This window comes from Shewanella rhizosphaerae (genome assembly GCF_019457655.1).
In the GTDB taxonomy this organism is placed as follows: domain Bacteria; phylum Pseudomonadota; class Gammaproteobacteria; order Enterobacterales; family Shewanellaceae; genus Shewanella; species Shewanella loihica.
On the sequence record NZ_CP080420.1, the window covers coordinates 4,202,168 to 4,259,838 of the forward strand.

The following is a 57,671-nucleotide window of genomic DNA, read 5'->3' on the forward strand; positions in this document are numbered from 1 at the left end:
GCCTAGCACTGCTCACCACAGTCATCGCCTACCTGGCCATTGGCCTGACGCCGTTTCCCGGCATGCAGCAGGTGGCCGTGTTCTGCGCCGCGGGACTCCTTGGCGCCTATCTGACACTGATCTTCGCCTATCCCAAGCTGGCCAATAGCGCAATGAGACCCGGCGATCGCGCGCTCGGCCTGGCGGCGCGTTATCTCAATGCCATGCAGACCATCGCGCGGCCCATTAATGGGGCCAAAGGAATAGCACTCGCCCTCGGTCTGCTACTCGTGGCTATATTTGGCCTGAATAGACTCGGGGTAAACGATGATATTCGCGCCCTGCAGCAGAGCCCTCTGAGCGTCACCCAGGGCGAGCAGCGGCTACGCCAGGTGATGAGCGGCGGCACAGATAACCAGTTTATCCTGGTTCGGGCAGAGACCGCCGAGGAACTGCTGACAAGGCTGGAGGCACTGTCGCCCACGCTCGGCTCACTGCAGCATCAGGGTGTGCTAGGTAACTCGGTTAATCTGGCCCGCTACCTGCCCAGTCAAGCAAGCCAGCAGGAAGCCTATCGCCTACAGGGGCAGATCTACCACAAGCTGCCTGAGGTGTTAGCGCGGCTGGGGCTGGACGGCGACTTGGCACCCTCCCTGATGGCGAACTTCGAGGCCAGCGCCAATGAGACCATCACCCCGGATAATTTCTTCGCCTCCCGGGCCGGTGAACTGTTCGCCCCCCTATGGCTGACGCCCGATGGGGCTCAAGCTCATGCCCAAACGCAAGCACAAACTCAAGCTCAAGCTAAAACACAGCCGAGCGATAAAACCTCTGGCAGTGACGGCGCCACATACGGCGCAATTGTCCTGCTGGGCGGCATCACAGATCTTCACGCCTTAACCCAGGCGATCAGCCCATTAAGTGGCGTATCCTTGGTGGATAAGGTGCAGGATATCTCGGATGTGATGGCCAAGTATCGCAGCCTAACCCTAAGCCTGCTAGGCCTGGCGCTTGTGGTCGCTGGGCTTATCTTCTCGCTGCGCTTCGGCCTCAAGATGGCCCTGTGTATCACGGCCGTGCCCGCCCTGGCAGCGCTGCTCACCTTGGCAGGCCTGGGATTAGCCGGCTCACCACTCACCCTGTTTCATGCACTGGCGCTGATCTTGGTCTTTGGCATAGGCGTCGACTACAGCCTGTTTTTCGCCGAGAGCCATAGAGGTGAAGGCGTGATGATGGCGGTATTCATGTCCGCCTGTTCGACCCTGATGGCCTTCGGTCTGCTGGCCTTCAGCCAGACACCGGCCATCCACTATTTCGGCCTGACATTACTCCTGGGGATAGGCCTTACCTTCGTGCTCTCCCCCTTTATTCACACATTAACAAGGATTGATAAGTGACCCCTTTCGCGCAAAAAGCCGCTCATACGGACCATTATGATGTGATAGTGATAGGTGCGGGCCCCTCAGGCAGCGTTGCCGCCAGCCTGCTGCATCAACAGGGTAAGCGTGTCTTAGTCTTGGAGAAGCAGCATTTTCCGCGCTTCTCCATCGGCGAGAGCCTACTGCCCTGCTGCATGCAGGTGATTGCCGAGGCTAATATGCTCGATGCAGTCAATCAGGCGGGGTATCAATTCAAGAACGGTGCGGCCTTTAACGCCAATGGCCGCTCGACCTACTTCGACTTTACCGACAAGTTCACCCCGGGGCCGGGCACCACCTTTCAGGTCGAGCGCGGCGACTTCGATAAGCTACTCGCCGACACGGCCGTCAGCCAAGGGGTCGAGATCCGCTATGGCCAGCGCGTCGATGCGGTCGATCTCAGCCATAAGCCCAGGCTCACCATCAGCAACGAGCAGGGAGCGAGCTATGAGCTGAGCGCCGATTACCTGCTGGATGCCAGTGGTTTCGGCCGTGTGCTGCCTCGATTGCTGGACCTGGAGCGTCCCTCTAACCTACCCAGCCGTACGGCGATATTTACCCATATCCAAGACAATATCGACAGCGTCGACATGGGCGACTACCACTTCGATCGCAACAAGATATTGATCAGCGTCCACCCGGATAATCGCGACATCTGGTATTGGCTGATCCCCTTCAGCAACGGCCGCTGCTCGCTGGGTGTGGTGGGCGAGCCTCACTTGCTGGGCGAAGAAGCCGATTTAGAGGACACAAATCTCGAGACCACAGATCTCGAGGCCACACTGATGCGCCTGGTGCGGGAAGAGCCGCGCCTCAAGCAGCTACTCAGCCGCGCCGAGATAATACGCAAGCCCGCCAAGCTGGCAGGCTACTCGGCCAACGTCAGCACCCTGGCTAGCGATAAATTTGCCCTGCTGGGCAACGCCGGTGAGTTTCTCGATCCCGTGTTCTCCTCTGGCGTCACTATCGCGATGCAATCAGCCTCTATTGCGTCTAAATGTGTCGTGAAACAGCTCAATGGTGAGCCAGTCGACTGGCAGACAGAGTATGCCCAGCCGCTGATGCGCGGCGTCGATACCTTCAGAACCTATGTGCAGGCCTGGTACGATGGCCGCTTCCAGGATGTGATCTTCTACCAGGATCCCAACCCTAAGATTAAGCAGATGATCTGCTCTATCCTGGCGGGTTACGCCTGGGACGAGAGTAACCCTTTCGTGGCGGAATCTGAGCGTCGTCTCAACATGGTGGTCGAGCTATGCCGTTAAGGGCGAGTCTCCTCATCTGCGCAGCCCTGCTACTAAGCGCCTGCGCCCACAAGCTGGACAGGCAAACCTGTATGGCCCTGGCTCAGGGGGTAGACTATTGCCTGGCGCCTCTGCCGGACTCGGCGCCCGTCAGTCAGAGCCAGCTGGTCAAACTCAAGGTGAAACAGGCCAGGCATCAGCTGCTGAGTCAGCTGGATCTGACCCCCGAGTCGCTCACCCTGGTAGGCCTGGCCCCTCTCGGACAGCCGCTGTTTACCCTCAGCTATGACGGCCAGCGGCTGATCAGCGAGCAGAGCGTCTTATTGGGAGATCAATTTAAGGCCGAGTATCTCCTTGGGCTGTTGCAATTGATATACTGGCAGCCAGAGGATGTAAATCACCATTTACAAGGCGCGACACTGGCCGACTACGCCTGTGATGCAGCCCATTGCAGAAGATTATATGCTAGCGATGGCGAGACAATCATGGATATCCGCTATAGCCGGACGAGCCCCTGGACAGCCGAAGTGACGCTAGATTTTCACCAGGCGCAGCTGACGCTGAACATCCAGCCGCTAGAGTAAACCAGAGCCTAATAGCCAAAAGAACGGACACGATGACACAGATAGCTATCACCCACCTAGGATTATGCACCCCATTGGGCGACGATCCCCAGACCGTCTTACGCCGCCTGCTCGATGGCGATACCCAGGGCATGAGGTGGCGTGACGACCTGATCCCCGAAAGCCGGGTACTGGTGGGAATGGTCACCACAGAGTTGCCGTGCATAGCACCCGAATTACAAAGATTCGACTGTCGTAACAATCAGTTACTCCAGCGCGCCGCCGAGCAGATCGCCCCGGCGGTCGAGGCGGCCAAGACCCAATACGGCGCGGATCGCATAGGTATAGTGCTAGGCACCAGCACCTCGGGTATCGCCAGGGGCGAGAAGGCCCTGGCCTACCGCGCAGAGCACGGGGTATTGCCCGCCGATTACCTCTACTCCAAGCAGGAGCTAGGTAACAGCTGTGATTTTCTGCAGCACTATTTCGACCTCGCAGGTCCCTGCTATACGGTATCGACCGCCTGCTCATCCAGCGCCAAGGTATTCGCCAGCGCCAAGCGCCTGCTCCAGGCCGGCGTCTGCGACATGGTGATCGTCGGCGGGGCCGACAGCCTGTGTAAGCTGACCCTGAACGGCTTCCACTCGCTGGAATCTGTCTCCAAGGCCCATTGCCAACCCTTTAGCCGCAACCGCGATGGCATCAACATCGGTGAGGGAGCGGCGCTATTTACCCTAACCTTAGGCGAGGCCGAGCTGATGCTCGCGGGTGTGGGGGAGTCCAGCGACGCCCACCATATCTCCTCGCCTCATCCAGAGGGCGATGGCGCCGTGGTCGCCATCGAGATGGCGCTCAAGGATGCAGCTATCGCCCCGTCACAGGTGGGCTACATCAACCTACACGGCACGGCGACCATAAAGAATGATGCCATGGAGAGTCGCGCCCTGCTCAAGGTGTTCGGCGAGCAGCTGCCACCAGTGAGTTCTACTAAGCCGCTCACCGGCCATGCTCTTGGCGCCGCCGGTGCCCTGGAGGCAGCCTTCTGCCTCCTACTCCTATCAGATCTAAATAAAGATCACGGGCTGCCGCCCCAAGTGGGAGACGGCCTGTGGGATGGCGACAACCCGGCACTGCCCTTCGTATCACAGGGGCACAGCACTCGGCCTGAGAATGCCAGGCTCGAATATGTCATGAGCAACTCCTTTGCCTTTGGCGGCAGCAATGCCAGCGTCATCTTCTGCCGGGGAGCCAAGCGATAATGTCAACGCAAGATTTACAGCCAGATTCACTTACTATGTCTGATCCACAAGCTATGTCTGAGCCACAAGCTATGCCACAGCCAAACACAGCGCTTACCGAGATCCCGCTTGAACAGGTGCTGCCACACCGCGCACCTATGATCTTGATCGACAAGCTGCTCGAGCAGGCGCCAGACACCCTGATTACCGAGGTGAGCATAAGCACAAACAGCGCCTATTTCGACGCTGCCAGCCAGTCTGTGCCTAACTATGTGGGCATAGAATATATGGCCCAGAGCATCGCCGCCCTCGCAGGCCTGGAGGCCAGCGCCCGAGGCGAACCCATTCGTGTCGGCTTCCTGCTCGGCACGCGCAAATTAACATTCGCAATCCCCGCCTACCGACTCGGTGAGCGTTACCAGACCCGGGTCAGCCGCCTCTATCAGGAAGATAACGGTCTGGCGGTGTTTGATTGTAAAATATTCCACAACAATCAACTTGTGGCAGAGGCTAATGTCAATGTATTCCAGCCTCAAGACACCCAGGCCTATATCTTGGAGAGCCAGGCGGGTACAGAAGAAGAGAAAGCAAGATGAATAAACGTGTATTGATCACAGGTGCCAGTCGCGGCATCGGCAAGGCCATCGCCCTTAAGCTGGCCGAGACAGGCTATGATATCGCCCTGCATTTCCACAGCAATCAGGCGGCGGCCGATGCAACCCAGACAGAGCTCGAGGCATTGGGGGCCAAGGTGAGCCGCCTCCAGTTTGACGTGGCGAACCGCGCCGGCGTCAAGGCTGCCATAGAGGCCGATATCGACCAGCACGGCGCCTACTATGGCGTGGTGCTCAACGCTGGGATCACCCGGGACACAGCCTTTCCTGCCATGAGCGACGAGGAGTGGGACGGGGTGATCCACACCAACCTGGACGGCTTCTACAACGTAATCCACCCCTGCACCATGCCGATGATCCAGTCACGCCAGGGCGGGCGCATCATCACCATGGCGTCTGTCTCAGGCATCGCGGGTAACCGTGGCCAGGTCAACTACAGCGCCTCCAAGGCGGGCATCATAGGCGCTACCAAGGCGCTGAGCCTGGAGCTGGCCAAACGTAAGATCACGGTCAACTGCATCGCCCCCGGGCTGATAGAGACAGACATGGTGGAGTCGTTCCCCCAGGAGATGGTCAAGGAGCTGGTACCTATGCGCCGCATGGGCAAGGCCTCGGAGATCGCCGGACTGGCCAACTTCCTCATGTCTGATGACGCGGCCTACATCACCCGCCAGGTGATCTCGGTAAATGGTGGCATGATCTGATGAAGAACAAGACTCGACGCGTAGTGATCACCGGCGCCGGCGGCGTCACCGCCCTGGGCCACGACTGGCCAAGCATCGCCCAGCGCCTGCAGGCCAAAAAAAATTGTGTGCAGCGCATAGACGAGTGGGACAGGTTCGACGGACTCAATACGCGTCTGGCCGCGCCGGTCACAGACTTTGAGCGCCCGAGCCACTATTCGCGCAAGAAGATCCGCTCCATGGGGCGCGTCTCTGTCATGGCGGCCTGGGCCAGCGAGAAGGCGCTGATGGATGCCAACCTACTGGACGATCCCATAGTGACCTCAGGTGCCATGGGCATTGCCTATGGCTCCTCCACCGGCAGTACGGATCCCATCATCGCCTTCGGCGACATGCTCAAAGAGGGCGACATGTCTGGGGTCACGGCCACCAGCTATATCCGCATGATGGCCCATACCACTGCGGTCAACGTCGGTGTCTTCTTCGGCCTCAAGGGCCGGGTACACACCACCAGCAGCGCCTGCACCTCGGGCAGTCAGGGCATAGGCTACGCCTATGAGGCGATCAAATATGGTCAGCAGGATCTTATGTTGGCCGGCGGCGCCGAGGAGCTCTGCCCCACCGAGGCCGTGGTGTTCGATACCCTGTTTGCCACCAGCACCAAGAATGACAGCCCAAGTGAGACGCCGAGCCCCTTCGATCGCGACAGAGACGGCCTGGTGATCGGCGAAGGCGCCTGTACCCTGGTACTGGAAGAGCTGGAACATGCCAAGGCCCGCGGCGCTAAGATCTACGCCGAGCTAGTGGGCTTCGGCACCAACTCTGATGGCCTGCATGTCACTCAGCCTAACGCTGATACCATGGAGGTGGCGATTCGCCTGGCCCTGAAGGATGCCGACTTAGACGCCGACAAGATAGGCTATGTCAATGCTCATGGCACAGCCACTGATCGCGGCGACATCGCCGAGACCCAGGCCACTCAGGCGGTGTTTGGCGAACGCATGCCCATCTCCTCTCTCAAGAGCTACACGGGCCATACCTTAGGCGCGTGCGGCGCTCTGGAGGCCTGGCTCAGTGTCGAGATGATGAATGCCGGCTGGTTTGCCCCCACCCTCAACCTCAAGCATATCGATCCCGCCTGTGGTCAACTGGACTACATCAAGGATGAGGTTCGCCGGCTCACTACCGACTATGTGATGAGCAACAACTTCGCCTTCGGCGGTATCAACACCTCGCTGATCTTCAAGCGCTGGCAAGACTAACATCGAAACAACCGCCACGGATGATCGCGACCGAGTCATAAGACTCATCGCGGTCGTCGGCGGCTGGCACAGGCTTTGCTGAGGCTTAGGGTCCCTAATTACAAGATGGAGCTTAAGATGCAATTTGTGCTCGGAGTCGTCAGCCACGCCAGCGTCGTCAAGATGCTAGAACAACACCTGGAAGATATGTATGCCACCTCGCCGCCAGAGAGTGTGCACGCTTTAGATTTAAGCGAATTAAAACAAGACGATATTAGATTTTGGACCCTATGGGAGGCCGACCGACTCTGCGGCTGCGGCGCCATCAAACGCCTCTCGCCCGAGCATGGCGAGCTCAAGTCGATGCGGGTCGCCAACTACTATCGCCAACGTGGCATAGGCGAGCGGATCTTGCACCATCTTCAGGCAGATGCCGCCCAAAATGGGATGACGCGCCTCAGCCTGGAAACAGGCAGCATGGGCTTCTTCCTTCCAGCCCGGCGCCTGTACCAGAAATTTGGTTTCGTCGAGTGCGCCCCCTTCGGCCGCTACCAAGATGATCCCAACAGCGTCTTCATGACCAAGCGGCTCTGACATAACACTGGTTTGCACATCGCTGGCACTTGGCTTGCGCTTAACTTGCACTCGGCTATCAATTAGAATAATCTTATTGAAGTAAATCTTATAGACTCGATTCTAATTGTAGGGGCAAATCATGTTTCAATCTCTCTTAGCCAAGCTATCTGGCAGCCATCCCGCCGAGCAATGCTGGCAACTGATCGAACAGGGCGTACAGGTTATCGATGTACGCTCTCCCCAGGAGTATGCTGGCGGCCACCTGCCAAATGCACTCAATGTCCCCCTAGATCAACTGGCCCAGTGGCTGACCCAGCACAGCGATAAGCAGACCCCCTTCGTACTCTACTGCGGCGCGGGGATCCGTGCCCAGAAGGGTTGCGACATCTTAAGGGCCAACGGCTTTAGCTGTGCCATCAATGGTGGCGCCCTCAAAGATCTGCTCTGCTATCAGCCACAAAGCCTCGCCAATGGCTAACACCGAAACTCGACCTGAAACCGAGCTGCCAATTCCTCAGGCCAAACACTCGGCTCCAGAAACGCCCAGGCCCAGATACCAGTTCAGCGCCAATCGCACGAATGGGCACCATAGGGTGCGCTATGTGGAAACCAGCCAACAGAGTGACGAGTGCACCCTTTGTGAGCTGGCGCAATAGTCGTTAGCTCAATAGTCTTAAGCTAGGTAGGCGTTAACAGAATAGTCGTTAGCTAGATAAAAAAAGGCGCTCACCGATGTGAGTGCCCTAACCTAGAGATGGGTTAAATGTGGTTGACGATGAAAACCATGGGCAACTAGCGCCCGAAAAACTTAAGCTACCAGCTGCTCTATGCTCTGCTTGGCCTGGCTGATCCCCTGCTCATTCGCTTCTGGCCCCATGTTGAGGGCTTCGCCGTAAACGGTTTCCACCTCGTCGATACCGATGAAACCAAGCACTGTCTTGAGGTAAGGCACCACGTGGTCGCTCGCACCATTCTTGTGTACGCCGCCGCGAGTGGTTACCAAAACCGCACGCTTACCTTCTACTAGGCCTTTAGGGCCGTTCTCTGTGTAGGTGAAGGTCACGCCGGCACGGGCCACCAGATCGATCCAGTTTTTCAGCTGAGTCGGAATGCTGAAGTTATACATAGGGGCGGCGATAACCAGTGTGTCGTGCGCCTTCAACTCGGCCACCAACTCGTCTGACAGGGCCAACACCTCTTGTTGGCGTGGGCTCAGCTCGTCACCACCACGTAGCCCCATGGCAATCTCGCCATCGAGTACAGGCAGTGGCTGCGCCGCCAGATCCCTGACCGTTACCTCGGCGCCCTGACCCTGCCAGTGTTGCTGCAGGTGGTCGATCAGCTTAGCCGATTGTGAGTAGTCCCCTAAGATGCTTGATTTCAATACCAGTACTTTTGCCATAATCTGCTCCAATTCAAATCTCTGTTACAACCAATTGAGGCCAGTTTATCCACCATTTAACCGAAAGATAAGCGCATTAAATGCGAAAGTAAGTTCGATTTAATTGAAAGGTTTGACAATCGGAGAAATTTGAATAGACGGCAGAGATACGGCTAAGCCTCTCAGCCACTGGGGTTGGCGCACACCTAAGGCCGATGGGAGATGAAACTCGAGCCTGAGCGGCTGTGATCTCGGCTAACGGACGGCAAGACAAATTAGGAACCCCTAACCATTTTCTGGTATTCTATGCCGTTATTAAACATGACTCCTATGCATAAAGAATAATGTCCAAACAAGACTCTCTTTGGTTTAAATCCTTACGTTGGATCCAGAAGAAACTCGTGCACACCATAGTGGTGCCTCAGGATCCCTTTGCCGATCTCAACCTGGATTCAGACAGACCCCTGGTCTATGTGATGAAGACAGAATCGATCAGTGACATCGCCGCACTGAGCGAGGTAACCGACCGACTCGGCCTGCCCAGCCCCTATCAGAGCCTGGATGTCGAGGGTGAACAGGCGCCGCGAGTCGTCTGTGTCGAAGGAGCCAAGCCGCTATTTGGCGAACGCGAAGGCAACGAGTTTTACCTCGAAAGCTTCTCGCGCCTGCTGAGCGCCCACAAGAAACATCCTGAGCTGGATATTCAGCTGGTGCCCGTCAGTCTCTACTGGGGTCGCACCCCAGGCAAGGAAGATGACAGCATGAAGGCCGCGGTGCTGGAGCGTGAGAGCCCCACCTGGCTACGTAAGTGCCTGATGATCCTCTTCCTCGGCCGCCACAACTTTGTGCAGTTTTCTAATGCCATGTCACTGCGCTACATGGCCGATGAGCACGGCACCGACAAGCGCATCGCCCAGAAGCTGGCACGCGTGGCCAGGGTGCACTTCAGCCGTCAACGTAAGGTGATGACAGGCCCAGTACTGCCTAACCGCCAGAACCTGTTCCACGCCCTGCTGAAATCCGAGTCGATGAAGAAGGCGATTCTGGAAGAGGCTCAGAGCAAGAAGATCTCCGAGGCCAAGGCCCGCGAGACCGCCATGGAATACTTAGACGAGATCGCCGCCGACTATTCAGACAGCCTGGTGCGTATCGCCGAGCGTTTCCTCACCTGGCTGTGGAACAAGCTCTACAAGGGGATCAACATCAAGGGCGCCGAGCAGATCCGTCAGCTGCACCACGACGGCCACGAAATCGTCTACGTACCCTGTCATCGTAGCCACATGGACTACCTGCTGCTCTCATATATTCTCTATTACCAAGGCATGGTACCGCCCCATATCGCCGCCGGTATCAACCTCAACTTCTGGCCCGCCGGCCCCATGTTCCGCCGCGGTGGCGCCTTCTTTATTCGTCGCAGTTTCCGCGGCAACAAGCTCTACACCGCGGTATTCCGTGAGTACCTAGATCAGCTCTTTGCCAAGGGTTATTCGGTCGAGTACTTCACCGAGGGCGGCCGCTCACGTACCGGTCGCCTGCTGGCACCTAAGACGGGCATGATCGCTATGACACTCAACAGCGTGCTGCGCGGTGTCGAGCGCCCCGTCACCCTGGTTCCCGTCTATCTGGGCTACGACCATGTGATGGAGGTAGCGACCTATCACAAGGAGCTGAGCGGTAAGAAGAAGCAGAAAGAATCTGTATGGCAGGTATTTGGCGCCATACGTAAGCTGGGCAACTTCGGCCAGGGCTATGTTAACTTCGGTGAGCCTATTACCCTGCATACCTACCTCAACGAGCAGGTGCCCGAGTGGCGCGAAGAGCTGGCCCAGGATCCCGAGCAGAAGCCGAGCTGGCTGACCCCTGTGGTCAACACCCTGGCTAACCGCGTCATGACCCGTATCAACGATGCCGCCGCCGTCAGCTCTATCACCCTGACCAGCCTGGTGCTGTTGGCCTCTGAGCAGAATGCCCTGCAGCGCAGCCAGCTTGAGAAGCAGCTGGATCTCTACCTGTCGCTGCTCAAGAGCGTGCCTTACACGGGTTACACCTCAGTGGTCGAAGGCGACGGTGCCAAGCTTATCGCCCAGGGCCTGGAGCTGAAGAAGCTCAAGCTGGACAGCGACCCCCTGGGTGACATCATCTCCATCGATGAGAGCCTGGCGATTGCCATGACCTACTATCGCAACAACATCATCCACCTGTTGGTGATCCCATCCTTGATCGCCAGCTGCCTGACCCGCCAGGATGAATGTAGCCGCGACGAGATCATCGCCACGGTGAAAGATTTCTACCCGCTGCTGCAGGCTGAGCTGTTTATGGGAATCGATAACCTCGAGACCTATGTGAACCAGCTGCTGGATCAGCTACTGGCCGAAGGCTTAATCGACGAAGATAAGCATTTCAGCGTCAAGCCAGACGGTCTCAACCAGTTGTTGCTGCTGGCCGGTACCATCAGCGAGACCATGCAGCGCTACGCCATCATCTTCAACCTGCTGGCGGCCTCGCCTAAGATTGAGCGCTCAGAGCTCGAGAGCGACAGCCACCAGCTGGCACAGCGTCTGGGCGCACTCCATGGCATCACGGCTCCAGAGTTCTATGACAAGAAACTCTACGGCACCCTGAGCGTCAAGCTCAAGGAGCTGGGTTACCTGGCCGATGACAGCCACAGCGAAGATGTCCAGCGTATCCGCACCCGGGCCAACAGCCTGTTAAGGAGCTCGGTTAGACAGACCATAGTCGACAGTGTCGCCGCGGAGCATCAAGCCTAATGGCCAATCATATGAATGCGGCCAAGCATAAGGCCTCGGGTAAGTCGCTGCTGGGCGGCGCCATGATCATCGCAGGTACTGCCGTGGGCGCGGGTATGTTCTCCCTGCCAGTGGTCGGCGCAGGCATGTGGTTTAGCTACTCAGTGCTCATGATGCTGGGCGTCTGGTTCTGCATGCTGGTCTCTGGCCTACTGCTACTGGAGACCAACCTGCACTATGAGCCGGGTGCCAGTTTCGATACCCTCACCCGGGATACCCTGGGTAACTTCTGGCGTATCGTCAACGGCCTCTCTATCGCCTTCGTGCTCTATATTCTGGCCTATGCCTATATCAGTGGCGGCGGATCTATCGTCAACCACAGCCTAAGTAGCTTAGGGGTAGAGCTGCCCCAGAGTTTCGCCGGCCTGGTGTTTGCGGTTGGCCTGGCGATTATCGTCTTTATCAGCACCAAAGCGGTGGATCGCATCACCACCATAATGCTGGGCGGGATGATCATCACCTTCTTCCTCGCCATAGGGAATCTGCTTATCGAGGTGGAACCCGCCAAGCTGTTCGTGCCCGATGGTGAGGCCAGTTATCTGCCCTATATGCTGGCCGCCATCCCCTTCGGTCTGGTGAGTTTCGGCTATCACGGCAACGTCCCCAGCCTGGTGAAATACTATGGCAAGGACCCAGGCACTATCGTCAAGGCGATCACCTTAGGTACCCTCATCGCCTTCGTGATCTACCTGTGCTGGCTGGTCGCCACCATGGGAAACATCACTCGCAGCGGCTTTGTCGAGGTGATTGCCCAGGGCGGTAACATGGGCGTGCTGGTCGCGGCGCTCTCAGATGTGATGGCCAGCGACTGGCTGACCACTATGCTGACCCTGTTTGCCAATCTGGCGGTGGCCTCCTCCTTCCTGGGGGTGACCCTTGGGCTGTTCGACTATCTCGCCGACCTGTTTGGCTTCGATGAGTCACGTACGGGACGCCTCAAGACGGCGGCAGTGACCTTCCTGCCACCGACTGTGTTAGGTCTGCTGTTCCCCAACGGCTTTTTAATCGCCATCGGCTTTGCCGCCCTGGCCGCCACAGTATGGGCCGCCATAGTGCCGGCCCTGATGGCCTATCGCGCCAGACAGATGTTCCCAGACAGCCAGAGTTTCAGGGTGCCGGGCGGCACTGTAGTTATCGCCATAGTGATCTTCTACGGCCTGTTGACCGCGGCCTGTCACCTGCTTGCCATGGCAGATCTGCTGCCCATGTACGGCTAGATCTAACGGGTTATCTCCGAAACAGAAAAAAGGCGCTCGATGAGCGCCTTTTTTCTTTATTTAAGTCACAAATTACCTGTCCAGCAGCGGCTTCATGGTATCAGCCACCAGATGAATTACCGCCACCCAGGCCTCGCGCACCTCGCGGGTATAGGCCTCCCCCAGACCAGTCTTCAGAGTATAGAGCAGGGCGTTGCCCACAGGGGTAAAGTGGGACTGTTTAACGCCATAGGCTTGGTGGCGACGTGCCAGCTCATGCAGCTGAGGTACCAAGGCATCGAGATCTGTCAGTCCCTCCACCGCCGCCTTCAACATGGCCATCAACTTACGTCCCTGAGACCGAATGTCTTGCTTAAACAGGGGCCGCAGATTGGGGTCTATCTGAAACAGGGCATCGTAAAAAATTGCCGCCGCCTGCTCGCTGATCGGCTCGACCTGTTTAAATGAGGTTTGTACAAGATCTATCTGGGTGGACGTCAGGCTCATCGAAACTCCCTCTTCGCAATAACTCTCTATTCGCAATAACTCTCCCCACAGCATAGACATAAATGGCAAAACAGGCTTAACTAAATTGATATCACGACAGATTTTTCATTAGGGAAGGTGCGAACAAGTCGTCGCACCTTCCTTAACAAAGGACTCAAAGATGAAGATTACTAGCTATCAACATGGCGACCCCTGTTGGATCGAATTGGCCAGTCACGAGGCCGCCTCGGGTAAACATTTCTACAGCGCGCTGTTTGACTGGCAGCTCAAGGATATGCCGATCCCCGACGGTGTCTATACCATGTTTGCCATCGAAGATGACGACATAGGGGCCATGTATCAGCTGCCGCAAAATATGATCGACGACAAGGTGCCAACCCACTGGAGCATCTACTTCGCCGTCGATGATCTCGAGGCTAGCCTGGAGGCAGTTATAGCTAACGGTGGCCAGGTGATCCTAGGTCCCCACAGCGTGGGCGATGCGGGCAAGATGGCCCAATGCCTGGATCCCGAAGGCGCCAGCTTCTCCCTCTGGCAGGCCGGCGCCCATATCGGCTCTATGCGCATGGGCGAGGCAAACACCCTCTGCTGGGCCGAACTCTGCTGTCGTGATACCGCTAGAGCCCAGGCCTTCTACACTAAGGTTATGGGCTGGCAGGTGCGCGAGTCGCAGATGGAAGACTTCACCTATTATGAATGGCTCCAAGGCGAGCGCGCCGTCGGTGGCATGATGGCCATGACCGAGGAGTGGGGCGATATGCCACCACACTGGATGCCCTACATCATGGTAGATAACTGCGATGCCACGGTCGCCAAGGCCACTGAGATAGGCGGTCAGGTGTGTGTGCCGCCGACGGACATACCCGAGGTGGGACGCTTCTCTGTGATCAACGACCCCCAGGGCGGCACTCTGTCAGTCATAAGACTCAACATGACCTAAATCTCTAGTAGTAAAGCGCTAATCTTGAGTCGGGATGGGGATCCGGCATTGTTTTAACCCTTTGTTTTGGTTAGGTTCGTAACATTGCGAATTTATTTTGGCAATGTTGTTAACTACTAATCAGGGATGTAAACCATGCTTAAAAAATGGATGCCTATCATGGCGACGACTCTCGTTATCGGCCTTAGCGGTTGTGCGTCAACCCAAGAGTCAGATACAGAAACCACCGCCGACAACGGCAGCACCAAGGCTAGCCAGCAGTGTAAGAAAGTACGCTCAACCGGCTCCAACATAGGCCGTTGTCAGAAATAACGGTTACCAGATAGAAAAAAGCACTGCGATTGCAGTGCTTTTTTGTACCTAAACTAATCAATATCCGAATCAAGCCTCGGCAGAGTGCTTGAGGCGACGACCATAGATCAGCAGATAGAGGGCCGGCAGCACGAACAGCGACAGCAACGGCGCTGTGATCATGCCGCCCACCATAGGCGCGGCGATCTTCTGCATCACATCGTTACCCGAGCCCGCACCCCACATGATGGGCAAGAGGCCGAAGAAGATGGTCGCTACCGTCATCGCCTTGGGACGAATACGCATCACGGCACCTTCTATTAGGGCCTCCTTGAGATCTGCCACATACTCGTAGCCGCCAGTGTCTTTACGGTGCTTGATGGCATTATTGAGATAGACCAACATCACCACCCCAAATTCCGCCGCCACCCCGGCCAGCGCAATCATCCCTACCGCCACGGCCACCGACATGTTGAAGTCCAGCGCGAACAGCAACCAGGTGCTGCCCACCAAGGCGAAAGGCAGACTCAACATGATGATAGAGGCCTGAAGTGGCGAGCCGAAGGTCATCATCAGCAGGATGAAGATCACCCCGAGGGCCATAGGGATCACCTTCTTCAGCTTGGCATCGACCCGCTGCATATACTCATACTGGCCGGCGAAGCTGTAGCTATATCTCGGTGGTACCTTGAGCTGCTGATCCAGCGCTGATTTGGCCTCATCGATATACTCGCCGATCGAGGTGTTTTGAATATCCACAAACACCCAGGAGATCAGGCGGCCGTTCTCACTCTTGAGCATAGGCGCGCCGTCGGTGATCTCGATATCCGCCAGGTTGCGCAGCGGCAAATAGTGACCCGACTTAGTGATCACCGGCAGCTCCCTGAGCTTCTCGATATTGTCCCTCAGCGCCCGCGGATAACGCAGATTAATCGGGTAACGCTCGGCCCCTTGAATCGACTCGCCGATATCCATGCCGCCGATGGCGTAACGCACCACGTCCTGAATGTCGGTCAGTGTCATGCCGTAGCGTGAGGCCACATCCAGCTTGGGCGTGATATCCACGTAACGGCCACCGCCCACCCGCTCGGCATAGGCCGACTTGGTATTGGGCAGCTGGCTGAGGATCGCCTCGATATCGGCCCCCACCTTCTGCAGCTCGTTGACGTCGGCGCCGGTGATCTTGATCCCCACAGGGGTCTTGATACCGGTAGAGAGCATGTCGATACGCGTCTTGATCGGTTGCACCCAGGCGTTAGTCAGACCAGGCACCTTGACCGTCTTCTGCAGCTGATCGATCACCCCTTGGAGGTCGACGCCCTCACGCCACTCCTCTCTTGGCTTGAGCATGATAGTGGTTTCCAGCATGGTGAGCGGCGCGGGGTCGGTCGCCGTCTCGGCGCGTCCCACCTTACCGAAGACCCGCTTCACCTCGGGCACCGTCTTGATCAGCCTGTCTGTCTGTTGCAGCACCTCGGCCGCCTTACTGGCGCTGATGCCAGGCAGGGCCGTCGGCATGTAGAGGAGATCTCCCTCCTCCAGCTCAGGCATGAACTCGCTACCCATCTTGGTCACAGGGTACCAGGCGCTGCCCAGGGCGATCACCGCCAGCATCAGGGTGATCTTGGGGAAGCGCAGCACCATATTGAGCGCAGGCTTATAGAGGGCAATCAACACACGGCTGATGGGATTGCTGGTCTCCTTGGGGATCTTGCCGCGAATAAAGTAGCCCATCAGGATAGGTACTAAAGTGATCGATAAAATCGCCGCCGCGGCCATGGCAAAGGTCTTGGTATAGGCCAGCGGGCTAAACAGGCGCCCCTCCTGGGCTTCCAGGGCAAACACGGGCACGAAGCTCAGGGTGATGATCAGCAGCGAGAAGAACAGCGCCGGGCCCACCTCGATGGACGCCTTGGCGACGATATGCCAGTGCTCCTTGTTGTCCGGATCCCTGCGATACTCGTCCTTAAAGTGCTCCAGATGCTTATGCATGTTCTCGATCATCACGATGGCACCATCCACCACGGCACCGATAGCGATAGCGATACCGCCCAGGCTCATTATGTTGGCGTTCACCCCCATCTTATTCATCACGATGAAGGCGATCAGAATCGACAGTGGCAGGGTGATCACCGCAACCAGGGTCGAGCGGGCATGGAGCAGGAACAGCAGACACACCAAGCCTACCACCAGCATCTCTTCGATCACCTTGTGGAACAGGTTGTCCACCGACTTGTTGATCAGCTCAGATCTGTCATAGGTGGGAATGATCTCAACCCCTTGTGGCAGACCCGCCTTGAGCTGCTCCAGCTTAGCCTTGACCGCATCTATGGTGGCCAGGGCGTTTTCGCCGTAGCGCATCACGATAATGCCGCCGACCACCTCGCCTTCACCATCTAGCTCGGCAATACCGCGCCTTGAGGCAGGTCCCTTACGCACGGTCGCCACATCTTTGAGTAGCAAAGCGGTGCCAGACGGGCTGGTGACCCCTAGGGGAATCTCCCTGAAATCATCCAACGTCTGACGATAGCCCTTGGCGCGCACCATATACTCGGCCTCGGCCATCTCGATCACTGAGCCGCCCGCCTCGGTATTGGACTTGTTGATGGCGTTCTTCACCGCGGCAATATCCAGCTTGTAGATGGCCAGCTTGTCGGGTTCGATCACTATCTGGTAGGTCTGTTCCATGCCGCCGACGGTCGCCACCTCGGATACCCCGGCCACGCTTTGTAGCTCTAGCTTGAGATACCAGTCCTGCAGGCTCTTGAGCTGTGAGAGATCCAGGTTACCGGAGCGATCAACCAGGGCATATTCGTAGATCCAGCCCACCCCCGATGCGTCTGGCCCCAGCGATGGCTGAAGCCCCTGAGGCAAGCGGCTGCTGACCTGGCTCAGGTATTCCAGCACCCGTGACCGCGCCCAGTAGATATCTGTGCCATCTTCGAAGATCACATAAACATAGGAGTCACCGAAGAAGGAGTAACCCCGCACCGTCTTGGCACCGGGTACCGCCAACATGGCGGTCGACAGAGGGTAGGTCACCTGCTCTTCCACTAGCTTAGGTGCCTGACCTGGGTAAGGCGTCTTGATGATCACCTGCACATCCGACAAATCCGGCAGCGCATCCAGGGGAGTCTTTCTCAGCTCCTGCACGCCCCAGACAGTGATCATCAGTGCGATGATCAACACCATCAATCGCTGGGCGATGGAGGCCTCGATAATTTTCTTTAACATAGCGCCCCCTAGTGCTGATGACCGCTGCTAAGACGCATCAGGCTGCCCTTCAGGCTCGCCTCTGAATCGAGTAGGAACTGACCCGAGGTCACCACCTGTTCGCCTTCCTCGATGCCGCTTAAGATCTCTGCCTTGCCCTGAGACATCATGCCGACGGTGACCTTGCGGGCCAGGAAGCTGCCGTCACCCTGCTTGACGATGACACGGTTCTCTTTGCCGGTCTGGATCAGGGCTTCCTGCGGGATCACCAGCACATCCTCATTCGGGCCGCCGTAGATCTCTATCTTGGCCAGGGTATTGGGGCGCAGCGCCACCTCACTGTTGGCCAGCACGATACGCACCCTCAGGCTACGGGTCACGGGATCCAGCTCGGGATAGATGTAATCGATCTTGCCCTCGATCCCCTTAAGATCCATGGCTGGCACTGAGACTTCTGTAGGTTGGCCTATGGCCAGCCAGCTCTGTTCATTCTCGAACACGTCGGCGATCACCCACACCTTGGAGAGATCTACCACAGACATCACCTCTGTGGCGGGTTGAATATACATGCCGTCACGCACCGCCAGCGCCTTAACGATGCCGTCGGCCTTGGCATAGAAGGGCACCCGGTACTGGGTCTGCTTGCTCTTGGCCAGCTGTTTAATCTGCGCCTGATTCATCCCCAGCAGCTCGAGGCGTAGCCCCGCCTTGCGAACCAGATCCTGGTAGTTGCGGCTATCCTTAGAGCTCTGCAGGCTGCTCAGCGCCAGCAAGTAATCGTCCTGGGCATTGATCAGATCCGGCGAGTAGATCTCGTACAGCAGCTGGCCTTTAGTGATCTTGTCACCCACAGAGGTGATAGCCAGCTTCTCTATCCAGCCGTTGACCCTGGCGTGCACGTGATTGATCTGGCTCTCGTCATAACCTATCTGGCCCACTGTCTGGACAAACTTCCATAGGGTATCTTTCTCCGCCTTGGCGACCTTAAGTGCCAGGGCCTGCTGCATGCTGCCTGAGACATCTATCTCTATCTGTTGGGCATCTGATGACATCTCCACCTTCTCCAGATTCATGCCGCAGATAGGACAGGTGCCGGGCACATCGCTGACGATGTGGGCGTGCATGGGGCAGACATATTTGATCGACGGCTCACCGGTGAGCGGCGCGGGCTTGGCCTGGGCCAGGGGATCGTGTTGGCTGTGATCCATCTCGGGCTCAACCTTAGTACTGGTCGACTCCTCTTCCTCCTCGGCCACCAGGAACATGTTGCACTTAGGGCAACGGCTGCCGGGCTCATGGCTGGTCACCTCAGGGTGCATTGGGCAGACATAAGTCACCTCATGGCCTGCCGTTAAACTTGTCTCGCTTGCATCGGTTTCCTGCTCGACCAAAAACATGTTGCACTTGGGGCAACGACTGCCCGCCTCATGGCTGGTCTCCTCAGGGTGCATGGGGCAGGCATAGGTCTTCTCCCCCACCTGATGCACATGGGCCTCATGGCCTTGGCTAGCCTTGGCCTCGAGCGCCTGGGTATGACCCAACTGCGGGGTCGCCACCATAAATAGACTCAAAAGATAAGCGAGCTTTTGGCCTCTGTTTTTCGAATTTACCTGACTCATAATGCCTCATCTCCACTCATAAACTAGTGATGCTTGTGGCCGCTTTCGGCGCTCGCCACAGGCTCGAGGAACATGCCACACTTAGGACATGAATCCCCTTTCGCCCCCTTCACTTCGGGATGCATGGGGCAGTGATAGCCTTGCTTGGCCATCTGATGTTGATGTTTAGGACAGTTGTCGCACGACTTGCCAGCCTTAGCCGACTTGGCCTGCTCCAGGTTCATGCCACACTTAGGGCAGGTTTCGCCCTTGACGCCTTTCACCTCTGGGTGCATAGGACACTCATAACCGCCAGCCTTATCGGCCTTGGCGTGCTGATGGTGAGGGCACTTGTCGCAGTCCTTGCCATCGTGTTTGGCCATGGCGTGGTGCGCCGCTGGCTCTAGGTTCATGCCGCACTTAGGACAGGTATCGCCCTTGGCGCCTTTCACTTCGGGATGCATGGGACAGTCATAACCTTGTTCGGCCGCCGCAGCGTGATGCTGCTCGGCGAAGGCCACTGGGGCCGTACTCACAAAGATAAACGCAGTTAAAATCAGACTGATCAGGGTTTTCATCTATGGACTCCATCAAAGGATGACCGCATAACACGCGTAACGCTTGCGCGACTTAAGCCTAAAACAGTTAAATTAAGCTAATTAATATGCGGCTAATATAATTCATTTTTCGCTAAACATCAGTGCAGTAAATATTGAGGCGTACCCGGCAGATGGAAAGATTCCAAGGCTGAGGGGTTTATTACGCCAATACACCTAGTAAAACGTTTAATAAAACAAAAGGATTATCGATTTAAGCTCGGGCAGCCGTAACCGGGCGCCACAAGGGATCAAGCGATCGGCGGTCGGAAGGCTGAGCCTAAAGAGATAGAGTGGAAATGAGGCATTTGAGTGGCCAGGATAGACTCGGAACCGGCTACGCCAGGCCAGGGCGTAACGGTAAACAGCGTGCCTGTCACAGAGATCACCACGCAGTGGTTGCAATCTCCCTTGCAAAATCCTTTGCCTTCACAGCAATGCTGAGCAGCGGGAAGCACATTTTGCTCATCATCGCAGCAGTGAGATTGCATCATAGCGTCGTCATCATGACAGTCGTCGCCGTTATTCATCTGCATCATGGGCTGCTCATCCGCCTGCGCATAAGAGACCATAGCCATACCATTAGCCATTAACACCTGGCCCAGCAGAGCGAGCAGTGTGATGACGACTAATGTGTGGTGTCTAAGCGTACGACGCATGGTGTAACCCTATAATGAGATGATCCAAGTCTATCACGATATCAAGATTGGGCCTTGATAAAACTCACATTTCCAGCAAGTCAAGGCCCTTCGCCTCAGGCTAGCCTTATTGTGCTAACCAAATCTTTTCCATCAGTTGTTGATGATTCATCAGGGTTAATTCCTGCTGCTGGCCAGTTTGTGACACCAGGCGGGCCTTAGGCGCATTGACAAAGGCCTGGGCGTCCTGCTGAGTCACTATCTCGGGAAGCACCAGACGGTAGGCATCGTCGCCTTTGACATCTAAGGCAAGATAGAGGGGCTCTGAGGTCACCCAAGCGCCTGAATCGTCGGCGTTATCGGCAAAGATATCGCGATACACCAGCTCGACTAGTTGTTTACCCGCATCCAGGCTGAGCACGCTCTGCTCATGACCCACTTGCACTTCGCTGCCTTGTACCTGAAGTTCATCGGGCAGGGTCAGGCTGGCCGCACTGGCGGTGTTAACTAAAGTCAGTGCAACGAAGGCAGCAAATAGGCTGCTAAAGAAATGACGTGTTTTCATAATCGACTCCCATCAGGCACAGGCCTGACAAATTGGCTAATTCTTTGACCACGCCTAATTAAGTTAACGGCGCGGCAGATTCATGTTCGTGTGCGTAACGCAGGGTGAAGACGAACCATTAACCAATGGGAGGGGGCGATAGAGGAGTGAGATCGGCGGTCTGCAGCGACCAGCCAGAGATGACGATAGGACCAGACAGAGGCTGAATGGTCAGAGATGGTACGGCGGCGCTCAGGTTACCTAAGGTCGATGCGCAGTGGGTCATGCAATCGCCTGGGCCCATTGCAGCGCACAGGGCTTCGCAGTCCACCAGCGAGTTATCGCCGGACATCTTGCAGGGCTCACCCTGATGGGACATCTGCATCCCAGTCTCATACTTAGCTGAGGCTTGGGTTGACGGCGCCATCTCAGGGTTCATGTTATGAGCTAAGCGCATGTCGCCCTGGTCGAGGGCCATCTCCATATGACCACCATGCATCAGTGACATGAGCGCGCTGGGCATGGCCATGGCTGGTGTCAGAATAAACTGACCCAGGAGGGCGATGATCAGTACAAACTTGCCAAAGATACGTGTCATATAGGGCGCAAAGATGTCGTTAATTGAACCGGGATTACCATGATAGACAGACATCTCTTGAAAAGGTTCAGCGCCAATTAAATTATTTTCCGGCTTCGCGAACAATCGTCATATTAGCGATAGATAATTATCCTCGAAAATCCAACAAAATCATTACGAAATAGTAAAAATGGCGACAAACTTGTCATGTCATGGTCTTTGCTATAACTTTAGTAAATGCGCATATATTATGAGCAATTTCATAAAATCTTGCTTAGGTAAGATAGAGTTAGAGCTAGCTCTCATTTTACGGTTTTAAAGCCAGATCAAGCGGCGTCTTCTGGTTATACTCTCAGCTACAGAGATGCATTAAATATAATAGATATAATAAACATATTATTTTGGAGATAGAGTGATGAACTGGCGTGCACTATTCAAACCTAGCGCGAAATACTCAATATTTGCCCTACTCGTGGTGGGTATTGTAGTCGGTGTTGTGGGCTACTTTGCGACACAACAAACTTTACATGCAACCAGTACAGATGCCTTCTGTATGTCTTGCCACAGCAATCACTCTCTGAAAGATGAAGTGATGGCATCGGCTCACGGCGGCGGGCGTGCAGGCATAACTGTACAGTGTCAAGACTGTCACTTGCCACACGGCCCAGTTGACTACCTGATCAAGAAGATCATCGTATCTAAAGATCTATACGGCTTCCTTACTATCGACGGCTTCAACACTCAAGAGTGGTTGGATGAAAACCGTAAAGAGCAAGCTGACCTGGCGCTGAAATACTTCCGCGCGAACGACAGCGCTAACTGTCAGCACTGTCACACTCGTATCTACGAGAACCAGCCTGAAACCATGAAGAAGATGGCGAAGAGAATGCACGCCAACAACTTCAAGAAAGAAGCTGACAAGCGTAAGACCTGTGTAGACTGTCACAAAGGCGTTGCACACGTTTATCCTAAGGGATAATACGCAAGCCTAATCGCTAGTTAGTAAAAAGCCTCACACTGTGAGGCTTTTTTTGTATATGACAGTCAGCGTATTTATCCCCGAAGGCCTAACCCGCAAACCTCAGACGGCCTAAGAGCGGATTTATTTACCTCTGATGGCCGGGAGCTAATCTGCCTTCGGCAGGCTCACATAGGTGCCCAGGAACTGGGCGCAGCACTGCTCGCCGCAATAGAGGGCCACCTCCAGCTTCACCTTGGCACGCTTCCCCCGCCCCAGCACACTTAAGTCTGTTTCCAGCCAGCTTACCCGCGCCTGGGGCGACTCTCCCACGGGCGCCAGATAACGAATGTCCGCCTGCCCCAAGACGATATCCCCCTCGACACCGGCTAAGCGCTGCTGCAGCCACACCATGCCCCAGCCAGTGAGCGTCATCAGGGTATAGATGCTGCCGGCAAACATGGTGTGATGCAGGTTGATGTTGGGCGCCAGCGGCGCGCTCACCCTCAGCGTCTGATCCTGATAGGCTTCGGGCGCTATCTGCATGAAGGCACTGACGGGGATCGTCTGATGCCAGGTGCGCTGCAGCTCCCCGAGTAACCTCTGTATATGCTCTGACTCTTCTGCCTTAGACATCATGATCACACCTGCAGATTAAAGGTGACCGGGCCGTCGTTAACTAGGCTGACCTGCATGTCGGCGGCAAACTCACCTGTCTGCACAGGTACGCCCTGGGCGGCGCAGTAATCTACAAAGGCTTGATAGAGCTGCTTCGCCTGCTCCGGGGTACCGGCGCCAGAAAAACTCGGGCGCAGGCCACGGCCGGTATCGGCGGCCAGCGTAAACTGAGACACCACCAAGAGGCTGCCGCCCACCTGCTTGAGGTTAAGGTTCATCTTGCCGTCTTCATCGCTAAATACGCGATAACTCATCACCTTAGTGGCGAGCTTCTCCATCTTGGCCTGGTCGTCTTCACGTTCGACCCCCAGCAAGACCAGCAGCCCCTTGTCGATGGCACCTATGGTTTGACCATCCACATCCACCTTGGCCTGTTTGACTCTCTGTATTAAGGCTATCACTGGCCTCTCGACTCCTCTGCTTTACTCATTTAATTCATCGGCATCACGGGAATGGGTTTAATCAGCTGCTCGGTGGTGTTAGGCAGCGCCTGACCCACACGCAGCAGGGCATCGTCGATCCAGATCAGGAAACGACGCAGCTCCTCCAGCTCCAGAGTATCGACGAAGGTCGCCGCCCCCTGTACCTGAATCACCTTGCCCTCCTCCCTCAGGGTGAACTTGGCGAAGTTGAGCTTATGGTTGAGAGTGCCGATGAGCACCATCAGCTCCTGAGTACCCACCAGCTTAGGGCTCACCGCGTAGAAACGGCTGGCCAGGATGCGATCTATCCCTTCGGGATTCAGGCTCGGCTGCAACACAAACTGATGATCCCCCAGCTGTACGCCCACCTTATTAGGCCCCACCTTCTTGGCCAGATAGTTCTTGTTGATCAGCGACACCAGCAGGGCATCGGCGGCCAGCTCGTCGCTCATGCCGCTAAAATAGACTCGCTCGGGCGCAGGCTGAGGCGTGCGCTCGGTCGCTAACACTTCAGTCATCAACACTTGGTTGCACACCAGTAGCGCCAACACGGCGGTTAATCTCTTCTTCATGATTCAGCTTCCTCTTAGCTATTAGCTTGGCTTACGCGACTCACTGCTAGCTCGCTATTTAATTCTTACTGCGTATTGCTTACGGCCTATTGTTTACGGCTTATTGCTCATTACTACTCGCCACGCTAGGCGCAGCGACATCAATAGATTAGGAACGGCCGGCGGCCAGATAACGCCCCATCTGGGTCACCGCCTCGGCGACCGCCCGGCACATCTTGTTGTCGGCGAGGGTATGATAGCCTCCCTTAACTAGACGTGACCTTAATAGCCTGGGGCCGTGGTGTTCGAGAAACTCATCCACCAGCCTTTGGGGGCAGACCCAGTCTAGCTCTCCCTGCAATATGATGGTCGGACAGGTGAGATCGCCGCCCACCCGCTTCATCAGCTGATAGCCACCGAAATAGTCGTTGCGGGCATAATGCAGCTCCACTCTCGCCAAGGCTCCGCCTTGCTCGGCCAGGGCCTCACTCAGCTCGAACCCGGGCACCGCCAGGGCCAGCTCCCAGCCGAGCCAACGCATCACGCAGTTGCGGCGCACCTCGGCGTCCCTATGATTAAAGCCGTCGGCGAAATGGCTAAACAGGCTATCGAGGGTATCGCCATGACCGGCGGCAAACTGGCGATACTGGCTGGAGAAGATCTGCGCTGCGCCGCCGCGACCATAGAGCCACTCCATCCCCTCGGCAGAGGGAATAAACATGCCCCAATAGATCTGCGACAACACCCGCTCGGGATAGATGCAGCTATAGAGATACCCCAGGGTCGCGCCGAAGGAGCCTCCCAGCAGGCACCAGGCCTCTATGCCCGCCCAGTGACGCACCCGCTCGATATCCTTCACCAGGCTGGGAAAGTCGTTGTTGGCCACCTCGCCGCAAGGCTTAGAGCGACCCGCCGCGCGCTGATCCAGCAGATAGATATGAAAGCCGCGGTCGATAAACAGCCTCAGCTCTTGGGGATTACAACCCGCCCCGGGACCGCCATGAAGGTAGAGCACTGGGATCCCCTGGGGATCACCATATTGCGCCAGAAACAGCTGGTGCCCCTCGCCGACATCGATCCAATCCTGACGGATCAGCGGATGCGACTTAGCGGGACTCACCTTTTGTGCTCATCTAAGTGGATCTCCGACTCATCGTCCGCCAGCTCCTTGTTCACCAGGTCCATCAGACGCTTATCGAGGTACTCAGGCATGGCGGCGGTGATCTCGGCGCCGATCAGCACGATAATCCAGGAGAGATAGACCCACATAAACAGAATAGGGATAGTCGCCAGCGCGCCATAGATAGCCTCATAGGCGGGAAACTCGGTGAGATAAAGGGCAAAGCCCTTCTTACCCAGCTCAAACAGCAGCGCCGCCACGATGGCGCCCAGCAGGGCGTGGAAAAACTTCACCTTGGTATTGGGCACCACCATGTAGATCAGCAGGAAGGTGGCCACAGAGAAGAACATGGGCAGACGCTCAACTAAGAGGGGCACCACGCCGCTAAGATCTGTGCCGCTAAACAGCTTGAGCGACACCACATAAGAGGTGGCTACCAGGCTGGCGCCCATCAGCACAGGGCCTAGGGTCAGTACCATCCAGTACATGGAGAAGGAGACCACCATGGGGCGCTTCTCCGTGGTGCGCCAGATGCCGTTGAGTGACTTGTCTATGTTGGAGATCAGAAGAATAGCCACCACCACCAGGGCGCCGATACCCACGGCCGTGCCCTTGGAGGCGTTGGCGACAAACTCGTTGATATACATCTGCACGCTGTCGCCGGCGGAGGGGATAAAATTCTCGTAGATGAAGGTCTCGATATGGCTGCGGATCCCCTTAAACACGGGGAAGGCCGACAGCATAGACATGGTCACTGCCACCATAGGCACCAGAGAGAGCAAGGTAACGTAAGCCAGGTGACCCGCCCGCATATTTATCTGGTCTTCCGTGATACGCTGTTTTAGATGTATCATGAATTGCCAGATACCCAGCATGATCGAACGAAGCAGGCTCACATCTATTTTATTTATCACGTTATTCTCTTGATTCAAGTAGGGTTAACTGCGTATCTTGGTACATTAAGATTACAAGTTTAAAGACACTAGATACAAGTGTAAGGAATAAATTGATGTCCCAACAAGGTTCGGCCGGCAACGTGATTGCCGCCATCGCAAGCTTCTTTTTCCCTGGCCTGGGCCAATTAGTACAAGGACGCATCCTGGCGGCACTCCTCTTCTGTGTCGTCACCGTAGTCGGCTACGCCCTGTGGTGGTTGATCGTCCCCGCCATCATAGGCGGTATCGCTCACCTGTGGAGCATCATAGACGCCGCTAAATTCAAGGCCGACTAACCGTCTAACAAGGAAATTGTCAGGATGAGAAAACTATTAACTGCCGCAACCCTGGGCGCCGTCGTCATGCTCAGCGGCTGTCAGAGCGCCTACTATGGTGCCATGGAGAAGGTGGGCTACCATAAGCGCGACATCATGGTGGATCGGGTCAACGCCGCCAAAGAGTCCCAAGAGGAGGCCCAGGCGCAATTTAGCTCGGCATTAGAAGAGATGCAGGCCCTGCTCAACCACGATGGTGGCGATCTGCAGAGCGCCTACGAGAAGGCCAGGGATGAATATGAGTCGTCACAGGAGGCCGCCGACGAGGTGAGCAGCCGTATCGACAAGGTAGAAGATGTGGCCGAGGCACTGTTTGACGAGTGGCAGGCGGAGATAGGCGAGATCAGCAAGGCCAGCCTGCGCCGCAACAGCGAGACCAAGCTGCGCGAGACCCGTCGCTCCTACGAGCAGTTGGTGCGCACTATGCGCCGCGCCGAGAGCAAGATGCCGCCCATCCTGACCGCCATGAAAGACAACATGCTCTACCTCAAGCATAACCTCAACGCCCAGGCCATAGGCGCCATCAAGGGCGAGTTTGCCAGCCTGCAGACTGATATCTCCAGCCTGATCAAAGAGATGAATAAGTCGATTGCCGAGTCCAACCGCTTCATCGAGTCGATGGAAGGCAACAAGTAATGCCCTAAAGCCCTAACCCTGGTTAGGGCTTTTCTTTTACCGCATCGCGTCAGTTACACCGCTTCCCATTTAGTCTTTCCCATGGCTCGCAGCGGCCATCCCCGAAACCTGTCACCTATTCCAGCCAGTCCTCTCTCTCAAAAGAAGCTGCCAAGAGAAGCAACCGCCAAAGCTTATAGTTTAGGTTAAAGGTTCTTTAATCCCTCCTTTTCGGCGCCGACATACAATGAGCTCATCGAAACAACAGGCGGTAATTAAGCCGCCCAATCAACAAATAACTAAAAGCCAGCCTACAGTCAGCTAGATGAGGACACACCAATGTCAGCCAAACTATTCAAGATGTTAACCGCCGCCGGTATCGGCATCGTCATGATGACGGGTTGCAGCAGCCTGCCCCACGAGATCGCCTCCGAGCAACGGAGCGACCAGCTCAACAAGCAATATCAGAGCCTGACGGTGATGGCGGCTCAGACGGACCCCGCCTCACGCAAGATAGTAGAGAGGCAACTGGCCGACGACCTGGGTCAACATCAGGTCAGCGCGACCCCAAGCTTCGAGAGCCTGCCGGATGCCGCCAAGATCACCGATGAGGCGGCGCTACAGGCCTACGCAGACAGCCAGGCCAACGAGGCGCTGCTGATCCTCAGCGTCACCGACGCGGGCTACGACTACGGCTACGACGACTATCTGGAGACCCGCGGCTGGGTCTACATGCTCGGCGGCGAACCGGGGGCCGGGACTCAGATTGGCTCACTCATCTCCTGGGCGGGTTCAGGCCAGCAGCAGCTGCATGTACAGGTCTACGACAAGCAGGCCAAGCAGATAGTCTGGCAGGCCGATATCGACGCCAATGACAGCGGCTCAGAGGTGCAAAACATTCAGGCACTGACCCGCTTCGTCGTCGACCAGATGCAGGCCCGCGCCATCATCCAATAACCTCTCCCTTTGGCTGGCACACGAGTGTCAGCCTTTTTATATCCCCGCTTGTCTATGCCCACTTTTTTATCCCCGCTTTTTTTAACGCCATTAGGACCAAGATCACCTAAATTCACTGCCAATCAGGCTTTTTAGCGAGCCAGCGCACAGAAGCGATAGCGCACCAGAACTCCGCCAAAATCCCCGACTCTCAGCTATATCCGCCTCATAACTGGTTAATGGCAATGAGTTTTATCGAATCCCTAACCCTGACACTGGCCCTGCTCTACAGCTGCAGCCTGCTCTACTGGAGCGGCAAACGCTGGGGCGCCGTGCTGAGCGCCGCCTCCCTTCTGGGCGCGGCACTGGTCACCCTCTATTGGCCACTGTTTATCGCCCTGCTGTTGGCTGGCGGACTATTGGCCCTGGGCCACAGGGTCAAACCCGAGCTGCTCAAGGGAGATGTACGCGCCAACACGCTCAGAGAATGGGTGCAGCACCTGCTGGCACTCTCCATGCTGTTGGTAGGCCTTCAGTATGGGGCCAATGCCATCATGCTTAAGCTAGGCATTACGCCCTACCTGATGCGCCCCGACGTGGGCGACGCCTTCCTGCCTATCGCCGGGGCCATAGAGCTGAAGGCGATCATCACACTGGATATCTGGGATCAAAACCACCCGGCCGCCGCCGTGATGCTAACTGTGGTGATCCTCACCGGATTGCTGTGCAAACGCGCCTTCTGCGGCTGGGTCTGCCCACTGGGGCTCGCCGGGGAGTACCTGTATAAGCAGAGAAAGCGTTTCATCAAGCGTGAACTGCTGCCGCCCGCCTGGCTCGATTGGCCGCTGCGTATGCTGAAATACCTGCTGCTGGCGGGCCTGCTCTATATCGTGCTCGGCATGCCGCCAGCCTCAATTCCCCACTATCTCGAGGGCAACTATCATAAGATCGCCGATCTCAAGATGGCGCTCTTCTTCATTACCCCTGGGCTTATCACCCTAGCCTGCTTCGCCGTCATATTAATGCTCGCCGCCTGGCGTCGTCAGGGATTCTGCCGTTACATCTGCCCCTACGGTGCCCTGCTCGGCCTCACCAGCTTCCTGAGTCCGTTTAAGATCCGCCGCAGCACCCAGCACTGCCTCATCGAGACCAAGGGGATGAACTGCGACAAATGTACCCGCGCCTGCCCGGCCAACATCAAGGTGCATCAACAAGGCACGGTACGCTCCGACGAATGCCAGGCCTGCATGCGCTGCATCTCTGCCTGTCCGAAACAGGAGGCGCTACACTTCAGCACCCGCAACGGCATCAAGCTCTCCGCCCGCGGCCTCACCATCATGTTGTTACTGCTGCTGTTTATGATCCCGCTGATCGCCTTTGTCGGGGGATTCTGGGTCAGCCAGACGCCGACCGAGATTCGGATGTATTTGATACAACATTTGGGGGCAATTGGGCATTAGGGCCTTGGAATAAAGGTGGGGTATTTTTGACTTAGCGTCTGGCGTGGTGGTGGTTTCCAGGGAAGTAGAAGGTCGCACCTTCATTGCTATCTATTGCCTGCGATGGGGTTTAGGTATTTGATGCTAATTGAGTCATTTTGAAGTTCTCACCTTCGCTGCAACCTATAGCCTGCGGCTCGCTTTTGTGCAGATACAGCTGCTACACGCCGCAAGCACTTCCATGTGGGCTCGACGATGGCATCCCTGCCATCGACGTCCGCAGCTGCATCTACACCGGGTCTTTTCATCTCTTCGATTTGGCTTTGTTTGTAAGGCTGATGGATTAAGCTTTTGAGGGATTATTTGTTTATATAGTGAGTTTGAAGGCCTCACCTTCAACGCAACCTATCACCTGCGGTGGGCTCATGTGCAAACACTATTTTGGCACGCTGTGAATATATCCCTATACGCTCCACGGCGGCTTCCCTGCCGCCGAGGGCCAAAATCGTGTTTACACTAGGTATCTAACGCCTCTTCGATTTGGCTTTGTTAGTATGACTGGGGGGGAGTTTCTCGATAGACACCTAAGCAGATGAGGTATATTTGAAGTCTTACCTTCAATGTAACTTATCATCTGTAATGGACTATGTACTTGCCCTTAGGCATTTATTTTTCAAAACTTTGTTGATCACATTATTGTGATAGTTCAAAGTGTCTTGTATAGATTTCTGTCATTGCTAATCACTCGAATCAAAGGAGGAGAAATGAAGGGTCTATGCAAACTATGTGGTAATAATCGACCTCTTCAAAACTCTCATATTATCCCTCGTTCATTCTACAAATTTATAAAATCACATTCAGGTCAACTAGTCCGAGTTCAAGAACATAAGGAGTTTTCCCACTTAAGCAATTCTGATCCGAAAGAGTTTCTTCTATGTTATGAGTGCGAACAATTCCTTAGTTGTGAATATGAAATCTCATGCAACAACATTTTAATAGACAAACAAAAAATATTAAAATCAGAAAGATATAACGATACTTTTGAACTTAAAGGATATGACTACACTACCTATTACCTATTCTTTATAAGCATTTTGTGGAGGGCTGCAGTATCTGAAAAATATGGTGCTAGAGGATTTGCTTGTTTAAACAAATTTCTAATAAACAGTGTCAAAAATAAAACGATCTTTACGATGCAAGGTGACCGACTTGATAACCACGTGAAACTTCTTTTAATCAAACTAAAGGACACTAATGAACAAATTTCACAGACGAGTCTTCAGGAAATAATAGTAGACCTCCGGATTGAAGAACCCATAGCTGAAGATAGCGATGATGATGCAACCGTTATATACATGGTATTGCAAGGATTTGTGATAGCCTACATTATTCACGACCCTAAACATCCATTCAATCATATTAGATTTAGAAAACGAGTTGGTATTCTCCAGCAGTCAGGGACAACATTAATACCAACTGTTGACTTTAGAGAGCTTCGTTCAATCTTCAAAGCTATCAACTTGATACATCAACGCCCTTTGAAGACAAGAGCCCATCGCATAAAAAATAAAATTACACATAATTTCAAATCGAAGGAATGATTAGCTCACCTAAACAAAAATATAAGCCAGAAGCTTAATTGCTTAAATTCATCACCTCGAACGACAACAAATAATGCTTAGTCGAAGAGACGTTTAGATGAGGGTGTAAGCACGCTTTTGGCTCTCGGCGGCATGGACGCCGCCGTGAAGCCCACATGGATGTGCTTGTGGCGTGCCAAAAGTGTGCTTGCACATCCCCCGCCGGGCAGGCGATAGGTTAACCATGCGGCCATGGAAGCAAACGCCCCAACTAAATACCTTTATCAGCCCAAAGCTCAATGTCTAAAATCCAACACATTCACCACCGGGCAGGCGATAGGTTGACCATGCAGCCATGGAAGCCCCCCACTAAACACCTATTCAGCTAGATGCGAATTCCCTACCAAACCCGCCATTTATCAGTATTTTGGCTGCAAATACTGCAACGGCGTGCTGCCGGTGTGTTGCTTGAAGAAAGCGATAAAGGCGCTGTCGCTGGAGAAGGCCAGACGATAGGCGACGTCGTTCACCTGATGGCCGGTGGCGAGCAGGGCGATCGCCTGTTGCAGCCGCCACTGCTGACGCCAGTTTTGATAGGGCATTCCCGTCTGCCGGGTGAAGATGCGGCTGATGGTCTTACTGCTGGCACCCAGTTGCTGCCCTAGCTGCTTGAGGGTCGGAACATGCCATGGCGCACGCTGAAGCTCGGCGAGCCAGACTTGCAGGCGTCTGTCGCTTGGCATAGGCAACACCAGATGACTCTCCTTGGCCTGGGCAAGCTCCTCGAAGAACAGCTGATAGGTGTTCACCGTAGCCGTCGCCGGTTTGTCCCAGGGCCAGAAGGCCATGCGCTCCACCAGCGCCTGCAACAGGGGATTCACTTCGAGGATCTGAATGCGATTGGCAATGCTCCCCGTCAACTGCGGCGCAAAGTAGAGGGAACGGTAATCCACCACCCGATTCATCACCACGCTGTGACGGCACGCCGGCGGGATCCAGGCGGCGCGGGTGGGCGGCAACACACAGTGCAATCCGTCCAGTGTGATGGTCATGCACCCCTGAGGGGCATAGAGCAGCTGCGCCTTGGCATGACTATGCATTCCCGAATCGTGTTGTCCCAGTCGGGCGGCGATCCCCACTACCTCGGCCTCTAAGGCATCGGGATCAAATTTACAGGACTCGTCGATAAACGCCATCTGTCCTCATTCCAACATTTATTGTCTTAATCATATTATTGGGACTATAGCAGAGGCCGTTAGACTGCACATCCTTTCGATGACGATGAGTCTAGCACCATGAAAACTACTCCCTCGATCCCCTTGATGGTGATCCTGATGATGTTTCCCCAGATAGTGGAAACCCTTTACAGCCCGGCACTGCCCCACATTGCCGCGGACTTTGACGTGCCATTGGCCCTGGCGGGCCAGACGCTATCCATCTATTTCCTGGCCTTCGCCTTCGGCGTGGTGTGTTGGGGAATTCTATGCGACCACCTGGGCAGGCGCCGCACCATGCTGTTGGGGCTGGGGCTCTATGGCATCGCGGCCTTTGCAGCCCTATGGGCGCCCAGTTTTCATTGGCTGCTGGCGATGCGTGCCCTCAGTGCCTTCGGCGCCGCCGTGGGATCTGTAGTCACCCAGACCATGTTGAGGGACAGCTTCGACGGCACTGCGCTGGCCAAGGTGTTCGCTTATATGGGCATGGGGATCGCCATCAGCCCCGTCGTCGGTATGCTCTCTGGCGGATTGCTAACAAGCCTAGGCGGCTACCCGGCGGTATTCCTCACCCTGTCTCTGATGGCAGTGTTTCTCTACGCCGTCTGTCTGCTGTGCCTGCCCGAGACGCGCCCGGCCACCAGGCAGCCACTTCCTCTTTGGGCACTCATGAGGCGCCTGGCGATAGATGGCAATATTTGGCACAACGCCTTGCTGGTCGCGGGTTTCAATGTGTTGCTGTTTAGCTACTATCTACAGGGTCCCTTTGTATTTCAACGTCTGGGATTGAGCACACAGGCCTTTGGCTATAGTGGCATCGCACTGGCAATAGGCACCCTGGTCGGCAGCGCGCTAAACAAAACTTTACTGCAGCGGGGGGCTTCGCAGCCTCGTTTGCTAAGGCTAGCCAGCCTACTGGCCTTAGTCGGCGCTGTTGGGGTGTATCTTAGCGAGACCCATCTTGGCTTCCTGTTACCCATGGCATTGATCGTCGCCGCCTTTGGCATCGCCATTCCCAACATTCTCAGCCAAGCCCTAGTGGAGTATCGCAATCAGGCCGGGGCGGCCGGCGCCCTGTTCGGCCTACTCTATTACTTGCTTATCGCCCTGGGACTGGCCATGGTTAGCCTGGCCGAGCAGCTGGGCGGGCCGCTACTCATCACCTGCCTGCTGCTCAGCCTGGCGATAGGAAGCAAACAGTTTATAGAAATGGTGCGCTGAGCACTTAGCTATGCTTCGCTCACCGTGCCACAAATGTGTTTGCACCTGGGCCTACCGCAGGCATTAGATTGGCCACCAAGCCTTGCTGTCAAATAACTTGGCCAAACAAGCCGTATTAGCCAGAAGCTCAATAGCTAAAGTTCATCACTTCGAACGGCAACAAATAATGCTTAGTCGAAGAGACGTTTAGATGAGGGTGTAAACACGCTTTTGGTTCTCGGCGGCATGGCCAAAAATGTTCCCTACATTTATTGGCATTCTCTACATCCATGTAGGTCAGTACCGCCGTGAAGCCCACATGGATGTGCTCAAACAACATCCCTGTTTAACAGCCAGTTCGGCATCCATGCCTCTCGTTCGTGAGCTAGAAGCTGCGCTTCACTCACCGTGCCAAAAGAGTGCTTGCACTTCCCCCGCCGGACAGGCGCTAGGTTAACCAAGCGGCCATGGAAGCAAACAACCCCACTAAACACCCATATCATCTAAGCACCCTAAGGTATCCACCTTGACGCCAAGGCTGAATATCTGGCCAGCTAACGCCAGATACAAAAAACCCCGGCCATCTGCATGGTCGGGGCTTTGGGCTAATCGACTGCACCTAAAAGGTGCGGGTCAAATTAAGCGTCTTTCGAGGCGCGGCTAGCACGCTTACGATCGTTTTCGGTCAGGTGACGCTTACGCACGCGGATGCTTAGCGGAGTCACTTCTACCAATTCGTCGTCATCGATGAACTCGAGCGCCTGCTCAAGGGTCATCTGGATGTGCGGGGTCAGTACCTGAGCTTCGTCGGTACCAGAGGCACGCATGTTGGTCAGCTGCTTACCTTTCAGACAGTTAACTGTCAGGTCGTTGGCGCGAGAGTGGATACCCACTACCTGGCCTTCGTAAACTTCTGCCGCGTGACCGATCATCAGACGACCACGGTCTTGCAGACCGAACAGGGCGAAGGTCAGTGCCTTACCGGTAGCGTTAGAGATCAGTACACCGTTCTGACGTTGACCGATATCGCCACCCTTCACTGGACCATAGTGGTCGAATGAGTGGTAGATAAGACCTGTACCAGAAGTGGCAGTCATGAACTCGGTTTGGAAACCGATCAGGCCACGGCTAGGAATGATGAAGTCGATACGCACACGGCCTTTACCGTCTGGCTGCATGTCACGCATGTCCGCCTTACGGGTACCTAGCTTCTCGATCACCGCACCTTGGTGCTCTTCTTCAACGTCTACGGTCAGCGTCTCGTATGGCTCGCACTTCTCGCCGTCGATCTCTTTAACGATAACTTCAGGACGCGATACGGCCAGCTCGTAGCCTTCACGACGCATGTTTTCGATAAGGATAGACAGGTGAAGTTCACCACGGCCAGATACACGGAAACGGTCTGGGCTGTCAGTCTCTTCGACGCGCAGTGCCACGTTGTGTACCAGTTCCTGTTGCAGACGCTCAAGGATGTTACGTGAAGTCACGTACTTACCTTCTTTACCAGCGAATGGCGAGGTGTTTACCTGGAAGGTCATGGTCAGTGTCGGCTCGTCAACAGACAGAGGTGGCAAAGCTTCGGCGTTGCCCACGGCACAGACAGTGTCAGAGATCTTCAGCTCACCAAGACCTGTGATCGCTACGATGTCGCCGGCATTAGCTTCAGCCACTTCATGACGGTCCAGACCCATGTAGCCCAGTACCTGACCGATCTTACCGTTACGCGTGGTGCCATCGGCGCCCACTACGGTAACCTGCTGGTTTACCTTAACGCTGCCGCGCTTGATACGGCCAACGCCGATAACGCCCACGTATGAGTTGTAGTCCAGCTGAGAGATCTGCATCTGGAAGGCACCTTCGGCATCGGCATCAGGTGAAGATACTTTCTCGACGATGGTCTCGAACAGTGGCGTCATGTCAGTACCAGTCTCTTCAGGATCCAGAGTCGCGAAACCGTTCAGTGCAGAGGCATAAACGATTGGGAAGTCTAGTTGCTCGTCGGTAGCACCCAGGTTGTCGAACAGGTCGAATACTTGATCGATAACCCAATCAGGGCGCGCACCCGGACGGTCAATCTTGTTGATCACTACGATAGGCTTAAGGCCTTGAGCGAAGGCTTTCTTAGTCACGAAACGTGTCTGTGGCATTGGACCATCGACCGCATCAACTAGCAGTAGCACACAGTCAACCATAGAAAGTACACGTTCTACCTCGCCACCGAAGTCGGCGTGGCCAGGGGTATCAACGATGTTGATACGGTAATCGTTCCACTTGATGGCAGTATTCTTCGCCAGAATCGTGATTCCACGTTCCTTTTCAAGATCGTTGGAATCCATCACCCGCTCAGCGGCCTCTCCTCGAGTCTCAAGGGTTCCAGACTGTGCCAGCAGCTTATCAACCAGGGTCGTTTTACCATGGTCAACGTGTGCAATAATGGCGATGTTACGTAAATTCTCTAACACGGATAAACCTCTTACCATCGAAAAAATAGGGTATTGATAACAGCCCTAATAATAGCTGTTGCAATAAAAAACGTGCCATTCTACTCTAGCGAGGGGCTCTCGCACAGGATTATTTTTTAGTCAGCTATGAATAGTCATGTTTATATTGGTGCGCACCATATTGGTGAACGCACCATCAAGAGGCATCGGTTGCACCTTTATGGTGCAATATCGAGATTCCCGTCACCTACCTTCTTTATTGTTCCCATAAAAATCAATACGTTAAACTTTTGGCACGAGTCTAGCTTTACTCATGCCAGAACCGCGTTGGTCGCAACGCTGAATGATATAAGAAGGGCATCCCCTCTACTCTACTCGGAGACTTTAGAATGTCAGTTGAATCAGTTTTACAACAACTAGAAGAACTTGAAGTTAAGTTTGTTGATTTGCGTTTTACCGATACTAAAGGTAAAGAGCAGCACGTATCTATTCCTGCTCACCAGGTTGATGCCGATTTCTTTGAAGACGGTAAAATGTTCGACGGTTCATCTATTGCTGGTTGGAAAGGCATTAACGAGTCAGACATGGTACTGATGCCAGACCCAACGACCTTCGTTCTTGACCCGTTCACCGAAGAAACCACTGCCCTGATCCGCTGTGACATTCTCGAGCCAGGCACTATGACTGGTTACGACCGCGACCCACGCTCTATCGCTAAGAAAGCCGAAGAGTACATGGTTTCTACCGGCATCGCCGATACCGTACTGATTGGTCCTGAGCCAGAGTTCTTCCTGTTTGACGACGTTAAGTTCGGCACCGACATGTCTGGCTGTTTCGTTAAGCTAGACGCTAAAGAAGCGGCTTGGAACTCAGGCACTCACTACGAAGACGGCAACACAGGTCACCGTCCATTCGTGAAAGGCGGTTACTTCCCAGTAGCACCGGTTGACTCTTCACAAGATCTTCGTAGCGCCATGTGTCTGGTTCTGGAAGAGATGGGTCAAGTAGTTGAAGCGCACCACCACGAAGTGGCGACTGCCGGTCAGAACGAGATCGCGACTCGCTTCAACAAGCTGACTGAAAAGGCTGACGAAATCCAGATCCTTAAGTACGTGGTTCACAACATGGCCCACGCTTACGGCAAGACGGCGACCTTCATGCCTAAGCCAATCGTTGGCGACAACGGTAGCGGCATGCACGTTCACCAATCACTGGCTAAAGACGGTGTTAACCTCTTCTCAGGTGACAAGTATGCGGGTCTAAGTGAGACTGCTCTGTACTACATCGGCGGTATCATCAAGCACGCTCGCGCGCTGAACGCCTTCACTAACCCAAGCACTAACTCGTACAAGCGTCTTGTGCCTCACTTCGAAGCACCAGTCATGCTGGCCTACTCGGCACGTAACCGCTCTGCGTCTATCCGTATCCCAGTAGTACCAAGCCCTAAGGCACGTCGTATCGAGACTCGCTTCCCAGATCCAACGGCTAACCCATACCTGGCGTTCGCTGCACTGCTGATGGCTGGTCTTGACGGTATCCAGAACAAGATCCACCCAGGCGAAGCCATGGACAAAGATCTATACGATCTGCCAGCGGAAGAAGCGGCTGAGATCCCACAGGTTGCGACCTCTCTTGAGAACGCACTTGAGAACCTGGATGCAGACCGTGAGTTCCTTACCAAAGGCGGCGTATTCTCTGATGACTTCATCGATTCTTATATCGCTCTGAAGACTGCAGAAGCAGAGAAAGTGGCTCGCACCACTCACCCAGCAGAATTTGAGCTGTACTACAGCCTATAATCCTCGCCTCTAAGCTAGGATCATAGCTCGAAGAAGCCGCCACTTAAGGCGGCTTTTTTATGCCCTTTTACCGGCAGATAAACTTGGCTTAAGCGCCTGATGGCGGGCATAAAATTGATTTAACTTTATGGCCAAACTGCTATCATGATCACGCCGAATCACTTACTTTAGAATCCCATTATGTCTAGCCGCGATCCCTTCCAGTCTTTCACCTGGCACAGCGATATTTTTAGCTGTCAGAGCAATGATATCAGCAGCTTCTATGCCCGCTTAGAAGAGCAGGCAAGTCGCCTCGGACTACAGGCGCGTAAGCTGGGTGATGCAGGTCCGCATCCGCTGGAGCTGTATCAGTCGCCGGCGCAGAAGGCGGATCAACCCTCGATATTGATCAGCGCCGGCTTTCATGGCGAAGAGGCCGCCGGCCCCTGGGGGCTGCTCTACTTCCTCAACGAACTGGAACCCGAGCTATTCGGGCAGATCAACCTTAGCCTGCTGCCGCTGGTGAACCCCACAGGTTTCAAGCGCGGCCATAGATTCAACAAGCTGGGGCAAAACCCAAATCGTGGTTTCGTGTTAGAGAACGGCCGTGGCCGTAGCAATCAGGACACCTCGAGCGAGGGCGAGATCCTGCTGGCTCACTCCCAGCTGTTGGCCGCCGCCAGTAAAGATGGCATCCTCACCTGTCATGAAGATGTATTGCTCACAGACACCTACATCTATTCCTTCGAGGCCAATCAGCATCCAGGCCAATTCAGCCGCGAACTACGCGACGCCCTGGGGCACTATTTCCCCATCGCCCAGGACGGACTGATCGATGACTGTCCGGTGCAAGATGGCATCATCTTCAACCATTTCGACCTCTCCTTCGAGGCCTTCCTGGTGCGACTGGGCGCCAGCGTCGGCGTCTGTAGCGAGACCCCTGGCCAGCAGAGTTTCGATCAGCGTATCCTGGCCAACGCCGCCATCATCAAGCGTTTCGTCGAGCTGACATTAGCGAAGCGATAAAGGCATAAGTAAAGCGTTAAAAGAATGAGCCAAGCGCTAGAGGCATAAGCAAAGCGTTAAAAGAATGAGCCAAGCGCTAGAGGCATAAGCAAAGCGATAAGCGCTTTCTTCGATAAAAAAGCCAGGCACTAGGCCTGGCTTTTTGCTATCTGTTTTACGGTCATTCACTCACGACTGCGGGACTAACGAAAACAGGGCTAGCGACAGAAAGGCGCCAGGGCCTCAAGCAGCCGCTGCATATCCTGCTCGCCGTTGTAGATGTGGGGCGAGATCCGCATCCCCTGCTTGCGCACATCTAGGCTAATATCCGCCTGGGTCAACGCCTCGATCGCCGCTTGCTGGGCTTCACCGAAGTCTAAGATGGCGGTGCCGCTACAGCGGGCCGGATCCGAGGGGGAGACCAGGGCATCACCCGCCTGACGCCAGATGCGTTCCTGCTGCATCAGGTTGTGCTGGCGCACCTTGCCGCTACCCAGCTCGGCAAAATAGCCAATGCTGTGGGCCGCGAGAGCGAAAGGCGCCACAGATGGAGTGCCGCCCCAGAACTTAAGCGCCGAGTCATGGTAGCGAAAATCGTGAATGTCGAACTCGAACGGGTTCTCATGGCTGAACCAACCCACATCCTGGGGTGAGCAATGCACCAGCTGATCGGCGCTCACCCATAGGTAGGCAGCCCCCGGCCCACCGCAGAGCCACTTGACGCTGGAGCCCAACATGAAATCTGGCTTGAGGGCATTAAGATCCAGGGGCAATACCCCGGCGGCCTGGGCCACATCCACCAGAGAGAGCGCCCCCAGCTCGCGCACCTTAGGTATGAGAGAATCCAACGGCGCCTGCTGACCCGTGTTGGAATAGGCGTGGCTGATAAACACCAGATCGATATCGTCGGTCAGGTGTGCCTGCCACACCTCCGGCAGACTCACATCCAGGTTAGCGGGGATGAAACGTATCTCAGCCTCAGGCAGCGCCTGACGTAAGGCAAAGCCCATGCTGGGGAAATCGTTCTCGCTCATCAGGATCACGGCGCCGGGGCGGCGCAGCCTTGAATGGGACTGCACCAATTTGGTGAGACCGCTGGAAAGGTTAACCTGAGGGCAAAACAGCCGGGTCTCGCTGTTGAACAGCCTAGCGAGCTGAACGCGAAAATCCTCCACCACAGACAGCCAGTCTCCCCAGGGCTCTCGCCCCGCGCCCTGCCAGGGCAGGAAGAAACGCTCGTCGAACGCCTGGCGCAGACTCTGCAGCGGCCTGCCCACCGAGTGGTTGAGCAGGTAGACCGACTTGGGCATCACAAAATCATTCTGGTACATGGCTTACCCCTCTAGGCTGGCGCGCAGCCTGGCGATGTCGTCGAAACGGGTGCGTATGTCATCGCGCTTGGCGGCGGCGCGTCTGTCTCTGAGTTTCTCCAGCGCCCCCAGCAGCACAGGCAGCGGCGGGCCACTGGCGGTAACCTTGTCGATATGCTGGCTCTCCATCTGCTTGGCAGGCTGAGCGATATACTTCTCCACCAGCTGATCATGGTGTTGTATCGCCCCCTGCCCATGGGCCTCACACACCCGCAGGAACTGCGCCAGATTCTCCTGGTACCAGGGCTGGTCACGCATCTCCATGGCGGCGAGGAAATCGTCCATCAGGCTGGTGCGGCGCATGCAGTCACGCAAGATGCGCTGATCTTCCGGCATCATGTAGAGGAACTTATCCACCAGCAGTTGGGAGTAGGCCGACTCGTTGGCGAAGCAGAGCCCCAGCTGCAGGTCGATCACATTGATGCCGGCAAAGTCACCGGCATTAGCGCCACGATACACCTGCTGGCCGACGCGATAGGGCTTGTAATAGGGACGCACGCTGTTAAAAAACGCCTGGGTATCGAGGCGATCGAATAGCGTCTGATTGGAGGCGATCACCTGTTGAAGCGCCACCAGGGCGACCTCTAACAACTCGGCGGTCATGGGATGGGAGATCCCCAGAGGCTGGATCTTCAGCAGGGCATCGGCCGCCCGCTTGTAGGCGAGGATCCCCTTGGTGTTGTAGTCGACGAACAGCTTCTCGTCGTCGAGATCGGTAAAGCGCTTATAGAGGCCGTTGACGGCGCGATTGTGAGTAGTCAGATGGGCGGTGGCAAAGCGCGGCGTCACCCCGATGGAGGCGCCTATATGCATCGCCAAGGCCGAGGCCTCCAACAATGGCGAGCTGGTTTCGCGGCTCGGCTCTGTGATCTCGTGGCGACGGCAAGCCGCCATGTAGAGGCCCACGTTACCCAGCAGATCGAAAGCGGCATCGAAACCTTCATCGGTATTGCCCTCATCCAACAGCGCCTTGATGAGCGTCCGGCCTTCGGCCTCTAGCCGCGCCTTCAGCTCATCGCCTATGCCCACCACGTTGGCGGGGTCGCTCTGCTGCATGTAGAGGCGCTCCAGCGCCGAGTTAATCTCGACAAACTCCTGCCTGATCCAGTGATCGAAGGCCGCGACATCTTGACTCATAGGGTAGGTATCTCTTGGTTATTTTAATAATGACTCAATAAGCTACCACTAAGCCATTAGCGCAAACCTGCAATATCAATCCGGCAAATAGAGATTTTTTAGTGGATTCCGATAAAAATAACCACTTTAATAAGCTTATCCAACAAACCAGCCCTAGAGCCCAATCGAGGGACAAGAGACCTAAGCGATGAAACTGGACAGCAAAGACAAGCAGATCTTAAGCATACTGCAGGAGGAGGGACGCCTGCCCGTGGCCGAGCTGGCCAATCGGCTCAACCTCTCCGACACCCCCTGTCTGCGGCGCATCAAGAAGCTGGAGCAAGCGGGCTTTATTCAGGGCTACAGCGCCAGGCTCGACCCTAAGTCGCTGGCACTCGATGTGATTGTCTATGCATTCGTGCGCCTCACCGAGAACTCCGCCGCCTATGGCGAACAGTTCGAGCAGGAGATGAGCCGTCTGCCTCAGGTGCAGGAATGCTCGGTGATCACCGGTGCTCACGACTACCTACTGAAGATAGTCGCCCACGATCTGCTGGAATATGAAGGCTTCGTCAAACACTCCCTAGGCGGCCTCAAGTGTATCGCCAGCATAGAGTCGACCGTGGTGCTGAAACAGACCTTCTCCCGTCATCAACTGCCAATCACTTAGGGCCTGTTTATCTTTCAGGTTTAATTTTTGTTCAATCTCAACGCATTGTGTTTAAGGCCTGTGCCATGACGCATAGTTGCACTATGGGAATGGCAAACAACCAAGAAATCGCTTGGAACGATTTCTAACAGCTTGTGGTGAAAGGCAGGAAGCCTTTCATAATGAGATAGACGCGTTGAGATGAACCGCTTGGGCTGCGCTTGTAGGCAATTTCTACTGCGTTATCGCCAGCTTGTGTAGCGTAACTATACGGCACAGGCTCTGCCTTGTATCAATCACCTACAAACGGCAGCAAAAACAAACAGGAAAGGTCAACAGACCCTAGCCCTGATGCTTTTTACCGCGAAAGCGACTAATCTGTAGCAAAGACAAGGTATAAAAGGAATGTTTATGCGCCCGATATTGCTGTTTACCCTGCTGTTAATGACCCTTGGGGCTCAGGCAGCCATCTATAAATGGGTCGACAAGGATGGCAAGGTTCACTACTCGGATACCCCGGTAGAAAACTCCACCCAGGTCGAGTTTAAGGAAAATACCGAAAACCAGATCAAGCTGCCGCCCCCTGTGGTACGCGAGCCGCTAACCCCAGCCAAGGAGGAGCCCAAGGAGCTCTACAAGCTGACCATCTCCAGCCCCAGCGAAGAGGAGACCCTAAGGGACAATAACGGCAATATCACAGTGATCGGCTCCATCACCCCAGATCTCGCCGCCGGTCATGTACTGGTGCTCCTGATGGATGGCAAGGTGGTCAGCACGCCTCAGGCGAGCCCGGTATTTACGCTGGAGAATGTGGATCGCGGCGAGCACAAGTTTGAAATCAAGGCCTTGGCACAAAACGGCAAACAACTTGCATCGACCCCCCCTAGAACCGTATTTCTTCACCGAGCGACCATAAATGCGATTCCTAGGGCGACCCCTCTCGGGGGCGGTTAAAAATTTATATCTTAATTTTTAATAACTTAGAAAATCACATCCCAAAACAATCCCGGTGAAGATAGCTTGCAGCGTGCACCAAATTGGTGCACCATTATGGTGCAACCTACTTCCCGGGAGTCGTAAATGAACACAGACCCTCTGCTCAATCATCTGGTGACGGCCGTGCTCGTCATCTCAGATGATCTCAAGCTGTGCTATGCCAATAGCGCGGCCGAGCAACTGCTTGGGTTAGGCAGTCACCGCCTCACGGAACACAACCTATTAGACTGCTGCCAGCTACTGAGCATAGATCATCAGCTGCTGCGCACCGCCATTCGCGAACACCAAGGCCTGACGGTCAACACCGCCAACCTGGTGACCCTGGACGGTCAGGGTCACACGGTCGACATGACACTCACCCCGCTTGAAGCCCAGCCGGATCAACCCGAGCAGGGAGTGCTTGAGCTGCGCCAGGTGGATCAGCAAAGGCGGATACATCAGCAGCTGACCCTGGATGCCCAGCAGCAGGCGGCCCAATACTTAGTACGTAACCTGGCCCATGAGATCAAGAACCCCCTGGGGGGCCTAAGAGGCGCGGCCCAGCTGCTCTCCCGCGAGCTGGAAGACGCCGATCAACGCGAGTTTACCGACCTCATCATAGAGCAGGCCGACCGGCTGAGAAACCTGGTGGACCGACTGCTGGGCCCGCAGAAACCCACGGAGCACAGCCTGCACAACATCCATGCGGTGATCCAGAAGGTGCTCAAGCTGGTGAGCGTCACCCTGCCGGGCAATATCCAGCTGATCCAGGACTATGACCCCTCGATCCCGGATATCGAGATGGATCAGGAGCAGCTGCAGCAAGCGGTACTCAACATAGTGCAGAACGCCATCCAGGCGCTGGAGACGGTGGAAGACGGCGGCGAGATCCGCATCAAGACCCGCACCCAGCACCAGGTCACCATAGGCACCACACGCCACAAGCTGGTGCTGGCGCTCTCCATCATAGACGATGGCCCGGGGATCCCACCCGAGCTGATGGATACCCTCTTCTACCCTATGGTCACGGGCAGGGAGCAGGGCTCCGGACTTGGGCTCTCCATCGCCCATAACTTTGCCAGGCTCCACGGCGGACGCATCGACTGCGCCTCTGTGCCGGGCAAGACAGAATTTACCATACTGCTGCCGCTTAAGAGCTAGCGTAGGTGACCTTAGAGCATTCAACTTAAGAGAGTAGGTGTATGACAGAAAAAGTTTGGGTTCTCGATGATGATAGTTCGATACGTTGGGTGGTCGAACGGGCGCTCAAGGGCGCCAAGATAAGCTGCGCCAGCTTCGCCGCCGCCGAATCCCTGTGGCAGGCATTGGAACAGACTCAACCCCAGGTGATCATCTCGGATATCCGCATGCCGGGTACCGACGGCCTGACCCTGCTGGATCGCCTGCAGCTGCACTATCCCCACATTCCGGTGATCATCATGACGGCCCATTCCGACCTCGACAGCGCCGTCAGCGCCTATCAGGCCGGGGCCTTCGAGTATCTGCCCAAGCCATTCGACATCGACGAGGCGATCGGCCTGGTGGAGCGCGCCCTGAGCCATGCCAAGGAGCAGTCACCCAAGGTCATTAGCCAGCCCGAGGTCAAGGCGCCGGAGATCATCGGCGAGGCACCGGCCATGCAGGAGGTGTTTCGCGCCATCGGCCGCCTGTCACGCTCCTCCATCAGCGTGTTGATCAACGGCCAGTCGGGCACGGGTAAGGAGCTGGTCGCCGGCGCCCTGCATAAACACAGTCCGCGCAAGGACAAGCCCTTCATCGCCCTCAACATGGCGGCGATCCCCAAGGAGCTGATTGAATCTGAGCTGTTCGGCCACGAGAAGGGCGCCTTCACCGGCGCCGCCAACGTGCGTCAGGGCCGCTTCGAGCAGGCCGATGGCGGCACATTGTTTCTCGATGAGATCGGCGACATGCCGCTGGATGTGCAGACCCGCCTGCTGCGGGTACTGGCAGACGGTCAGTTCTATCGTATCGGCGGCCACTCGCCGGTGCAGGTGGATGTGCGCATCATAGCCGCCACCCACCAAAATCTGGAGTCTCTGGTGGCCAAGGGGGATTTTCGTGAGGACCTCTTCCACCGCCTCAACGTGATCCGGGTACATCTGCCGCCGCTGTCACAGCGCCGGGAGGATATTCCTCAGCTGGCACGCCACTTCCTGGCCACCGCCGCCAAGGAGATCAGCGTCGAACCTAAGATACTCACCAAGGCGACCGCCGACACCCTGGCTAGTCTGCCCTGGCCCGGTAACGTGCGTCAGCTGGAAAACACCTGTCGCTGGCTCATGGTGATGGCCTCGGGCCAGGAGATCTTGCCTCAGGATCTGCCCCCCGAGCTACTGACACCCAGCAACAGCCACGACAGTTCACCCCAGGCGGGCAGCGGTGGCTGGCAGGAGGCCCTGACCCAGTGGATAGATCAACGTCTGAGCGAAGGCGAGAGCGATCTGCTGACCCAGATACAGCCTGCGTTTGAAAAGATATTGCTAGAGACGGCGCTGAAACACACTAAGGGACACAAACAGGAAGCAGCTAAGCGCCTGGGCTGGGGTCGTAACACCCTGACGCGTAAGCTGAAAGAACTCGAGATGGATTGAGTGAAAGCACCCAGCCTAGGCTGGGTGCTTTGGCGCCTCTTCCGCAGGCGCATTGTTTGCGCTAGCAACAACACTCTCAGACTGACACTCGGATTCGATGACTTCACGTGGCATTGCCGCCTGCCATAAAGCCCCTACCCATAAACTTTGATTCGCTTTCATTAACCTTGCCCTCATTTTGCCAACTGGATCAAAGTAATCTTAAGGCGACTATTAGTAAAATGAATAAATAGTATCCCGTGAATGCCAAATAAGAATGAACATACCAATCAAAACCTTACATTATTTTCTCACCCTGGTTGAAACGGGAAATTTTACCCGGGCGGCGGAAAAGTCTTTTATCACCCAGCCAACCCTGAGCAAGATCATCCAGCGACTGGAGGAAAATCTCGGCCAGCAGCTGCTGCACAGGAATAATCAGAAGATAGAGCTAACCCAGGCAGGCATACTGCTGGAGAACAGCGCCCGGGAGATCTTGGGGCAGTGGCACAGGCTGCAGGAAGACCTTACCAACCTGAGCGGCCTCAAGTCTGGACACCTGCGCCTTGGGGTCTGCCCCATGATGAGCAGCCTGATCATCGACCTGCTCACCGCCTTTCGCCAGCAATATCCAGGCATAGAGCTACAGATGTATGAATATGGCGGCTTCGGCTGCGAGCAGGCGCTGCTTAACAACAGCCTGGATATCGCCTTCACCGCCCTGCCTACCACCCATGATATCGAGCTGGCCAACCGCGCCCTCACCCGCTATCCGCTGCTGGCCTGCCTGCCCAAGGACCATGCCCTCGCCCAGCAAGAGGCTGTGACCTGGCAGGACTTCGAGGCCTACCCCTTCATCCTCTACAACGAGGACTTCTCCTTGGCCAAGCTGATCACCCGCCTGAGTCACAAGGCCGGCGTGCAGCTCAACATCGCCTTTCGCAGCGGCCAGTGGGACTTTCTGGCGACCATGGTAGAGGCCCAGATGGGGGTCGCCATCCTGCCAGAGCCTATCTGCCACAAGTTGCAGGGCAGCGAGCTAGTGTTCAAGCCTATTCGCCCCAATCTCACCTGGGATCTGGCGCTGATCTGGCGCAAAGACCTACCCCTGACACCGGCGGCCCAGGCGCTCTTGGATCTCAGTGAGCAGGCCCATCTGCACCCTTGATAGCGGTCAAAATCTACCGGATTTTCAGCCAGTAAAACTAGGTAAGCAGTTATCTAAAACTGAGAAGCGGGTCGCCGACAGATAAAATCACTGGTGATGCGTCTGACGGTGCCCGCTTGCACAACAAAGGTGCAATTTTTTTCGCGCGTTATTCAAACGCGGGCCATGGCCGCAGACACAACATAAATAGGTGCGCGCCTTTTTGTTTAAAACAATCAACCACCTAAGCTTAGTTTAACTGGTACTAAAGTACCGTTAAAAAGCCTTGCCGCCTCACTTTCCTGCCGTTAGTTTCCCTTAAGAGGTCTGACGTCCGACGTCTGACCTCTGTGTCTGAATATTTAAAACCCTGAGTAGCTAAAGCCTGAGTAACTAGGTTCTAGTTACTAAAACCAGAGTAACTAAAACCTGAGTAACTGACACCTGAGTAGCTAACACCTAGTTACTGAAACTGGTGATTGAAACCAGGTAACAAAACCTAAAACAACATCAAATAAGAGAAATAAGCCAATGAAGATCTATAAAAAGCTCATGATGCTGGGTCTGTTTGCTGTCAGCCCATTGACTTATGCCGCCTCCGGACTCGTGTTTATCCATGGTACCGGGCATCAGACAGATGCGCTGTCGGACTATTGGACACGGGAATTTGTCGACTCCGTCCGCCAGGGAGCTGCCTCGCCCGATAACTACCTGGTGATCAACTGCGATTTCGACCAATACATGTGGGATGACGCCGCCGCTGGCTGTCTGGCCGGGCAACTCACCCAGTTTATTGAGAGTAAAAACATTAACGATCTCACCCTGCTGACCCACTCCAACGGCGGCAACGTGGTGCGCTGGATCCTCTCCAACCCCACCTGGGACAGTCGCTATCCCAAGATCATCAACGCCACCTCCAAGGTGATCGCCCTGGCACCATCCAGCGGCGGCACGCCACTGGCCGATGCCGTCACCCAGGGTAACGTGTTCGAGACCTCCCTGGGTTGGCTGCTGGGCTATGGTAGCGATGCGGTGAAACAGCAGCAGGTCAGCTGGATGAGCAGCTATAACAACAGCTGGCTCTATGGCACCTCCGGCCGCCCTGCGCTGCCCTCGCCCTTCGAGGTCGTAGTGGGCTCAGATGTCGACTCCGCCTTCTGGGACGGCGACAGCTACTGCGCCGGCTATCAGTATCAGGTGGCGCTCGAGACCACACAGAACTGGCTCGACGATTGCTCGGACGGCTTCCTGGAGTGTCAGTCGCAATCGGCGGCGGGCACAGTCTGGTTCAAAGACATTCAGCGCACCGCAGGTAAGGAGCCGCTGAGCCATCAGCAGAGCCGCCGCGCCTGCTTCAACCTCGACACCCTGATCCGCGACCATATCTAGGAGCCATAAGATGAAACCATCAATTAAAATGGCGAGTGTGTTCGCCCTGTCCGCACTGCTGAGCGCCTGTCAAAACGACGAACCTCAGGCAGAAAATACCCCACAGGCCAGCGCAGTGACCGTCACCCAGGTGACCCTGCTGGCGCCCACCTCAGGGGATCTCACCATAGATACCCTGGCCACCACAGAGCTGCCAGCTGTCAACGGTAATCGCGGCGGCGTGAGTTTTAGCGCGCCCATGGGTGCCGCTGTCCAAATCCAGGCCCCAAGCCAGCTTGATCAGAGCAGCAGCGACCAGTATTGGCGTACCGTGTCGGGCGCCGAGCTGAACAAGGGGATCATGCTTGCGGTCAGCCAGAACGATAGCGTGATCCGGGTGGCGCCGCGCGGCGATGCCAGCTCGGGGGCGCTGCAACACAGCCCGGCTATCTCGCCGAATCAGCTGCGCCTCTACAAGATCGACAAACAGAGCGTGGATAAATCGGCATCTATGATCCAATCCATGAGCGACCCACAGGCGATGGCGACGGCTGGCATAGTCGATGACTCCAGCGCCCTGAGGCTCTCCAAGCAGGCGACGCCCGGCGTGTATCAGCTGCAGGTGGTCCAGCCCCTTGGGGCCAACGACAGCTATCTGGTTAACGTCAAGGAGAAGGGCAGCCCCTATCAGCTGGCCCTATCGGCGCCTAACCGTCTGAGCAGTCAGGCCCCTAAGCTGGCGTTCGATCTTAAGCTGAGCAACAGCGACATGGCTCTTAGCCCAACCGCGACGCTCAAGCAGAGCGATGGTCGCTACCACAGGCTCGCCGTGGTTAAGCAGGGCGATAACTGGCAGGCTCAGCTACCTGATGAGCTGGCGATGCCCAGCAGCAACCTGGGCCTGAGCGAGATCCAGGTCGACGTCGAGACCCGGGTTAACGGCCTGCCACTGATCCGCACCGTCAAGACCGCCTTCAAGCAATATGTGCCGGCAGCCAAACTAAAGGATCAGGCCAGCATCTACTGGCAGGATAGCAAGCCAACCCAGGCGATATTTGATCTTAAGGTGGCCAGCCCTGGACGCTATCAGATCTCTGCCGTGTTAGTGGGCACGGATGCTCTGGGTAAGCAGGCCAATATCCTGCGGGCCGAGACGGCCCAGTGGCTAGACGCCGATGGCCAGGTGAGCCTGAGCTTCGACGCCGAGCAGCTCAAGGCCTCGGGTCTGGGCGCTCCCTACGCCATCAAGGCGCTGGAGCTCAAAGATCAGAGCCAGATGGCGCGTCTGAGTTACCTGGGCGAGGCCGCCTCACTCTAGCTACATGCTAAAAGCGAAAGCGCCCGCTATGGTCACATAGCTGGCGCTTTTTTATTTTCTATTTAACGCCTTACAGCTCGGTATGGGGCTTCACCTTGTCAAAATCGGCCAGGATGGCGTAGGCACAAGGGATGATAAACAGCACCAGCAGGGTGGAGGCGAAGATACCGAAGACGATCGACACCACCAGGGGCTGCACCACCTGGGCCTGCAGGCTGGTTTCCAACAGCAGGGGCAAGAGACCCGCCGCCGTGGTCAGCGAGGTGAGAAACACCGCCCTGAAACGCTCGCGACTGGCGCTCACCACCGCCTGATGCACGCTATCTCCCTCATCCACATGGTGGCGTATGTACTGCACCAACAAGATGGAGTCGTTCACAACGATTCCCGCCAGCGAGATGAAGCCCATGATAGAGGGCATGGAGAGGTTATAGCCCAGCAGCAGATGGCCCCAGAGCACGCCGATCAGCGCCAGCGGGATCGCCAGCATCACCACAGCAGGTTCCAGATAGCTCCTGAACTGAAAACTCAGGATGGCGAACAGGCCAAACAGGCCTATGAGGAAGCCTTTGCCCATGGAGCTGCCGGTCTTCGCCGTCTCCTTGGCCGAGCCTTCGAAGTCGACCCTCAGCTGCGGATAGCTCTGCTGCACCTGAGCCAGCCACTCGCGCTTTATCGCGGCTATGGTCTCGTTGGCATTGGCGCGCTGATTGTCCACATCGGCCATCACGGTCACGCTGCGCAGGCCATTGATGCGCTGGATACGCACATAGGAGCGCTGATCCTGCAGCAGGGCGATGGAGGAGAGCGGCAGCTGGCTGCCATCACTCAGCATGATGGGGAAGTTGGCCAGGGCCTGTAGATCCCCCGCCTGCAGCTTGTTGAGCCTCACCTCGATCTCGATATTTTCCGGCCCCACCTGCACCTCGTCGGCCAGCTGACCGAAGTAGGCGCTGCGCAGCTGGGCCGCCACCAGTTGGCCGTCGATGCCGAAGCTCTCGGCGCCGGGGCGCAGGCTCACCTTGATCTCCTCCTTGCCCGGACGCATGTCGTCGAGTATGCCGCTGATGCCATCAAACTGCCCCAGATAGCTCTGCAGCGACACGGACGCCTGTTTCAGCATGTTCAGATCGTCGCCCTGCAGGCGGATCTCTATGTCCCGCCCGGCCGGGCCCATGGTCGGCTGCTTGAACACCAAAGATAGCGGCATCGCCAGCTCACCCGTCTCGATACGCCAATCGCGGATAAACGCCTCGATCAGGGTATTGCGGGTCTCCGCCGACAGCAGATCCAGCCTGACTGTCGCCACATGGGGGCCGCTCTCGCCGGCATCGGCGTTAAAGTTGTACTGTGCCGTGATGTCGCGGATCAGCTTATGCTCATCCTCCACCTCATGGGTGTATCTGTCGCCGACACGCTTAGCGCTGGCGATCAGTGTCTCGACCACCTTCTGGGTCTGACTCAGGGAGCTGCCCGGCGGCAATATGATACGCGCCTCGGCGATATCGCCATCCAGATCGGGGAAAGGCACAAACTTGAGCGCGCCGCCCACCACCAAAGAGACAGAGACAAGCAGCAGGCCTATGGTGGCGCCGACACTCACATAGCGCCAGCGCACCATGAAGGTCACCAGCCTGACTAAGTGATCGTTACGAAACGCCTCGAAGCGGGTGAGAAACTTCGCCTTGAGCTCGCCGATGCGATTGGGCTTAGTCTCCGCCTTGGCGTGTGCCAGTGAGTGATTCAGGTGATTGGGCAAGATCAAGAAGGCCTCGAACAAGCTGATGGTTAGCACCATGATCAGCACGGTCGGAATGGCCGACAGTACCGCCCCCATCTGGCCATCCAGCCCCAAGAGCGCGCTGAAGATCAGCACAGTCGTCAGGAAGGAGGAGACCACACCCGGAGCGACCTTCTGCACTCCCTTCACCACGGCCTCATGGGGCGCCATGCCTCTGTCTATGTGGGAGGCGATCGACTCGGCAATCACTATGGCGTCATCCATCATGATACCGATCGCCATCAGCAGCCCCACCAGGCTCATGAGGTTAATAGACACGCCGAACAGGCTCATCAGATAGAGTCCACCGAGGAAGGCGACCGGCAGACCGGCCGACACCCAGAAGGAGTAGCGCAGGGAGAAAAACAGCCACATGCTGAGGAAGACCAGGATGATCCCCTGCCAGCCGTTGGTGATCATCATCTTCAGCCTGTCTTGTAACACGGAGGAGAGATCGTTGGTCATGGTCAGGCGCACCCCGTCCGGCGCGCGGGCCTGCTCCAGCTCGATAAACTCGCTCACCTTGGCCTTGATCCGCAGCGCGTCGTCGGCCTTGTTCTTCTGCACCTTGATCAGCGCCGCATTGCTGCCGTTGAACTGAATATGCTCCTCATCCAGCTCGAACCTGTCGCTGATGGTGGCGATATTGCCAAGACGCACCACGCTGCCATCGGGATTAGAGGCGACGATGATCTCCGCCAGTGAAGCCGGGGTGACCTTACGTTCATCGAACCTCAACAGGATATTCTTATCCTTGAGCTCGATATTCCCCGCCGGCATCTTCACGTTCTGGCGGCCGACCTTGTCGGCAATCTCGGCGGCGGTCAGCCCCAACCTGCGCATATCCGCCTGATTGAGCTCGATGCGCAGCTGATGATCCGAGAAGCCTGCGATGGAGACCAGGCTTACCCCGGCGTCTATCTTGAGACGACGCTTCACATCCTCGGCATAGCTCTTAAGGTGTGGCCAACTGGTGTCGGCGACGATGGCGATATCCACCACGGGCTCCGCCCAGTCCAGCTCCTTGACGATGGGCGGTTCGATCTGCGCCGGGAAGTTCTGAATAGCGTTGATCTGGGTCTGCACATCCACCAGCATGCGACCCAGATCTGCCTTGGGCTCCAGCTTGAGACGCATAGAGGCTATACCCTCCTGGGCGTCACACTTAACCTCTTCGATGTTGGCCAGGCCGTCGACCGCATCCTCCATCCGCAGGCAGATGCTCTCCTCCACCTCGACCGGCGAGGCGCCCGGGTAGACCACGGTCGCCATCACATAGGGCGGGGCAAACTCGGGAAAGGTCTCGCGCTTGATGCTGCTCATGTTGAGCAGACCCAGCAGCAGGAAGGCCAACATCAAGAGGTTTGCCAGGGTAGGATGTCTTGTGATGTAGGCGATCACAGCGGCGCCCCTCCCTCATTGGTAACGGGCTTGAGCGACATGCCGGGGATCGCCGGGATCAGGTCGTTGAGCACCAGGGCCTCACCCGCCTTCAGCTCGCCCTCGACGGCCACCAGCTGCTGGTGACGGAACAGCACCTCGACCGGCTTGATCACCAGCTTCTGCTGGGCATCCATCAGATAGATCTGATCGCCCCGCAGCGCCCGCTCGGGAATCACGAAATGTTCCCTCGGCTTACCGCTGATCACCGCGCTGACAAACATCCCCTTGGTCAGCGGCGGACGCAGCAGCAGATCCATCTGGCTAAAGTCCTGCTCCACCTCCAGATAAACGCCTATGGTGGCCTGGTTGGGGTTGACCGTCTCGGCGACCCGGGTCACCCGCGCCGGCCAGCTAAAGCTATGATTGCCCGCCTGAAAACTCACCTCCGCCTGCAACTCAAATTCGTCGATTGAGGGCATGCTTCTGGGCTTTGACGCCTGCACCAGGCTGCTGACCAGGGCGCGCATATCCTGCAAGGATAACTCCGCCTTGATCTCGGCTGTGCCTAGCCTGTGGGCCACCAGCATCACGGCGCCGGCGGCCACCACCTGATCTTGCTCAATATTGATGTCCGACACCCGCGCATCGAAGGGCAGCACCACCTTGGTCTGGTTGAGGCGGCGCTCGGCGTCCTGCAAGGAGGCCTTGTCGACGCTCAGCTGCGCCTCGCTCACCTTGCGATCGTCGGGAAGCAACTTGAGGGAACTCTGTAGATCTTCCACCAGCTTGGTCTGGGCCAACAGTGACTGCTTCTGATTCTCCAGCTCCGAACTCGATACCAGGTTGCGCTTCTTCAGGGTCAGCTTGCGTTGATACTCCTGCTCGGCCAGCACCAGCTTCTGCTCCTCGATCTTCAGGCTGGTGTTGAGGTTCTTCTCCTGTTGGTCCAGACGGGTCAGCTGCGCTTGGGTGGCATGCATGCTGGCCTGGGCCTGGGCGACCTTGAGCTGGTATTCCAGCGGATCTATCTCGAGCACCAGTGTGCCCTTTGGCAGCATGCGGCCGGTTTCCAGCTGGGGATGGCGGTACAACACCTTGCCGCCCACCTCGGCCACCGCCTGCCACACATGCTTGGGCTCGACCCGGCCGAAGCCGATGACTCTAGGGGCGATAGGCTGCTGAGCCAGCGGCATCACCTCGACCGCCCTGGCCTTATCGTATCCGGCCACCAGTGAGGGCGAAGGTTTAAGCAGCGCCGCCAGCACTATGGCCAGCACGCCGACGCCCACACCGACTAATAGATAGCGTTTCTTGTTATTCATCTCTCTCATCCTTCACGTCCATCAGACCACGCTGCAGTAGACGGGTATTTTGCTCGGCAAGCAGTTGTAGAAAGTCCGGCGTAAGTTCTATGCCGACCCTTTCGAGTAAGTTTTCCGGCACGATAAAGGGAAACACCATCATGGCGAAGAAGCTCAGCTGAGCACAGTGGGCGTCCACATCATCCTTCAGCAGATTCTTATCCTTTAATCGTTGAAATATGGCGATATTCTCGAAGTTAACCACCTCATAGAAGGCCTTGGTCACCTCGGCGTTTTCCGGCAGGCTCTGATCCAGTCCGGCGATGCGCAGCATGAGTCTGGGAAAGTGCGGATGCTTGCTCATGACGCTGTAGTAGGTCTGTAGCAAGGCCGCCGGGCTCTCCTGGCGCGTCTCTCTTCTCGCCTTATGCAGCTGGGCCAGCACGGGCATCGCCGTCTCATGGATCATGGTCGAGAACAACTTCTCCTTGGAGCCGAAGTAGTAACGGATCAGGCCAGGATCTGTGCCCGCCAGGCTGGCGATCTCGCGGATCGACACCTGAGCATAGGGACGTTCGATAAACAGATTTCTTGCCGCCAGGATCAGCTTATCGCGATTTTGGGTGTCGCCACTGGGACGGCCGACACGACTTTTAGCTTCTGCCATAAAAATTCCTCAGTAGAGGAATTAATACTAGAAGAACTGGATTTGAATTGGCAGGGAAATAATTCCCCTAAAATCGGGATTATGTAGAATTTTCGGCGGCGAAAGCTGGCTCAGCCTCGCCGCCTGAGGCAGCTTAGACGGGGTCTTGGTGGATCAGCACTTCCACGTGCTCGAACAGGCTTCTCACCCTTGCCTCGGCGGCATCGGCGATGGCATGGGCCTCCACCAGCGGCAGTCTGCCGTCGAGCTCCAGGTGGCACTGCACGAAGGTGGTCTTGCCCGAGGTGCGGGTACGCAGATCATGAAAACCATTGATGCGCGGGTCTTTCTCTATCGCCTGGACGATTTTAAGCTTGGTATCGGCATCCAGCTCCCGGTCCAGCAGCGACTGCGCCGAGCGGTAACCCAGATCCACCGCCTGCTGACCGATAAACAGGGCGATCAGTATGGCGAACAGGCCATCGGCCCACCACCAGCCAAACTGCGACAAGACCAGGGCCAGCAGCACGGCGCTGTTGAGGAACAGATCCGATTTATAGTGCAGGGCATCGGCCTCCACTATGGTGCTGGAGGTCTTGGCCAGGGCACGGCGTTGCAGCAGCACCAAAGCCAGGGTCAGCACTATGGCGATCACCGACACCACCACGCCCACCATGGCGTGGTTGATGGGGGTTGGGTTGATCAGCCTGTCGCTGCCATGTAGCAAGAGCAGCAGCGCCGAGCCCAGGATGAAGGCTGACTGGGCCAGGGCCGCCAAGGGCTCGGCCTTACCGTGACCATACCTATGGTCTTGGTCTGCGGGCACTATGGCATAGCGAATGGCGATGAAGTTGACTATGGAAGCCAGGGCATCGGCGAAGGAGTCGGTGAGCGAAGCCAGCATGCTGGCGGAACCTGAATAGAGCCAGGCCGCCAGCTTGATGACTATCAGGGTGAGCGCGGTCGCCACGGCGGCGCGGCTAGCCAGTTTCACCCAAAAATCGTATTGGGAAGTGTCGGTCATAGGGTCATATTACAGCTAATAATTAGCAGGGGAAGAATATGACCCAATTGTAACTCAGTTATCCCCTATGGGCGATCTCCTTTACGTCCGCCACGCTTGGCAAAATTCTCTTTAAATTTAGCCTGCTGCTCAGGGGTAAGCAGTTGATAGATTTCGCGTTGCATCTTCATGCGCTCCACCGCGGCCTGCGCTCTGAGCTCGCTGCGTTGGGCCGTCATCGCCTTAAGATCGGCCTCGTTGAAGCTGTCCGAGGTGATCATATCCAGCATCTGCTGTTTGTGGGCCGCACGCACCTCGTCCGATGGACGCTTAGCCTGCATCGCCTCACGGTGCGACTGCATCAGCTCCTTCATCTGAGTACGCTGGGCATCGGTGAGATCCAGGCCGCGAAACATCTTGTGCATCTCGCCGTGGTAACCTTTGTGATCACCACGCATCTCATGGCGACAACCGCCGTCATCCGGGCCAGCCGCATACACAGCGGGTGCCAACAGGGCGGCGCTGGTCATTAACGCAAATAATCCTGATTTTAGGGTCATCTTATTCATAATCTGCCTCTTACGCTTATCGCGGATAGTTAGTTCGCTCTGGGAAGAGCTTCGACACTAACAGTTTACGCCACCCTATGTAATGCAGGGTTTTCCTTAGGTAAACCTCTGTAAAGTTTGCGCAAAGAGTGACAATCTGCTGCCCGTCACGCCTTTACCTAGACTTACATTCTTAGACTGCAATTGACATCTAAAAGGGTATACTCAAGCTGTTATAGGTGTAGAGAGACGTACCATGAGCCAAATTCTGTTAATCGATGACGATCTAGGGCTAGCGGAACTGCTAGCACAACTGCTTGAACTTGAAGGGTTTAACCTCACACTTGCCCACGATGGCGAGGCGGGGCTGGCCCTGGCACTGGAACAGCAGTTCGATCTCATCCTGCTCGATGTCATGCTGCCCAAGCTCAACGGCTTCGAGGTGCTCAAGGCATTGCGATCCAAGAAACAGACTCCGGTACTCATGCTCACCGCCCGCGGCGACGAGATAGACAGAGTCGTTGGCCTGGAGATAGGCGCCGATGACTACCTGCCCAAGCCCTTCAACGATCGCGAACTAGTGGCGCGCATCAAGGCGATCATCCGCCGCACCAGCCATCAGATGGACGAGCAGCAGCCCAGCATACTGGAGTTTGCCGACATCAAGCTCGACCCCAGCCGCCAAGAGGTGGTCTGTCAGGATCAGCTGCTGATCCTCACCGGCACCGAATTTAGCCTGCTGTATCATATGATCCAGCACAGCGGCGAGGTGCTGAGCAAGGACAACCTCAGCGAGAATGTCCTGGGCAAGAAGCTGATGCCCTTCGATCGCAGCCTGGATATGCACCTGTCTAATCTGCGTAAGAAACTGCCCGAGCGCGCCGACGGCCGCCCCAGGGTCAAGACCCTCAGAGGCAAGGGCTACATCTGGCTAACCTGATGAAAATTAGTAGTCTTCCCAACCGCATCTTCATCAAGCTGCTGCTGAGCTTCTGGCTCTGTAGCAGCCTGATCATCGCCATCGTCGGCCTGCTGCCGCTGCTGCAACAGAATCACGATCAGGCCCCTATTCCGCCCCATCTACAGGGACTGCTGGAACGCGTGGTCGAACGCATACAGGAAAGCCCCGAACTACTGACCATGAAGCGTGACAAACACTGGCACAGACTCAAGGAGATGGGTAACAAGCCGGTGCGTTTCTATGTGGCCGACGAGCAGGGCCAGCTGATCAACAATCAACGTGTCTCCCGCGGCATCCGGCGCTTCATGCTGATGGCCGACGAGGCGGGCCACCCCATCAGCCACCAGTTTAAGAGCGAGCTGCTGTTTGGCCCCATGCCCTTCGAGATAGAGGGCAAACGCTACACCCTCTATGGCCGCTTGGCCGAGATGCATCCAAGACCCTGGTTCTTCTTCTTCGCCGAG

General features: G+C 56.0%; 54 protein-coding genes (2 of these 54 running past the window's edge). 32 read left to right on the forward strand and 22 right to left on the reverse strand.

The features are described 5' to 3' along the window. From K0I63_RS18195 to K0I63_RS18240, 10 genes are all read left to right on the forward strand, one after another. Positions 1-1,376 carry the 3' portion of an MMPL family transporter gene (locus K0I63_RS18195; RefSeq protein ID WP_220081937.1) on the forward strand. Its footprint begins 1,162 nt before the window's first position, so 1,376 of the gene's 2,538 nt are visible here — the last part of the coding sequence; the start codon falls outside the window, past its left edge; the stop codon is at positions 1,374-1,376. Continuing rightward, positions 1,373-2,662, forward strand: coding sequence for an NAD(P)/FAD-dependent oxidoreductase (locus K0I63_RS18200; RefSeq protein WP_220081938.1), 1,290 nt, complete (start codon positions 1,373-1,375; stop codon positions 2,660-2,662). The genes K0I63_RS18195 and K0I63_RS18200 overlap by 4 nt, the downstream gene beginning before the upstream one ends. After that, the gene (locus tag K0I63_RS18205) at positions 2,653-3,225 is read left to right on the forward strand and encodes a DUF3261 domain-containing protein (RefSeq protein ID WP_220081939.1); all 573 of its coding nucleotides are present in this window, start codon (positions 2,653-2,655) and stop codon (positions 3,223-3,225) included. Before K0I63_RS18200 ends, K0I63_RS18205 begins: the two co-directional genes overlap by 10 nt. Before the next feature lie 32 nt (positions 3,226-3,257). Further along, positions 3,258-4,463: a beta-ketoacyl-[acyl-carrier-protein] synthase family protein gene (locus tag K0I63_RS18210; RefSeq protein ID WP_220081940.1), complete on the forward strand. Its 1,206-nt coding sequence runs from the start codon at positions 3,258-3,260 to the stop codon at positions 4,461-4,463. 35 nt (positions 4,464-4,498) lie between these two features. After that, positions 4,499-5,038, forward strand: coding sequence for a hotdog family protein (locus K0I63_RS18215; RefSeq protein ID WP_434086780.1), 540 nt, complete (start codon positions 4,499-4,501; stop codon positions 5,036-5,038). Further along, positions 5,035-5,760 (forward strand): 3-ketoacyl-ACP reductase FabG2, encoded by a 726-nt coding sequence (locus tag K0I63_RS18220; RefSeq protein WP_220081941.1) that lies wholly within the window; start codon positions 5,035-5,037, stop codon positions 5,758-5,760. Before K0I63_RS18215 ends, K0I63_RS18220 begins: the two co-directional genes overlap by 4 nt. Next, positions 5,760-7,001, forward strand: a complete 1,242-nt coding sequence (locus K0I63_RS18225) for a beta-ketoacyl-ACP synthase (protein WP_220081942.1) — start codon at positions 5,760-5,762, stop codon at positions 6,999-7,001. The genes K0I63_RS18220 and K0I63_RS18225 overlap by 1 nt, the downstream gene beginning before the upstream one ends. Before the next feature lie 117 nt (positions 7,002-7,118). Continuing rightward, on the forward strand, positions 7,119-7,574 hold the full coding sequence (locus K0I63_RS18230) for a GNAT family N-acetyltransferase (protein ID WP_011867322.1): 456 nt from the start codon (positions 7,119-7,121) through the stop codon (positions 7,572-7,574). A gap of 121 nt (positions 7,575-7,695) precedes the next feature. Next, entirely contained in the window at positions 7,696-8,034 is a 339-nt protein-coding gene (locus tag K0I63_RS18235) for a rhodanese-like domain-containing protein (RefSeq protein ID WP_220072489.1), read from the forward strand. Further along, positions 8,027-8,212 carry a hypothetical protein gene (locus K0I63_RS18240; RefSeq protein WP_220081943.1) on the forward strand — a complete coding sequence of 62 codons (186 nt, stop codon included), beginning with the start codon at positions 8,027-8,029 and terminating at the stop codon, positions 8,210-8,212. Before K0I63_RS18235 ends, K0I63_RS18240 begins: the two co-directional genes overlap by 8 nt. A gap of 152 nt (positions 8,213-8,364) precedes the next feature. Here K0I63_RS18240 and K0I63_RS18245 read toward each other — a convergent pair whose 3' ends face one another. After that, entirely contained in the window at positions 8,365-8,958 is a 594-nt protein-coding gene (locus tag K0I63_RS18245) for an FMN-dependent NADH-azoreductase (protein ID WP_220081944.1), read from the reverse strand. Positions 8,959-9,281: 323 nt separating this feature from the next. On the opposite strand from K0I63_RS18245, the gene plsB reads away from it, so the two are divergent. Then, the gene (gene plsB / locus K0I63_RS18250; RefSeq protein WP_220081945.1) at positions 9,282-11,705 is read left to right on the forward strand and encodes a glycerol-3-phosphate 1-O-acyltransferase PlsB; all 2,424 of its coding nucleotides are present in this window, start codon (positions 9,282-9,284) and stop codon (positions 11,703-11,705) included. Next, positions 11,705-12,961, forward strand: coding sequence for a tryptophan permease (gene mtr, locus K0I63_RS18255; RefSeq protein WP_220081946.1), 1,257 nt, complete (start codon positions 11,705-11,707; stop codon positions 12,959-12,961). The genes plsB and mtr overlap by 1 nt, the downstream gene beginning before the upstream one ends. Before the next feature lie 72 nt (positions 12,962-13,033). Here mtr and K0I63_RS18260 read toward each other — a convergent pair whose 3' ends face one another. Continuing rightward, positions 13,034-13,447, reverse strand: a complete 414-nt coding sequence (locus tag K0I63_RS18260; protein WP_220079293.1) for a globin family protein — start codon at positions 13,445-13,447, stop codon at positions 13,034-13,036. A gap of 160 nt (positions 13,448-13,607) precedes the next feature. On the opposite strand from K0I63_RS18260, the gene K0I63_RS18265 reads away from it, so the two are divergent. Together K0I63_RS18265 and K0I63_RS18270 are read left to right on the forward strand one after the other, a co-directional pair. Further along, positions 13,608-14,387, forward strand: a complete 780-nt coding sequence (locus tag K0I63_RS18265) for a VOC family protein (RefSeq protein WP_220081947.1) — start codon at positions 13,608-13,610, stop codon at positions 14,385-14,387. 159 nt (positions 14,388-14,546) lie between these two features. Further along, positions 14,547-14,699, forward strand: a complete 153-nt coding sequence (locus tag K0I63_RS18270; protein WP_186300602.1) for a hypothetical protein — start codon at positions 14,547-14,549, stop codon at positions 14,697-14,699. A 69-nt stretch (positions 14,700-14,768) separates the two neighbouring features. Here the strand turns inward: K0I63_RS18270 and K0I63_RS18275 are convergent, their stop codons facing one another. The 6 genes from K0I63_RS18275 to K0I63_RS18300 form a co-directional block, all read right to left on the reverse strand. After that, positions 14,769-17,912 carry an efflux RND transporter permease subunit gene (locus tag K0I63_RS18275; protein ID WP_011867329.1) on the reverse strand — a complete coding sequence of 1,048 codons (3,144 nt, stop codon included), beginning with the start codon at positions 17,910-17,912 and terminating at the stop codon, positions 14,769-14,771. An 8-nt stretch (positions 17,913-17,920) separates the two neighbouring features. Then, positions 17,921-19,510 (reverse strand): efflux RND transporter periplasmic adaptor subunit, encoded by a 1,590-nt coding sequence (locus K0I63_RS18280; RefSeq protein WP_220081948.1) that lies wholly within the window; start codon positions 19,508-19,510, stop codon positions 17,921-17,923. A 23-nt stretch (positions 19,511-19,533) separates the two neighbouring features. Continuing rightward, the gene (locus K0I63_RS18285) at positions 19,534-20,067 is read right to left on the reverse strand and encodes a heavy metal-binding domain-containing protein (protein ID WP_220081949.1); all 534 of its coding nucleotides are present in this window, start codon (positions 20,065-20,067) and stop codon (positions 19,534-19,536) included. A gap of 269 nt (positions 20,068-20,336) precedes the next feature. Then, a complete protein-coding gene (locus tag K0I63_RS18290) occupies positions 20,337-20,744 on the reverse strand; it encodes a hypothetical protein (protein ID WP_220072497.1) in 408 nt (135 codons plus the stop codon). Positions 20,745-20,850: 106 nt separating this feature from the next. After that, entirely contained in the window at positions 20,851-21,288 is a 438-nt protein-coding gene (locus tag K0I63_RS18295; RefSeq protein ID WP_220043565.1) for a DUF2057 family protein, read from the reverse strand. A 118-nt stretch (positions 21,289-21,406) separates the two neighbouring features. Next, entirely contained in the window at positions 21,407-21,919 is a 513-nt protein-coding gene (locus tag K0I63_RS18300; protein WP_220081950.1) for a hypothetical protein, read from the reverse strand. A 340-nt stretch (positions 21,920-22,259) separates the two neighbouring features. On the opposite strand from K0I63_RS18300, the gene K0I63_RS18305 reads away from it, so the two are divergent. Continuing rightward, positions 22,260-22,823 (forward strand): NapC/NirT family cytochrome c, encoded by a 564-nt coding sequence (locus tag K0I63_RS18305; RefSeq protein WP_011867335.1) that lies wholly within the window; start codon positions 22,260-22,262, stop codon positions 22,821-22,823. Positions 22,824-22,970: 147 nt separating this feature from the next. On the opposite strand, the gene K0I63_RS18310 is transcribed toward K0I63_RS18305, so the two are convergent. From K0I63_RS18310 to K0I63_RS18330, 5 genes are all read right to left on the reverse strand, one after another. After that, on the reverse strand, positions 22,971-23,441 hold the full coding sequence (locus K0I63_RS18310; RefSeq protein ID WP_220081951.1) for a thioesterase domain-containing protein: 471 nt from the start codon (positions 23,439-23,441) through the stop codon (positions 22,971-22,973). A gap of 2 nt (positions 23,442-23,443) precedes the next feature. Beyond that, the gene (dtd, locus tag K0I63_RS18315) at positions 23,444-23,881 is read right to left on the reverse strand and encodes a D-aminoacyl-tRNA deacylase (protein WP_220079300.1); all 438 of its coding nucleotides are present in this window, start codon (positions 23,879-23,881) and stop codon (positions 23,444-23,446) included. A 29-nt stretch (positions 23,882-23,910) separates the two neighbouring features. Next, entirely contained in the window at positions 23,911-24,474 is a 564-nt protein-coding gene (locus tag K0I63_RS18320; protein WP_220081952.1) for a hypothetical protein, read from the reverse strand. A 148-nt stretch (positions 24,475-24,622) separates the two neighbouring features. Continuing rightward, positions 24,623-25,573 carry an alpha/beta fold hydrolase gene (locus tag K0I63_RS18325; RefSeq protein WP_220081953.1) on the reverse strand — a complete coding sequence of 317 codons (951 nt, stop codon included), beginning with the start codon at positions 25,571-25,573 and terminating at the stop codon, positions 24,623-24,625. Next, positions 25,570-26,448 carry a virulence factor BrkB family protein gene (locus K0I63_RS18330; RefSeq protein WP_083764388.1) on the reverse strand — a complete coding sequence of 293 codons (879 nt, stop codon included), beginning with the start codon at positions 26,446-26,448 and terminating at the stop codon, positions 25,570-25,572. The genes K0I63_RS18325 and K0I63_RS18330 overlap by 4 nt, the downstream gene beginning before the upstream one ends. A gap of 134 nt (positions 26,449-26,582) precedes the next feature. Between K0I63_RS18330 and K0I63_RS18335 the strand changes: the two genes are divergently transcribed. The 5 genes from K0I63_RS18335 to K0I63_RS18355 all read left to right on the forward strand — a co-directional run bounded on the left by K0I63_RS18335 (position 26,583) and on the right by K0I63_RS18355 (position 31,434). Then, positions 26,583-26,804 (forward strand): hypothetical protein, encoded by a 222-nt coding sequence (locus K0I63_RS18335; RefSeq protein ID WP_220081954.1) that lies wholly within the window; start codon positions 26,583-26,585, stop codon positions 26,802-26,804. 24 nt (positions 26,805-26,828) lie between these two features. Further along, complete coding sequence (locus tag K0I63_RS18340; protein ID WP_011867342.1) at positions 26,829-27,479, forward strand: DUF2959 domain-containing protein; 651 nt, start codon at positions 26,829-26,831, stop codon at positions 27,477-27,479. Between the two features lie 318 nt (positions 27,480-27,797). Beyond that, a complete protein-coding gene (locus K0I63_RS18345; RefSeq protein WP_220081955.1) occupies positions 27,798-28,415 on the forward strand; it encodes a hypothetical protein in 618 nt (205 codons plus the stop codon). Between the two features lie 224 nt (positions 28,416-28,639). Continuing rightward, complete coding sequence (locus tag K0I63_RS18350) at positions 28,640-29,854, forward strand: 4Fe-4S binding protein (protein ID WP_220081956.1); 1,215 nt, start codon at positions 28,640-28,642, stop codon at positions 29,852-29,854. 743 nt (positions 29,855-30,597) lie between these two features. After that, the gene (locus K0I63_RS18355; protein WP_220081957.1) at positions 30,598-31,434 is read left to right on the forward strand and encodes a hypothetical protein; all 837 of its coding nucleotides are present in this window, start codon (positions 30,598-30,600) and stop codon (positions 31,432-31,434) included. 398 nt (positions 31,435-31,832) lie between these two features. Here the strand turns inward: K0I63_RS18355 and K0I63_RS18360 are convergent, their stop codons facing one another. Beyond that, positions 31,833-32,609 carry an AraC family transcriptional regulator gene (locus tag K0I63_RS18360; RefSeq protein ID WP_220081958.1) on the reverse strand — a complete coding sequence of 259 codons (777 nt, stop codon included), beginning with the start codon at positions 32,607-32,609 and terminating at the stop codon, positions 31,833-31,835. 99 nt (positions 32,610-32,708) lie between these two features. Between K0I63_RS18360 and K0I63_RS18365 the strand changes: the two genes are divergently transcribed. Next, a complete protein-coding gene (locus K0I63_RS18365; RefSeq protein WP_220081959.1) occupies positions 32,709-33,848 on the forward strand; it encodes a multidrug effflux MFS transporter in 1,140 nt (379 codons plus the stop codon). A 617-nt stretch (positions 33,849-34,465) separates the two neighbouring features. On the opposite strand, the gene typA is transcribed toward K0I63_RS18365, so the two are convergent. Then, positions 34,466-36,289, reverse strand: coding sequence for a translational GTPase TypA (gene typA / locus K0I63_RS18370; RefSeq protein ID WP_220043579.1), 1,824 nt, complete (start codon positions 36,287-36,289; stop codon positions 34,466-34,468). 368 nt (positions 36,290-36,657) lie between these two features. On the opposite strand from typA, the gene glnA reads away from it, so the two are divergent. Continuing rightward, positions 36,658-38,067, forward strand: coding sequence for a glutamate--ammonia ligase (gene glnA, locus K0I63_RS18375; RefSeq protein WP_011867348.1), 1,410 nt, complete (start codon positions 36,658-36,660; stop codon positions 38,065-38,067). A gap of 180 nt (positions 38,068-38,247) precedes the next feature. After that, positions 38,248-39,072 (forward strand): N-acetyl-ornithine deacetylase, encoded by an 825-nt coding sequence (locus K0I63_RS18380; protein WP_011867349.1) that lies wholly within the window; start codon positions 38,248-38,250, stop codon positions 39,070-39,072. A 197-nt stretch (positions 39,073-39,269) separates the two neighbouring features. Here the strand turns inward: K0I63_RS18380 and K0I63_RS18385 are convergent, their stop codons facing one another. Further along, positions 39,270-40,382: an aminotransferase class V-fold PLP-dependent enzyme gene (locus K0I63_RS18385; protein ID WP_220081960.1), complete on the reverse strand. Its 1,113-nt coding sequence runs from the start codon at positions 40,380-40,382 to the stop codon at positions 39,270-39,272. 3 nt (positions 40,383-40,385) lie between these two features. After that, on the reverse strand, positions 40,386-41,558 hold the full coding sequence (locus K0I63_RS18390; protein WP_220081961.1) for a PrnB family protein: 1,173 nt from the start codon (positions 41,556-41,558) through the stop codon (positions 40,386-40,388). A gap of 187 nt (positions 41,559-41,745) precedes the next feature. On the opposite strand from K0I63_RS18390, the gene K0I63_RS18395 reads away from it, so the two are divergent. The 7 genes from K0I63_RS18395 to K0I63_RS18425 all read left to right on the forward strand — a co-directional run bounded on the left by K0I63_RS18395 (position 41,746) and on the right by K0I63_RS18425 (position 49,585). Further along, on the forward strand, positions 41,746-42,207 hold the full coding sequence (locus K0I63_RS18395) for an Lrp/AsnC family transcriptional regulator (RefSeq protein ID WP_144201550.1): 462 nt from the start codon (positions 41,746-41,748) through the stop codon (positions 42,205-42,207). Positions 42,208-42,597: 390 nt separating this feature from the next. Next, entirely contained in the window at positions 42,598-43,140 is a 543-nt protein-coding gene (locus K0I63_RS18400; protein WP_258406132.1) for a DUF4124 domain-containing protein, read from the forward strand. 126 nt (positions 43,141-43,266) lie between these two features. After that, entirely contained in the window at positions 43,267-44,322 is a 1,056-nt protein-coding gene (gene glnL / locus K0I63_RS18405; protein ID WP_220081962.1) for a nitrogen regulation protein NR(II), read from the forward strand. A gap of 41 nt (positions 44,323-44,363) precedes the next feature. Further along, on the forward strand, positions 44,364-45,773 hold the full coding sequence (glnG, locus tag K0I63_RS18410; RefSeq protein ID WP_011867355.1) for a nitrogen regulation protein NR(I): 1,410 nt from the start codon (positions 44,364-44,366) through the stop codon (positions 45,771-45,773). Positions 45,774-46,029: 256 nt separating this feature from the next. Continuing rightward, positions 46,030-46,920 carry a LysR family transcriptional regulator gene (locus tag K0I63_RS18415; protein WP_011867356.1) on the forward strand — a complete coding sequence of 297 codons (891 nt, stop codon included), beginning with the start codon at positions 46,030-46,032 and terminating at the stop codon, positions 46,918-46,920. Between the two features lie 510 nt (positions 46,921-47,430). Next, positions 47,431-48,288 carry a hypothetical protein gene (locus tag K0I63_RS18420; protein ID WP_220079314.1) on the forward strand — a complete coding sequence of 286 codons (858 nt, stop codon included), beginning with the start codon at positions 47,431-47,433 and terminating at the stop codon, positions 48,286-48,288. Positions 48,289-48,298: 10 nt separating this feature from the next. Beyond that, a complete protein-coding gene (locus K0I63_RS18425) occupies positions 48,299-49,585 on the forward strand; it encodes a DUF4785 family protein (protein ID WP_220081963.1) in 1,287 nt (428 codons plus the stop codon). A gap of 70 nt (positions 49,586-49,655) precedes the next feature. Here K0I63_RS18425 and K0I63_RS18430 read toward each other — a convergent pair whose 3' ends face one another. From K0I63_RS18430 to K0I63_RS18450, 5 genes are all read right to left on the reverse strand, one after another. Next, positions 49,656-52,766 (reverse strand): efflux RND transporter permease subunit, encoded by a 3,111-nt coding sequence (locus tag K0I63_RS18430; RefSeq protein ID WP_220081964.1) that lies wholly within the window; start codon positions 52,764-52,766, stop codon positions 49,656-49,658. Then, positions 52,763-54,070: an efflux RND transporter periplasmic adaptor subunit gene (locus tag K0I63_RS18435; RefSeq protein ID WP_220081965.1), complete on the reverse strand. Its 1,308-nt coding sequence runs from the start codon at positions 54,068-54,070 to the stop codon at positions 52,763-52,765. Before K0I63_RS18435 ends, K0I63_RS18430 begins: the two co-directional genes overlap by 4 nt. Then, a complete protein-coding gene (locus K0I63_RS18440) occupies positions 54,063-54,716 on the reverse strand; it encodes a TetR/AcrR family transcriptional regulator (protein WP_011867361.1) in 654 nt (217 codons plus the stop codon). Before K0I63_RS18440 ends, K0I63_RS18435 begins: the two co-directional genes overlap by 8 nt. Before the next feature lie 133 nt (positions 54,717-54,849). Then, positions 54,850-55,719, reverse strand: coding sequence for a cation efflux pump FieF (gene fieF, locus K0I63_RS18445; RefSeq protein WP_220043590.1), 870 nt, complete (start codon positions 55,717-55,719; stop codon positions 54,850-54,852). Positions 55,720-55,784: 65 nt separating this feature from the next. Then, entirely contained in the window at positions 55,785-56,267 is a 483-nt protein-coding gene (locus K0I63_RS18450; RefSeq protein ID WP_258406903.1) for a Spy/CpxP family protein refolding chaperone, read from the reverse strand. Positions 56,268-56,502: 235 nt separating this feature from the next. Here K0I63_RS18450 and K0I63_RS18455 point away from each other — a divergent pair, with 235 nt between their 5' ends. Next, positions 56,503-57,186, forward strand: a complete 684-nt coding sequence (locus K0I63_RS18455; RefSeq protein ID WP_220043591.1) for a response regulator — start codon at positions 56,503-56,505, stop codon at positions 57,184-57,186. Further along, on the forward strand, positions 57,186-57,671 hold the start of the coding sequence (locus tag K0I63_RS18460; RefSeq protein ID WP_220081966.1) for an ATP-binding protein. Its footprint extends 882 nt past the window's final position; the window shows 486 of its 1,368 coding nt (coding positions 1-486); it begins with the start codon at positions 57,186-57,188; its stop codon lies off the right edge, out of view. Before K0I63_RS18455 ends, K0I63_RS18460 begins: the two co-directional genes overlap by 1 nt.

Bases quoted from the DNA above. Each gene is read 5' to 3' on its own strand.
- K0I63_RS18205 (WP_220081939.1), top strand. From the start codon at position 2,653: ATGCCGTTAAGGGCGAGTCTCCTCATCTGCGCAGCCCTGCTACTAAGC.
- K0I63_RS18210 (WP_220081940.1), top strand. From the start codon at position 3,258: ATGACACAGATAGCTATCACCCACCTAGGATTATGCACCCCATTGGGC.
- K0I63_RS18215 (WP_434086780.1), top strand. From the start codon at position 4,499: ATGTCTGATCCACAAGCTATGTCTGAGCCACAAGCTATGCCACAGCCA.
- K0I63_RS18220 (WP_220081941.1), top strand. From the start codon at position 5,035: ATGAATAAACGTGTATTGATCACAGGTGCCAGTCGCGGCATCGGCAAG.
- K0I63_RS18225 (WP_220081942.1), top strand. From the start codon at position 5,760: ATGAAGAACAAGACTCGACGCGTAGTGATCACCGGCGCCGGCGGCGTC.
- K0I63_RS18230 (WP_011867322.1), top strand. From the start codon at position 7,119: ATGCAATTTGTGCTCGGAGTCGTCAGCCACGCCAGCGTCGTCAAGATG.
- K0I63_RS18235 (WP_220072489.1), top strand. From the start codon at position 7,696: ATGTTTCAATCTCTCTTAGCCAAGCTATCTGGCAGCCATCCCGCCGAG.
- K0I63_RS18240 (WP_220081943.1), top strand. From the start codon at position 8,027: ATGGCTAACACCGAAACTCGACCTGAAACCGAGCTGCCAATTCCTCAG.
- K0I63_RS18245 (WP_220081944.1), bottom strand. From the start codon at position 8,958: ATGGCAAAAGTACTGGTATTGAAATCAAGCATCTTAGGGGACTACTCA.
- plsB (WP_220081945.1), top strand. From the start codon at position 9,282: ATGTCCAAACAAGACTCTCTTTGGTTTAAATCCTTACGTTGGATCCAG.
- mtr (WP_220081946.1), top strand. From the start codon at position 11,705: ATGGCCAATCATATGAATGCGGCCAAGCATAAGGCCTCGGGTAAGTCG.
- K0I63_RS18260 (WP_220079293.1), bottom strand. From the start codon at position 13,447: ATGAGCCTGACGTCCACCCAGATAGATCTTGTACAAACCTCATTTAAA.
- K0I63_RS18265 (WP_220081947.1), top strand. From the start codon at position 13,608: ATGAAGATTACTAGCTATCAACATGGCGACCCCTGTTGGATCGAATTG.
- K0I63_RS18270 (WP_186300602.1), top strand. From the start codon at position 14,547: ATGGCGACGACTCTCGTTATCGGCCTTAGCGGTTGTGCGTCAACCCAA.
- K0I63_RS18275 (WP_011867329.1), bottom strand. From the start codon at position 17,912: ATGTTAAAGAAAATTATCGAGGCCTCCATCGCCCAGCGATTGATGGTG.
- K0I63_RS18280 (WP_220081948.1), bottom strand. From the start codon at position 19,510: ATGAGTCAGGTAAATTCGAAAAACAGAGGCCAAAAGCTCGCTTATCTT.
- K0I63_RS18285 (WP_220081949.1), bottom strand. From the start codon at position 20,067: ATGAAAACCCTGATCAGTCTGATTTTAACTGCGTTTATCTTTGTGAGT.
- K0I63_RS18290 (WP_220072497.1), bottom strand. From the start codon at position 20,744: ATGCGTCGTACGCTTAGACACCACACATTAGTCGTCATCACACTGCTC.
- K0I63_RS18295 (WP_220043565.1), bottom strand. From the start codon at position 21,288: ATGAAAACACGTCATTTCTTTAGCAGCCTATTTGCTGCCTTCGTTGCA.
- K0I63_RS18300 (WP_220081950.1), bottom strand. From the start codon at position 21,919: ATGTCTGTCTATCATGGTAATCCCGGTTCAATTAACGACATCTTTGCG.
- K0I63_RS18305 (WP_011867335.1), top strand. From the start codon at position 22,260: ATGAACTGGCGTGCACTATTCAAACCTAGCGCGAAATACTCAATATTT.
- K0I63_RS18310 (WP_220081951.1), bottom strand. From the start codon at position 23,441: ATGATGTCTAAGGCAGAAGAGTCAGAGCATATACAGAGGTTACTCGGG.
- K0I63_RS18320 (WP_220081952.1), bottom strand. From the start codon at position 24,474: ATGAAGAAGAGATTAACCGCCGTGTTGGCGCTACTGGTGTGCAACCAA.
- K0I63_RS18330 (WP_083764388.1), bottom strand. From the start codon at position 26,448: ATGCTGGGTATCTGGCAATTCATGATACATCTAAAACAGCGTATCACG.
- K0I63_RS18335 (WP_220081954.1), top strand. From the start codon at position 26,583: ATGTCCCAACAAGGTTCGGCCGGCAACGTGATTGCCGCCATCGCAAGC.
- K0I63_RS18340 (WP_011867342.1), top strand. From the start codon at position 26,829: ATGAGAAAACTATTAACTGCCGCAACCCTGGGCGCCGTCGTCATGCTC.
- K0I63_RS18345 (WP_220081955.1), top strand. From the start codon at position 27,798: ATGTCAGCCAAACTATTCAAGATGTTAACCGCCGCCGGTATCGGCATC.
- K0I63_RS18350 (WP_220081956.1), top strand. From the start codon at position 28,640: ATGAGTTTTATCGAATCCCTAACCCTGACACTGGCCCTGCTCTACAGC.
- K0I63_RS18355 (WP_220081957.1), top strand. From the start codon at position 30,598: ATGAAGGGTCTATGCAAACTATGTGGTAATAATCGACCTCTTCAAAAC.
- K0I63_RS18360 (WP_220081958.1), bottom strand. From the start codon at position 32,609: ATGGCGTTTATCGACGAGTCCTGTAAATTTGATCCCGATGCCTTAGAG.
- K0I63_RS18365 (WP_220081959.1), top strand. From the start codon at position 32,709: ATGAAAACTACTCCCTCGATCCCCTTGATGGTGATCCTGATGATGTTT.
- glnA (WP_011867348.1), top strand. From the start codon at position 36,658: ATGTCAGTTGAATCAGTTTTACAACAACTAGAAGAACTTGAAGTTAAG.
- K0I63_RS18380 (WP_011867349.1), top strand. From the start codon at position 38,248: ATGTCTAGCCGCGATCCCTTCCAGTCTTTCACCTGGCACAGCGATATT.
- K0I63_RS18385 (WP_220081960.1), bottom strand. From the start codon at position 40,382: ATGTACCAGAATGATTTTGTGATGCCCAAGTCGGTCTACCTGCTCAAC.
- K0I63_RS18390 (WP_220081961.1), bottom strand. From the start codon at position 41,558: ATGAGTCAAGATGTCGCGGCCTTCGATCACTGGATCAGGCAGGAGTTT.
- K0I63_RS18395 (WP_144201550.1), top strand. From the start codon at position 41,746: ATGAAACTGGACAGCAAAGACAAGCAGATCTTAAGCATACTGCAGGAG.
- K0I63_RS18400 (WP_258406132.1), top strand. From the start codon at position 42,598: ATGCGCCCGATATTGCTGTTTACCCTGCTGTTAATGACCCTTGGGGCT.
- glnL (WP_220081962.1), top strand. From the start codon at position 43,267: ATGAACACAGACCCTCTGCTCAATCATCTGGTGACGGCCGTGCTCGTC.
- glnG (WP_011867355.1), top strand. From the start codon at position 44,364: ATGACAGAAAAAGTTTGGGTTCTCGATGATGATAGTTCGATACGTTGG.
- K0I63_RS18415 (WP_011867356.1), top strand. From the start codon at position 46,030: ATGAACATACCAATCAAAACCTTACATTATTTTCTCACCCTGGTTGAA.
- K0I63_RS18420 (WP_220079314.1), top strand. From the start codon at position 47,431: ATGAAGATCTATAAAAAGCTCATGATGCTGGGTCTGTTTGCTGTCAGC.
- K0I63_RS18425 (WP_220081963.1), top strand. From the start codon at position 48,299: ATGAAACCATCAATTAAAATGGCGAGTGTGTTCGCCCTGTCCGCACTG.
- K0I63_RS18435 (WP_220081965.1), bottom strand. From the start codon at position 54,070: ATGAATAACAAGAAACGCTATCTATTAGTCGGTGTGGGCGTCGGCGTG.
- K0I63_RS18440 (WP_011867361.1), bottom strand. From the start codon at position 54,716: ATGGCAGAAGCTAAAAGTCGTGTCGGCCGTCCCAGTGGCGACACCCAA.
- fieF (WP_220043590.1), bottom strand. From the start codon at position 55,719: ATGACCGACACTTCCCAATACGATTTTTGGGTGAAACTGGCTAGCCGC.
- K0I63_RS18450 (WP_258406903.1), bottom strand. From the start codon at position 56,267: ATGAATAAGATGACCCTAAAATCAGGATTATTTGCGTTAATGACCAGC.
- K0I63_RS18455 (WP_220043591.1), top strand. From the start codon at position 56,503: ATGAGCCAAATTCTGTTAATCGATGACGATCTAGGGCTAGCGGAACTG.